This window comes from Microbacterium sp. NPDC090014 (assembly GCF_044748285.1).
In the GTDB taxonomy this organism is placed as follows: Bacteria; Actinomycetota; Actinomycetes; order Actinomycetales; family Microbacteriaceae; genus Microbacterium.
The window spans coordinates 2,308,134-2,365,804 of record NZ_JBIVFS010000001.1 but is presented as its reverse complement, the minus strand read 5'-3'; the positions used below and the strand labels follow the sequence as shown (position 1 = coordinate 2,365,804).

The following is a 57,671-nucleotide window of genomic DNA, read 5'->3' as shown; positions in this document are numbered from 1 at the left end:
CCTGCACCAGCACATCGTGCCGCGGTGGACGTCGGACGCCAACTTCTTCCCGATCATCGCCAAGACCAAGGCCCTGCCCCAGCTGCTCGGCGAGGTGCGCGAAGCCGTGGCGAACGCCTGGCCGACGACGGCGTAGGCCACGGCTCGGAATCGCGGGTCAGCGCACCTGGCGTGCCGTGAACTGCATCCGAGGGTTCGCGTAGAACTCCTGCGCTTCGACGAGCTGCAGCTCGCGCGCACCCGACTCGAGGGTCGCGGCGAGCAGGTCGAACACGCTGGACGCGGTGCGCTCGAGCGCCGTCTTCGCGTCACCGGATCCGACATAGTGGGCCGTGAAGAGCGCCGCGGTGACGTCGCCCGAGCCGTTCGCCTTCATCGGAAGCCGAGGCGTCTGCACGATCCAGGCTCCTGCGGCGTCGGCCACGAGCATCTCGATCGTGTCGTCCTCACGGTCCGGCCGCTCGACGCTCGTGACCAGCACCGTGCTCGGTCCCATCGCCATGGCCAGGTCGACCGAGGCCAGGGTGGACTCGAGCGTGTCGGGCTCGGTGCCGGTCAGGAACCCGAGCTCGAACTGGTTCGGGGTGATGATGTCGGCAGCCGGCACGACCTTCTCGCGCAGCAGGATCGGGATGGCCGGGGCGACGAAGCATCCTGACTTCGCGTTGCCCATCACCGGATCGCAGGCGTACACGGCGGCGGGATTGGCGGCCTTGACGCGCGCCACGGCGTCGATGATCACATCGCCGATGCCCTCGCCGCCCTGGTAACCGCTCAGCACCGCGTCGATCTCGCCGAACACGCCGCGCTCCTCGATGCCCGTGATGACCTCGCGCACGTCGTTCGGAGAGATGAGCGGACCGCGCCAGGCGCCGTAGCCGGTGTGATTGGAGAAGTTCACGGTGTAGACCGGCAGAACCTCGACGCCGATGCGCTGCAACGGGAAGACCGCGGCGGAGTTCCCGACATGCCCGTACGCGACGGCGGACTGGATGGAGAGGACCTTCATTCCCCGATCCTTTCTTTCAGAGCGGGAATGCTCCCGCGGCGGTGGGTCATCGTGCGGCCGATACGAGGTCGGCGACGAGTGTCGCAGTGTCGTCTTCGGACAGATCATGCACTGTGAGGCGCAGATGGCGCGACGGATCGGCGCGTTCGTCGAGGGCGAAGTCGTCGCCGGTTCGAGCGAGCCAGCCCCGACGCATGAGGCGTTCGGCGACGATGCGCGCCGGCTTCGGCAACTCGATCCACAGGCTCAGACCGTCGGTGGCGGGGGAGTCGAGGCCATGCTCGCGCAGCCGCGACGCGAAGGCCGCATTGCGTGCCGCGTAGTGCTCGCGGGCGTCGGCGATGCGTGCGAGCACCGACTCGTCGGTCAGCTGAGTGAGGGTGAGACGCTGCAGCAGGTGGCTGACCCAGGTGGTTCCGGGACTCAGACGCATGGCGAGGCGCTCTGCCGTGGTGGCATCCGTCGCCGCGATGGCGAGGCACATGTCCGGCCCGAGGAACTTCGAGACCGAGCGCACCAGCGCGAACCGCCGGTGGTCCGGGCCGATCAGCGATTCGTATGGACGCTGCGACAGCATCGAGAAGTGATCGTCCTCGATGATCAGCACGTACGGATGAGCGGCGAGCACGGCGCGCAGCTCCGCCGCACGAGCGGCCGTGAGACTCGCCCCCGTCGGGTTCTGAGCGCGCGGGGTGCAGATCACCGCTCGCACGCCGGCATCCAAGGCGGCGCGCAGCCCCTCGACCGTCATCCCCTGTTCGTCCACCGGCACGGGAACGGCCCGATACCCGCCGAGTCGGACCGTGTGGATGCTCGCCAGGAAGCAGGGATCCTCGAGTGCGACGGCATCGTCGCGCATCAGCGCCTGCGCGAGTAGTCGCTCGACGGCGTCGACGGCGCCGCTCGTGACGGTGATGCCGAAGTCGAGGTGACCGAGATCATGCGCGATCCATTCGCGCGCCCAGTCCTGCAGCCCCGGGTCGATGACGGGCTCGCCGTAGAGCACCGGACGACCGGCCACCGTGGCCAGCGCATGCGATGGATCGGGGATCAGTCGAGGGTCCGGGTTGCCGGTCCCGACGTCGCGCAGCACCGTATCGGAGGCGTAGCCCTCCTGGGCCACCGACTCGAGACCGGCGATGACCGTGCCGGCGCGACCTCGGGAGATCACGAGCCCGGCCTGAGCGAGCTGTCGGTATGCGGCGACCGCGGTGTTGCGATTGACTCCGAGGGTCGTGGCGAGCTCCCGCACGGGAGGGAGGGGACTGCCGGCGCGCAGCACACCGCGCTCGCGCAGACCGCGCACGCTGTCGGCGATGTCCGCTGCGGTCGTTCCGGTGATCTGGTCGCTCATGTGTCCTCACCCCCGATTCTAGGTCGTTCCGGACAGTGCTACTGTTTGGCCTAGATCAAACGAGACATCGTTCGACACACTCATGCACATCGTGCTTCCCCGACAGGAGCTCTCATGACCGAACAGACCACCACCGGATCCTCGCGCGTCAAGCGCGGTCTCGCCGAGATGCTCAAGGGCGGAGTGATCATGGACGTGGTCACCGCCGATCAGGCCAAGATCGCCGAAGACGCGGGCGCCGTCGCCGTCATGGCGCTCGAGCGGGTTCCCGCCGACATCCGCGCACAGGGCGGTGTCTCGCGCATGAGCGACCCCGACATGATCGACAGTATCATCGCGTCGGTGTCGATCCCCGTCATGGCGAAGGCACGCATCGGTCACTTCGTCGAAGCGCAGGTGCTGCAGGAGCTCGGCGTCGACTACATCGACGAGTCCGAGGTGCTCTCTCCCGCCGACTACGTGAACCACATCGACAAGCACGGCTTCGCTGTGCCCTTCGTCTGCGGTGCCACCAACCTCGGTGAGGCGCTGCGCCGCATCAATGAGGGCGCGGCGATGATCCGCTCCAAGGGTGAGGCCGGCACGGGGGATGTCTCCGAGGCGATGAAGCACATCAGGAAGATCCGTGGCGAGATCGCGGCTCTCACGGCTCTTCCGAATGACGAGCTGTTCGTCGCGGCGAAAGAGCTGCAGGCGCCGTACGAGCTCGTGGCCGAGATCGCCGAGACCGGCAAGCTCCCCGTCGTGCTGTTCGTCGCGGGTGGCGTCGCGACCCCCGCGGATGCAGCGATGATGATGCAGCTGGGCGCCGACGGCGTCTTCGTGGGCTCGGGCATCTTCAAGTCCGGCAACCCGGCGGAGCGCGCCAAGGCGATCGTCAAGGCGACCACCTTCTTCGATGACGCCAAGGTGATCGCCGAGGTCTCACGCGGACTCGGCGAGGCCATGGTCGGCATCAACGTCTCCGACCTCCCCGCGCCGCACCGCCTGGCCGAGCGTGGCTGGTAGTCCACGGGTCGGCGTCCTCGCGCTGCAGGGCGACGTGCGCGAGCACGCCGCCCTGCTCGCGGGACTCGGAGCCGAGGTGGCGCTGGTGCGCCGCCCGGAGGAGCTTGCGTCTGTCGACGGTCTCGTCATCCCCGGCGGCGAGTCCAGCGTGATCGACAAGCTGTCGCGCACATTCGGGATGCAGGAGCCGATCAGGGACGCGATCGCTGCGGGGCTCCCCGTGTACGGGACGTGCGCCGGGCTGATCCTTCTCGCCGATCAAGTACTCGACGGCATCGAGGGACAGCAGTCATTCGGCGGCCTGGACATCGCCGTGCGCCGTAATGCCTTCGGGCGCCAGACGGAGTCCTTCGAGATGGACCTCGACGTTCCGGCGCTCGGTGAGGTGCCCGTGCACGCGACGTTCATCCGAGCTCCGATCGTCGAACGCGCAGGCGAGCGGGTCGAGGTGGTCGCCTCGCTTCCGGACGGCAGAATCGTCGCCGTGCGGCAGGGCCCACTCGTCGGCACCAGCTTCCACCCCGAGGTCGACGGCGAGACGCGCTTTCACGAGCTGTTCCTCGCGGGAGTCCGGGAGCGCACCTCGCGCCGTTGACGCCATGCCGTGCGACCCGCCACGGACCGGGGCGTGACAGGCGAGGGCCCGAGGTCGGACTATTCTCGTTCGAGTGACTGGATCCAGGGCTGAGGCCGCGTATGCGCGTGCCGTCACCGCATTCAGCACCCCGACACTCGATCTGCTGCACGGTCGGTTCGCCCCGTTCGTGGTCGCGTCGCTCACTCTTCTGTTCACCGCCGACCGGGCGTCTGTCGCGGTCGCGGATGCGCACGCCGAGCTGGGCGAGGTGCTCGATGAACTCCGAGCGGCGGGGTACGACGACGACAGGCGGCTTCCGTCCGGGAGCGGCCGGGACGTGTGCCGGAACTGGGTGCGCCTCGGCTGGCTGATCCAGCAGATCGACGACGACGTCGAGGTCTACCGCCTGTCTGCGCATGCCGTCGCAGCACTCGAGATATCCGGCCGCACCGGCGGAGGGCGCACGCGCGTGTCCAACTCCCGCGTGCGCACCCTCCTCGACGCGGTCGACCACCTGTCGGTGAGCGCGGAGGTCGACCCGGTCCGGCGGCTGGCGCGTCTGTATGACGAACGCGATCTGCTCGACGCAGAGATCGCTCGCATCCAGGAGACCGGGCATGCCGACCCTGCCGACGATGAGGAGCTCCTCGAGGAGGCCGAGAACGTCCTGCACCTGGCACGCGAACTGCCCGCCGATTTCACGCGCGTCGCCGAGTCGCTCAGGTCGATGCAACGCGACGTCGTCGCCCACCTGCGCAGGGACGAGAGACCGACGAGCGAAGTGCTCCGCGAGTATCTGCAGCGCGCCCAGGATGTGATGCAGTCGACACCGGAGGGGCGCGCGTTCGCAGGAGCCCTGCGTCTGATCGGCGACCCCGATCGCATCGATGCCCTCACGGAGCAGCTTCGCGGGCTGCTCGGCCGGCCCTTCGCCCGTATGCTCGACGCCGCGCAGCGCGCCGAGCTCGACGCCATCGGTCGACGCGTAGAGCAGGGAGTGGAGGAGGTGCTGGCTGCGCAGCGCCGCGCTTCGCACGTGATCACCGGCCAGGTGAAGACGCACGATCCGCTGCGCGATCGTCAGATCGACGACCTCCTGCGCGACGTCATCGCCGGGCTCCACGGATGGACCGGCCCGGCGACGGTCGTCGACCCGGTGCGCAGCATGCCGCTGATCGATCTCGGGCATCTGCGTCAGACCACCAGCGATATCCGCCCGCCGCGTGCACCGGCGCCCCTCGCCGACGCCGATGACGTCGACTTCCTCGATCACGACACGCGCGCCTGGGGTGGTCCGAGATATGCGGAGCTCGAGGAATACGTCGCCGGGCTGGGGACGGACTTCGACCTCGCCGATGCCTTCCGGTCGGTGCCCGACGCGGCTCGGCGCCCTGTCGATCTGCTCGGTCTGCTCGAGATCGCGCACCGGAACGGCCTCACCGAGGGAGATGGCATCTCGACGGTCGAAGCATTGCGCCCGGACGGCACGAGCAGGCGATTCGCATTCGGCGCCGTGACCGCCCGCAGCACGAAAGAGGATTCAGATGATGAGTGACGACGACCTCACCACAGCCGGCGCGGACGAGGGGTTCATCGCTCCGACGGCGATGGAGGACGACCTCGAGGCGCACTTCCCCGGCGATCGCGGCACGCTCGATCCCGAGATCAGGCGCGTGCTCGTGCACCTGCTCCAGCGGCGTTTCATCTCGATGGAGCGCAACCGACGTGAGTGGACGCTGCTGCTCGAGCACCAGCAGGTGATCGAGTCGCGGCTCAACGACATCTACCTGCGTCTGATCATCGATCACGCCAGAGGGTTCGCGTACAAGCAGCAGCTGCGCTCTGACGAGGTCGAGATGCCCGTGCTGCTGAAGGACTCTCCGTACTCGCGCGCCGAGACGCTCGTCCTGGTGCACCTGCGGACCGTCTACCAGCGCGAGTCCGCGTCCGGCGAGGGTTCAGTGCGGATCGACATCGAGGACGTCGAGCAGACCGTGCTGAGCTACTTCGCGGACGTCGACGGCGGAACCGCGAAGCAGCAGCGCGCCATCCGCAGCGCATTGGATCGGCTGGATCGAGAGGGCATCGTGCAGGAGGAGACCAGCGGACGCTACCGGATCACCGCGCTCGTGGAGGTGGTGCTCAGTGCGGAGACGCTCAAGGAGCTGCGGGAGTGGCTGCGATCCCAGGCGGTGGTGGCGCGATGACGATGATGGACACGCTCTTCGGGATGATCCCCGCGAGCTCACGCGGTCAGCAGTGGGTCGCGGAGGAGCTCCAGCTCATCAACTGGGGCGGCTACGACGGCGGTCCCCACCGCGTGCGGTTCTCGCCCGATGCGACCCTGCTGTGCGGCGGATCGGGGTCGGGCAAGTCGACGCTCATGGACGGCTACATCGCGCTGATGATGCCGCACACGACGCCCTTCAACGGCGCGTCCAACGGCGGCGTCACGGGCCGTCCCCGCGGCGACGAGCAGCGGAACATCCTGTCGTACGGGCGCGGCAAGATCGACGAGTCCCGCACCGAGGAGGGGACGAAGCTCCGCGTGCTGCGCGGCGACGGCGAGGACACCTGGAGCGCCGTCTCGATGACGTGGTTGGATCACGACGGCTCGCGCTTCACGGCGGTGCGCGGGTGGTACATCCCCGCGGACGCCCGCACCCTCGAGGACACCACGCGATTGCGGGCCACGATCGACGGCGCCTTCGACCTCTCGCAGCTCGAACGCGCTGCGGTCCAGCGACTCAGTGACGCGTCGGTGCGCGCCGTCGGGCTGGAGCCCGTGGCGACCGACCGCGAGTTCTCGGCTCGACTTCACGCCGTGCTCGGCATCGGCGCGGCCGGTTCGGGGGCGAAGGCGATCAGTCTTCTGGCCCGCATCCAGGCCGGTCAGCAGATCACGACGGTCGACGACCTCTACAAGAAGCTCGTGCTCGAGGAGCCCGAGACGATGGCGACCGCGGACGCGGTGGTCGCTCATTTCGATGAGTTGGAGAGCACCCGGACGCGGATGCTCGTCGCCAAGCAGCAGGTGGCGGCTCTCGAGCCGATCCGCGAGATCTCGCAGCGCATCGAGGCGGCGTCGGCGCGGATGAGCGTCGTGGACGAGGTCGGGGTCTTCTCGGAGCCGACCTCCCTCGCGTCCCTGTGGAGCGCCGAGCGCCGCCTCGATCTGCTGCGCGAGGTGGAGGCGGATCTGCGTGACCGCACCCAGGCGCTGCAGCTGGCCGTCCGCGAGAAGAACGCACTGATCGCCGCCGCCGAGGTCGAGCGGGAGGGCCTGCTCGACGTCCTGCGGCAGTCCGGAGGCGACCGCCTCGACACCGCTCAGCGCGAGCTGCGGGGTGTCGAGCGCCGACTGGAGGACGTCCAACGCGAGCGGGCGCGCTTCGACAGCGTCGCCAGGGAGCTCGGCGCCGAGGTGCGCACCGCATCCGATCTCGAGGAACTGCTCGCCCGCGTCGGCCGGGAGCTCCCGCAGAGCGGACTGCGCGGAGCCCGCGCCGCCTTCGCCGATGCAGAGTCGTCGCGCCGAGCGGTCGAGAGCGAGCTGAGTCGGGCGCGTGCCGAGCAGGACCGCACCCGTGAGCTCCGCGGGAGCATGCCCGCGCATCTGCATGAGGCGAGAACTCTCCTCGCCCAGGCGGCCGGGCTCACCCCGACGGATCTGCCCTTCGTCGGTGAGCTCATCGAGGTGCGCACCGAGTTCGAGCCCTGGCGGGACGCGTTCAACCTCGCCCTCGGCGGGTTCGCGCGGACATTGCTCGTCGATGTCGCGGACCTCGGGCGGTTCCGTGCGGCCATCGAGTCGGTGCGCATCGCTGAGCGGATCAGCTACGAAGGCGTCCCGACGGGCGTCGCCGAGTCTCGGACGGCGGACCCCCGCACGCTCCCCGGTCGTCTCGATCACCGATCGACGCCGTTCACCGGATGGCTTCAGCAGCGACTCCGTGAGCGGTTCGAGTACGTGTGCGTGGACTCGTCGACCGAGCTCGCCGAGCACCCTCGCGCGCTGACGCTCGCGGGGCAGGTGTCGCACGGAGACCGCGGGTCCCATGGCGGGCATGGCCGGGCGAACATGCTCGGATTCTCGAACGCGCGCCGTCTTCGCGAGCTCGACGAGCAGATCAGCCAGCTCGAGAGCCGCCGCGATGCTGCGACTCAGGCCGCTGCGGACGCCGAGGCCGACCTCGACCGGATCGAGGCGACGTCCAAGGCGCACGCGAAGATCGAGGACCTCACCTGGGATCAGATCGACGTCGAGGCCGTCACGGCGGAGCGCGCGCGATGGGTCGCAGTGGAGGCGGAGGTCACCGACGAGAACCCGAAGATCGCCGAGCTGAAGTCGCAGGCCGAGGAGCTCAGAAGACGGGTCGGCCGTCTGCGCGACGAGAGCTCCCGACTCGGGGGAGACCTCACACTCGCTCAGGACCGTTGGGTGGAGGTCACCGACCAGGTCGACGACTGTCAGCGGATCGTCGATGCGGCTGAGGCGGCCGAGATCGCGCTGGAGGAGCGGCATCGTTCGTTCCTCGACGCGCGCTTCCTCGGAGCAGACGCGGCCGTCAGCGTGACGGCGTCGGAGCGCCTCGCTCACCTCGACGCCGCATTGCGCACGGCCGCGACCAGACTGCTCGAGGATCGCACGTCGGCAGCCGCGGCGCACGCCGAGCAGCGTGAGCAGATGCGACGCCTGATGACCGGTTTCCTCGAGCGCTGGGATACGCTCACGATCCTCCCCGACCCCGACGAGTCGGTCGCGGAGTTCGAGAGCATCCTCGTGGCGCTCGAGACCAACGGCCTGCACGAGCTGGAATCCGAATGGCGAGACAGCCTCCTCAAGCTCTCCGGAAACGATCTGACGAGCCTGGATTCGACGCTGGGTCGTGCACTGCGCGAGATCAAGAACCGCATCGACCCGATCAACAGGATCATGGAGGAGCTGCCGTTCTACGACGATGATCACCGTCTTCAGATCACACCGCGCGAGAACCAGTCCGAGGCGCGCAGGCGATTCCGAAAGGAGCTTCGCGAGGTGCGCAGCCTCATCGACGCAGCGGAGACGGATGTCGATCGTGAGAGCGTCTACCGGAGGATGAGCCGTCTCATCGGTCGGATGCGACGCACGGCTCCCGACTTCGCCGAGCTCATCGACGTGCGCAACCATGTGCGGGTGAGCGCGGAGCGGGTCCATGCGACGACCCGGGAGCATGTCGCGCTCTACGACCACATCGGCGAGAAATCGGGTGGAGAGTCGCAGGAGCTGGTCGCCTTCATCGTGGGCGCGGCACTGCGCTACCAGCTCGGCGACGCGGGTGCCGAGCGTCCGAGGTATGCACCCGTGTTCATGGACGAGGCCCTGATCAAGGCGGACGCGCACTTCACGAAGCGTGCGATCGGAGCATGGCGGGGTCTCGGCTTCCAGCTCGTGATCGGTGCGCCGAACGACAAGTACAGCGCCATCGAACCGCATGTCGACGTGGAGTACGACATCCTCAAGGACACGCGCGGCCGCTCCTGGGCACGGCCGAAGGTCGGTCTGCCCGCCGAGTGACACCGGCGATATTGGTCAGCGCGACACGAGAGTTCGGATCGCGCCGACCGTGCGGTCGATGTCGTCCCGGGTCGTCGCCCAGGACGACATCGAGCAGCGCAGCGCAGCGCGACCTCTCCACTCGGCCCCGGTCATGGCGGCGGTGCCCTCCACGAGCACGGCCTCACCCAGCCGTCGCGTCGCCTCATCGGAATCGAGACAGAACATGACCTGCGTGTAGTCGACGTCGTTGAGGATGCGGATGCCGTCGATCGTCGTGAGCCCCTCGGCCATCGCCACCGCGTTCTCGTGCAGCCTGTCGATCAGGTTCGAGATGCCGTCCCGTCCGAGGCTGCGCATCGCCGCCCACGCGGGCACGCCGCGTGCGCGCCGGGACAGTTCCGGCGTCACGTCCCACGGGTCCAGACTCGTGTAGATGAGGTAGTCGCCACCCGTGCGGAACGCGGCGATCGAGTCCGCAGGGTCGCGGACGATCGCCATGCCGCAGTCGTAGGGCACGTTGAGCGTCTTATGCGCGTCTGTCGCCCACGAATCGGCGTCGGACATGCCCGCCGTCAGCGGCCGCAGCGACTCGGAGGCCGCGGCCCAGAGGCCGAATGCGCCGTCGACGTGCACCCAGGCTCCGTGCCGATGGGCTATCGGTATGAGGGCAGCGAAGTCGTCGAATGCGCCGGTGTGCACTTCTCCGGCCTGTAGACAGACGATGGTCGGTCCGGAGCCGTCCGCGAGGACGCTGTCCAGGGCGTCTGGTCGCATGCGCCCCTGCGCGTCGGATTCGACGGCAGTGATGCCGGTGCGTCCGATCCCGAGGAACCGCGCTGCACGGTCGATCGACCCATGGCGGTCGGCACCTACGACGAAGCGCATCTGCGGAGATCCGTGCAGTCCCTTCTCGCTGAGGTTCCAGCCGACTCGAGCGAGAACGGCGTTCCGTGCCGTCGCGAGGCAGGTGAAGTTCGCCATCTGGCCGCCGGTGACGAATCCGACGCTCGCGTCGTCGGGCAGGCCCAGGATGTCGAGCATCCACCGGCCGGCTATGCGCTCCAACGCCACGGTCGTCGGCGTGAGCAGGGCGGATCCCGAATTCTGGTCCCAAGCGGACACGAGCCAGTCGGCGGCGAGGGCAGCGGGGTGCGTGCCGCCGATGACGAACCCGAAGAATCGTCCTCCGGGGATCGCGACGAGACCGGGGTCCGCCCGCGACACGATCTCGCCGATCAGCTCTTCCGGGTCCATGCCTTCGGCGGGCAGGGGGCCGCCGAAGGCGTCGAGCATCTCGGCGAGGGTCGCCCGCGGCCACACCGGTCTGTCGTCGAGCGACCCGAGGAACTCGAGTGCTGCTCGGTGGGCGGCGTCCAGTCCGCGGATCCTGTCATCGTCGACGCTCTGGTCCATGTGTCAGGACTACACCCACGCCTGCCCTCACACCAGAGCGATCACGGGAACAGGAGGCCGCCGCTCCGTGTGCGGCCACAGGCCGCGGGCATGGTTCGATAGAATGGACGATGCCCTGGGCCGTGCCCACGGGCGGATACGACGAGCGGAGAATTATGTCCGGGCATTCCAAGTGGGCCACCACGAAGCACAAGAAGGCCATCATCGACTCCAGGCGCGCCAAGTCCTGGGCCAAGCTCATCAAGAACATCGAGGTCGCGGCCAAGCTCGGCGGAGCCGACCTGCAGGGAAACCCGACGCTGTTTGACGCGGTGCAGAAGGCGAAGAAGACGTCGGTCCCGAAGGACAACATCGATCGCGCAGTGAAGCGCGGCGCGGGCATCGGCGGCGAAGCGGTCGAGTACACCTCGATCATGTACGAGGGGTACGGACCCAACGGCGTCGCGATGATGATCGAATGTCTGACCGACAACAAGAACCGTGCTGCGGCCGAGGTCCGCACTGCTCTCAGCCGCAACGGCGGAACCCTCGCCGACCCGGGCAGCGTCGCCTACAACTTCAGCCGCAAGGGCGTGATCGTGGTCGGCTCCGAGGGGACCACCGAGGATGACGTGATGATGGCCGCGCTCGAAGCGGGGGCCGAAGAGATCGAGCCGCACGCCGAGGGCTTCGAGATCATCACCGAGGCGACGGATCTCGTGACCGTCCGCAGCGCGCTGCAGGAGGCGGGAATCGACTACGAATCCGCCGACGTCGAGTTCGTGCCGAACCTCAAGGTCGAGATCGACGCCGACACCGCTCGCAAGATCTTCCGCCTCATCGATGCACTCGAAGACAGCGAGGACGTGCAGAACGTCTTCACCAACTTCGATCTCACCGCCGAGGTGCAGGCCGAGCTCGAGAACGACGACGCGTAGGCGCGCCGACCGCGTGCCGTCGGACGAGACGCTTAGCCTGGGGGAGTGACCTCCTCCTCGCTTCGCGTGCTCGGCATAGACCCGGGTCTCACCCGGTGCGGCGTGGGGGTCGTCGACGTCGACCGGGCTCGACGAGGGACGCTGGTGCATGTCGGAGTCATCCGCTCGGCGCCCGATCTCCCGATCGGCGAACGACTCGCGATCGTCGCCGCGGGCATCCGAGAAGTGCTGGAGCTCCATCGGCCCGACGCTGTCGCGGTCGAGCGCGTGTTCGCGCAGCAGAACAGTCACACGGTGATGGGCACCGCCCAGGCGAGCGGCGTGGCTCTGCTGCTCGCTGCTGAGGCAGGACTCCCGGCGGCCACGCACACTCCGAGCGAGGTCAAGGCGGCGGTCACCGGCTACGGCTCGGCGGACAAGCGTCAGGTGCAGACCATGATCGCCCGGATCCTGCGCCTGGATGCGCCGCCGCAGCCGCCGGATGCCGCTGACGCCCTCGCGATCGCGCTCTGCCACGCGTGGCGTCGGGGCGCAGCGGGGGTCCCGGGTGTGGATGCGCTCACCCCGGCCCAGAAGGCTTGGGCCGACGCGGAGCGTGTCGCTCGAACATATCTACGATCGGGTGCGTAGGCTGGGCGGATGATCTCCTCGCTGCACGGCGCTGTCCTCCACTCGACCGCCGATCAGGTCATCATCGACGTCGGGGGAGTCGGGTTCTCCGTCTCGGTGCCCGCAGACGTGGCTCACACCGCGACCGTCGGCGAGAAGCTGATGCTGCACACGAGCCTCATCGTGCGCGAGGATGCGCTGTCGCTCTACGGTTTCGCCGACCGCAGCGAGCTGGAGATCTTCGGTCTGCTGATCAGCGTGACCGGCGTCGGGCCGAAGTCGGCGCTGGGGGTGCTGTCGCATCTCACCGTCGACCAGATCGCGGAAGCCGTGACATCGGAGGATGACGCCCCGTTCCGCCGTGTCTCGGGTATCGGCCCCAAGACCGCCAAGCTCATCGTCCTCCAGCTCGCGGGCAAGGTGCATCCGGTGGGCGCGGCGTCGAAGCCCGCCGCGAACGGACCCGTCGACGTCGTCGATCAGGTCGCTGCCGCGCTCGTCGGTCTGGGGTGGTCCGAAAAGGTCGCCGCCGAGGCCGCCGCGCAGACGGCCGCGGAGGCCTCTGAGGCCGAGCGGGCAGCCGTCGCACCGTTGCTGCGCCGCACGCTCGCACTGCTGGGGCCGGCGCGTGTCTGACATCCGCGACGCCGCCGAGCCCTCAGACGACACCGAGCTGGCGATCGAGGGAGCCCTGCGACCCACGAGCCTGGGTGAGTTCGTCGGTCAGCAGAAGGTGCGGGGGCAGCTCCAGCTGCTCCTCGATGCCGCACGGATCCAGAATCGCCCGCCCGACCACATCCTGCTCGCGGGCCCGCCCGGGCTCGGCAAGACCACGCTGGCGATGATCGTCGCGCACGAGAGCGAACGTCCGCTGCGCCTCTCGAGCGGACCGGCGATCCAGCACGCCGGCGACCTCGCCGCGCTCCTCTCGAGCCTCGTGCCCGGCGAGGTGCTGTTCATCGACGAGATCCACCGGATGGCGCGGTCGGCGGAGGAGATGCTCTATCTCGCGATGGAGGACTTCCGCATCGACATCATGGTGGGAAAGGGCGCGGGGGCGACCAGCATCCCGCTGGACCTCGCACCGTTCACGCTCGTGGGTGCGACGACGCGCTCGGGTCTGCTGCCGAACCCGCTGCGGGATCGCTTCGGCTTCACCGGTCACCTGGAGTTCTACGAGGAGGCGGAGCTCGAGCGCGTCATCGCACGCTCGGCCCTCATGCTGGGCGTCGATCTGCCGCGGGATTCACTGTCGGAGATCGCCCGTCGCTCGCGCGGCACTCCTCGTATCGCGAACCGCCTGCTGCGTCGAGTGCGCGACTATGCGCTCGTTCACGGCGGCGGCGCGGCCTCCCTGGTCGGGGTCAAGGCCGCGCTGGAGCTCTACGACGTCGACCCCATCGGACTGGACCGCCTCGACAGAGCGGTGCTCGAGGCGCTCGTTCGGCGCTTCCGCGGGGGTCCCGTGGGGCTCAGCACGCTCGCGGTCGCCGTGGGCGAGGAGGCCGAGACGGTCGAGAGCGTCGTCGAGCCCTATCTCGTGCGCATCGGATTCCTGGGTCGCACACCTCGAGGTCGCGTCGCCATGCCGGAGGCCTACAGCCACCTCGGCATCGCGCACCCGGACGGGGCGCTCCGACTTGATGACCTATAATCGCTGAAGACTTCCCCTGATAGAACTGCGCGACCGTCCTGTGGTGCGCGCACCTGAGAAAGGCCCTTTGCCACCATGCCCATGGAAATCCTCCTCTTCGGCCTTCTCGCCGTTCTCGTCGTCTTCATGTTCGTCAACGGACGCAAGCGCCAGAAGCAGATGAAGGCTGAGCAGGAGGAGAAGGCGACCAAGACCGTTCCCGGGGTCAAGGTGCTCCTCCAGGGTGGTATCTACGGCACGATCGTGGCCTACGACCACGACGACCTCGACTCGCCCGCGCTCGTCGAGATCGCTCCCGGCACCGTCATCGAGGTGCACAGCCAGGCGATCCTGCGCATCGTCGAGCCCAAGGACGCGATCGAGACCGACCCGGCAGTGCTCGCCGCCGAGGATGCACCGATCGTGAACGACGTTCCCGTCGTCGACGACGCTCCGGCCCTCGAGACTCCCGAGGAGACCCGTCGCCGTCTCGAGCGCGACGCCGACGACAAGTAGCCTTCGCGCTGCACCACCTCGGCACTCCGGCATCTTAGAAAGCTGATCACACGTGGCCACTTCTTCTCCGGTCCGTCATGCCTGGCGGGTTCTCATGGGCCTGCTCCTGGTGACGGGCGTCCTCTTCGGCATCAACGCGCTCGGCGTCCACGTGTTCGAGAAGAGCTCCTGGACCCCTGAGCTCGCGCTCGACCTGCAGGGCGGCACGCAGATCGTGCTCAGTGCCGAGACCGAGGACGGCGCTGCGCCCTCCCCGGAGCAGCTCGATCAGGCGGCCGCGATCATCCGCCAGCGCGTCGATGCGTCCGGTGTGGCCGAGGCCGACATCACCACCGAGGGCGGCCGCAACATCGTGGTGCAGATCCCCGGTGTCGCAGACGAGCAGACGCGTGCGCGCATCCAGTCGAGCGCGCAGCTGGAGTTCCGCCCGGTGCTCGCCACGACGGCCGGCACGAATCAGTACGTGGGTGAAGACGGCAACGAGACGGCGTATCCGACCCCGGACGACTCGCTGAACGCGACGCCGACGGCCGAGCCGACGGACGCGAGCGACCTCGCCTGGGTGACCGACAGGCTCGCCGCGGAGTTCCAGGCCTACGACTGCGCCAACCCCGAGAACGACCCCTCGAATGCGCCCAAGGACCAGCCGCTCATCGCGTGCGATCCCTCGGGCCAGGCGAAGTACCTCCTCGGTCCGACCGAGCTCACGGGTGACGCCATCACCGACGCATCCGCGGGCCGCGACCCGAAGACGGGCGCGTGGCTCGTCCAGCTGACGATGAACGGCGACGGCGCCGAGGCCTTCGGCGAGGTGAGCACCCGCCTCAACCAGAACCGCCTCGCGGAGCTCTCGCCGCGTGATCAGTTCGCCTTCGTCCTCGACGGATCGGTGATCAGCGCACCGCGCATGAACGGACAGATCCTCGACGGTCGCCCGAGCATCTCGGGAGACTTCAACCAGGAGTCGGCGACTGCCCTCGCCGACCAGCTCAAATTCGGCGCCCTGCCCCTGAGCTTCGAGGTTCAGAGCTCCGACACCATCTCCGCGACCCTCGGCACCCAGCAGCTTCAGATCGGTCTCATCGCGGGCCTCATCGGTCTCGCACTCGTGGCGATCTACTCACTGATCGTCTATCGGGCGCTCGGCTCCGTGATCATCGCGTCCATCGCCGTGATGGCGGTTCTGACGTACATCATCATCTGCATCCTCGCGTGGCGATTGGGCTTCCGCCTGTCGCTCGCCGGCGTCGCGGGCCTCATCGTCTCGATCGGCTTCACCGCCGACTCGTTCATCGTGTACTTCGAGAGGATCCGAGACGAGCTCCGCGACGGAAAGTCGATCACCTCGGCGGTCGAAGACGGCTGGGGCAGAGCGAAGCGCACGATCTACATCTCGAAGTCGATCAACATCCTCGCGGCAGTGGTGCTGTACATCCTCGCGGACTCCACAGTGAAGGGCTTCGCCTTCACTCTGGGGCTCACGACCCTCATCGACGTGTTCATCTTCGTGATCTTCACGCACCCGGTGATGCAGCTGCTCGCCCGCACCAAGTTCTTCGGCGGGGGCCACAAGCTCTCCGGCCTCGATCCCGAATCGCTCGGTGCGGTGTACCGCAGCCGATCGCAGTTCCGTCAGGTGTCAACCGCCACCGCGGGCCGCGGGGCGAAGAACGCCAGAGCCAAGGGCGAAGCCGAGCGCCGTCAGACCATCGCAGAGCGCAAGCGCGCCGAAGCACTAGCCGGTGAGAGAACCACCCGCACCGGAAGCGAGGGGGACGCCTGATGGCTTCCATGAACGAGTTCGGTAACAACCTCTACACGGGAAAGACGTCCTTCCCGTTCGTCGGCAAGCGCCGCCTGTGGTTCATCATCGCGATCGTGCTGGTCGTCGGCTCGGCGCTGGTGCCGCTCATCCGCCCGATCCAGTTCTCGATCGAGTTCACGGGCGGGTCGCAGTTCACCGTGCAGGCGCCCGACAGCTTCGAGCAGGAGACCGCGAAGACCGCGGTGCAGTCGGTCGTACCCGGTGCGGCGACCAAGGTCGTCGTGGTGGGCGGCAACGACATCCGCGTCCAGACCGATCAGATGAGCGCTGCCGAGACGCAGCAGGTCTCCAACGCCCTCGCCGATGCCTATGGCGTCGAGCCCGAGAGCGTGACCTCGTCGTTCATCGGACCGGCGTGGGGTGAGAACGTCACCAAGCAGTCCCTCTGGGGTCTCGCGATCTTCCTCGCACTGACGTTCCTGATCCTCGCGATCTACTTCCGGACGTGGAAGATGTCCGCGGCAGCGATCCTCGGCCTGCTAGACGTCCTCGTCATCACGGTCGGCGTCTACGCCCTGGCCGGGTTCGAGATCTCACCGGCCGCGGTCATCGGATTCCTGACGATCCTCGCCTACTCGCTGTATGACACCACGGTGGTGTTCGACAAGATCAGGGAGAACACCACGGAGGACGGCGAGAACTCGACGCGAACCTTCGGCGAGTCGGTCAACCTGGCGGTGAACCAGACGCTCATCCGATCGATCAACACCTCGGTCGTCGCCGCACTGCCGGTCGGCGCGGTCCTTTTCATCGGAGCCTTCTGGCTGGGCGCCGAGTCCCTCACGGACATCTCGCTCTCGATCTTCGTCGGCATCCTGGTCGCGACCTACTCGACCCTGTTCGTGGCCGCGCCGCTCTACTCGCTCTTCCGCGAGAACGAGCCGCAGATCGCGGCACGAGATGCCAAGATCCGCGAGGCGCGAAGCCTCGCGACCGCAGAGACCCGATAGTCCCCGCTCCGCGGGGCCGCACCCCGTGGAGCACGCGTAAGCTGTTGTGATTCGGAGGTGAGCGGATGGCGGAACCGCAGACGGCGTCGCAGGGCTCCAGCCTGAGACGACTGGTTCCCCGCATCTTCTCCCGCGCGCCCAGGATCAACGACCTCGACAATCTGATCCGCACGGTCCGTGCGAATCACCCGCGAGGCGATCTCGCCGTCATCGAGCGCGCCTACGCCGTGGCCAAGGAGAAGCACACCGGCCAGCAGCGCCAGAGCGGCGAGCCCTACATCACGCACCCGCTCGCCGTCGCGCAGATTCTCGCGGAGATGGGCCTGGGTCCTCGAGCCATCGCTGCGGCGCTGCTGCACGACACCGTCGAAGACACCGGCTATGCGCTCACCGACCTCACGGCGGAGTTCGGCGACGAGGTCGCGATGCTCGTCGACGGCGTCACCAAGCTCGACAAGGTCAAGTACGGCGAGAGCGCCCAGGCCGAGACCGTCCGCAAGATGATCGTCGCGATGTCGAAGGACATCCGCGTCCTGCTGATCAAGCTCGCCGACCGCCTGCACAACGCCCGCACGTGGGGATTCGTCCCGCCCGAGAAAGCTGCGAAGAAGGCCAAGGAGACGCTCGAGATCTACGCGCCTCTGGCCAACCGCCTCGGTATCCAGGCGATCAAGTCCGAGCTCGAGGACCTCTCGTTCGCCGTGCTGCATCCGAAGATCTACAACGAGATCCACAACCTGATCGCCCAGCGCACCCCGCAGCGCGAGAAGTACCTCGCTCAGGTCGTCGAGGAGATCGACGAGGACCTGCGCGATCTGCGCATCCGAGGCAAGGTCGTCGGGCGTCCGAAGCAGCTGTACTCGGTGTACCAGAAGATGGTCGTTCGAGGCCGCGAGTTCGACGACATCTACGACCTGATCGGCATCCGCGTGCTGGTCGCGTCGGTGCGCGACTGCTACGCGGTGCTCGGCGCCATCCACGCGCGCTGGACGCCGCTGCCCGGTCGCTTCAAGGACTACATCGCCACCCCGAAGTTCAACCTCTACCAGTCGCTGCACACCACGGTGATCGGACCGTCGGGTCGGACGGTCGAGATCCAGATCCGCACGCACGAGATGCACCAGCAGGCGGAGTACGGCGTCGCCGCGCACTGGATGTACAAAGAGCGGATGAACGGCGGCAAGACCGAGGTCCGCGCCGCCGACAACGACATGGCGTGGCTCGCGCACATCTCGGACTGGCAGGCCGAGACGGCGGATCCCGGCGAGTTCCTCGACTCTCTGCGCTTCGAGATCGGCGCGAAAGAGGTCTACGTCTTCACGCCGAAGGGGCGCGTCGTCGGGCTACCGGCGGGTGCGACGCCGGTCGACTTCGCGTACGCCGTGCACACCGAGATCGGCCACCGCACGATGGGCTCGAAGGTCAACGGGCGCCTCGTGCCGTTGGAATCGGAGCTCAAGAGCGGTGACGTGGTCGAGGTCTTCACCTCGAAGAACCCCGACGCCGGCCCGAGCCAGGATTGGCTCGGCTTCGTCAAGAGCACCCGCGCACGCAACAAGATCCGCGGATGGTTCACGAAGGAGCGTCGCGAAGAGGCGATCGAGCAGGGCAAGGAGGCCATCGCTCGCGCGATGCGCCGCCAGAACATGCCGCTGCAGCGCCTGATGAGCCAGGACTCGTTCGCCGAGGTCGCACATCAGCTCCGCTATGAGGACGTCTCTGCGCTGTATGCCGCCGTGGGCGAAGGTCACGTCTCCACGCAGTCCGTGCTCGAGAAGGTCACCGCGCTGGTCGCGGCGACCGATCCCGCCACAGGTCCGATCGACCTCCCCGGCAGCATGCCGTCGCGGGAGCCACGGGCAGGGGATTCGGGTGTCCTGGTGCGCGGAGCATCGGACATCCTCGTGAAGGTCGCGAAGTGCTGCACGCCGGTTCCCGGAGACGAGATCGTCGGTTTCGTGACGCGTGGCAGCGGCGTGTCCGTGCACCGCACGGACTGCCCGAACGTCAAGGCGCTCGCGAGCGAGGAGGACCGCTTCGTCGAGGTGTCATGGGCCCCGACGACGAAGAGCGTCTTCCGGGTGCAGATCCAGGTCGAGGCCCTCGACCGGTCGGGGCTGCTCTCCGATGTCACCCGGGTGCTGAGCGAGCATCACGTCAACATCCTGTCTGCGACCGTCAGCACCACCGACGAACGCCTCGCCATCAGCCGCTTCGTCTTCGAGATGGGCGATGCCGTCCACCTCGACCGGGTGCTGAACGCGGTGCGTCGCATCGACGCGGTGTATGACGTGTACCGCGTCACCTCGTCCTGACGAGAATCCTCTCGAGCGCGCCGCGTCCGGCGCGCTTTCCCGGCACACGGGTCATGCGCTCGAGCTCCCGAAGCGCAGCGGATACGAGATCCGGTTCGGCGTCGGCGAGGAGCACCATCCACCGATGCAGGGATCCGTCGCGGTGGAGTCCGAGAGCGAGATCGACCATGGTGCGCTCCGGCGTCATCACCGGTACGCCGCCGATCACGACGAGATCCGACGGCGGCAACGCTGTGTCATGAAGGATCACTCGTGCGGGCAGTGCGGGGCGAATCCGATGGCTCACTGCGCGCCGGACGTGATGGCGTGCAGGGGGAGTGTCGCCGGCACCGTGGATCCAAGCTGCCGTCGGGCCGGAGGCGGCCGTGTCCGCAGGGACGAGGGGCGCGAGCGCGGCTGCTCTCGCGCTTGCGCTCTCGACGAGATCGGCGGGGATGTACCCCTCGCCCAGATCGACGAGATGCCCGTCGAGCCTCGCCGCGCTGAGTTCGGGGATCGTGAGGCGTTGGCCGGGCAGATACAGGAACGCGGGATGCATCACGCCAGTCTGGCGCGGTGCATCCCGCGTACTGATTCGATCCGGAGATCTGTGGAGAAGGTCAGCCGCCGAGGGCGTTGAGCCAGGTGCGGCGCGCTTCGAGTGCATCCGCCGCGGCCTTGGCGGCCTTCTTGTCTCCCGACTTCTCTGCGGCGGCCAGCTCGGACTCGAGCTTCTCGATCGCCTCGAGCAGCTGCGAGCTCATGTCGTTGGCGCGTGCCTTGGTCTCGGGGTTGTTCTTCTTCCAGTCGACCTCTTCGCGTGCCTTGAGCGCCTGCTCGATCACACGGAGACGATCGTCGAGAGCGCGCTCCTTCTCGCGGGGGAAGATGCGGCCGATCTCATCCCACTGGCGCTGGATGCCGGTGAGCAGCGCGCGGGCGCGCTTGATGTTCGGCTCGTCTGCGACTGCCTTGGCCTCTTCGAGAAGGGCCTGACGCGCTTCGATCTTCGGGGCGGAGTCCGCCTCTTCAGCCGCCGACTGCTCGGCACGAGCGGAGTACAGCGCGTCGCCGGCTGCCTTGAATCGCGCCCAGAGCGCGTCGTCGGCCTTGCGACCAGCGCGACCGGCGGCCTTCCACTCGTCGAGCAGACTGCGATACGCGGGGATGCCGTCGACTCCGCGAGGAGCGAGAGCCTCGGCGCGCTCGACCAGCCGCGTCTTGGCGTCACGAGCGGTCTTGTGGGTGTCGTCGAGCTCGGAGTAGAACGCGCGGCGTGCCTTGTCGACGGTGCCGCGCGCATCACGGAACCGCTTCCAGAGCTGCTGGGACACCCCCTTCGACAGACGAGGGCCGTTCTGCTGCTGCGCCTGCCACGCGTCGAAGAGTTCGCCGAGCTCGGCGGTCACCTGCTTCCACTGCACCTTCGAGAGGTCGCGGGCTGCGATCGCCTCGGCGCGCTCGACGAGAGCCGTGCGCTCGGCGATGGCCTTGTCGACCAGCTCCTTGGCCTGCTGGGCCTCCTGAGCGGTCGCCTCGGAGAGCGAGGAGGTCAGCGTGTTCAGACGCTCACGGAGTCCGGCGAGGTCGCCCACAGCGGCAGCGTCGGTGGCCTCGGTGAGAAGATGACCGGCCTGCTTGACCAGGTCACCCGCAGACGCGCCGCCGGCCTGGTGACGCTGCTCGAGCGTGTGCACCTTGAACGCGATGTCCTCGTACTTGCGCACGAAGTAAGCGAGTGCCTCGTCGGGGGTGCCGTCGGGATACTGCCCGACCACGCGCCACTCGTCGCCCTCGCGAACCTCGACCGTGCCGTCTTCGGCGACACGGCCCCACTTCGCTGCCTCGGCACTCGATGCGGAGGTCGCGGGCGATGCTGCGGCTGCGGGAGTCGCTGCAGTGGGCTTGGTCAGCTTTCGCGGCAGCGGCGCTGCCGGGGGAGCGGGAATGGGGGGAGTCGGCTTGGACGGCTCAGACACGGTGATTCTCCTTGCGCGGTAGGGCCCGCGGGAGGCGGAAAGGACGAGCTTCAGCCTAGTACGAGAGCGAGGTTGCAGTGTGGTCGTCGAATCTCACAATGGCCGTTACCGTTCTGTGAGCGAATCGTTCGACGCACGAAACACCGCGCGTCACATGCGGGAAACACCAGGCTCCTATCGTCGCCATCACGACGTCCCCCGGCGATTGGAGCAACATGAGCGAGGTCCTCCTCACACCCCAGGAGATCGTGGTGGTCGGTGCAGGGATGGTCGCGCATCGATTCGTGGAGAGCCTGATCAGCCGAGCCGAGACGCCGATGCATGTGACGGTGATCGGAGACGAGGCCCGTCGACCGTACGATCGGGTCGGACTCACCGGGTTCTTCTCGGGGGCGACTCCCGAGGAGCTCGAACTCGATCGCTCGGTGTTCGACGACTTCCGCGTGCGATTCCTCGCCGACGACAGAGTGCTGCGGATCGATCGCTCGGCCCGCACCGTCACGACGAGGTCGCGCACGAGCATCCCGTACGACACCCTGGTGCTCGCGACCGGCTCCTACGCCGCGAAGGTCGCCGTGGACGGTGCGGACCTGCCCGGCTGCTTCGTCTATCGCACACTCGACGACGTCCAGGGCCTCAAGGACTTCGTCGAGCGGCGAGGACGCATGCTCGGTCGTCCGCTGCGCGGCGCGGTGATCGGCGGAGGGCTCCTCGGGCTCGAGGCCGCCGGTGCTCTGCAGGGAATGGATGTCGACGCCACCGTCGTGCAGTACTCCGATCGCCTGATGTCCGCTCAGCTCGACTCAGCGGGTGGAGGGATGCTCAAGCGTCTGCTCGAAGCGCGTGGCATCTCGGTGCGCACCGGATCGAGGACGACTCGGCTGGACCCGGATGACTCCGGCGCGGTCACGGCTCTCGAGTTCCAGGACGGATCGATCGAACGGGCGGACGTCGTGGTCTTCACCGTCGGCGTGCGTCCCCGGGACGAGCTGGCGCGCAATGCGGAGATGCAGGTGGACCCCCGCGGCGGTGTGATCATCGACGATCGGTGCTCGACGTCCGACCCCCACATCCTGGCGATCGGCGAGGTCGCGAACTTCGACGGTCGCTGCGTCGGACTGGTGGCTCCCGGATACGCCATGGCAGAGGTGGCGGCGACGCGCCTGCTCGGAGGCGATGCGGCGTTCCCCGGCTACGACGACTCCTCCAAGCTGAAGCTCTCGGGCGTCGATGTCGCGAGCTTCGGCGATGCGATGGCCACGACTCCCCATGCGCTCGACGTCGTCTATGCGGATCCTGTGGCCGGTGTCTATAAGAAGCTCGTGCTGTCGGATGACGCTCAGACGCTGCTCGGTGGGATCCTCGTCGGCGATGCGGCGGCCTACGGAGCGCTGCGTCCCCTCGTCGGCGCGAAGCTCGGCGCCGACCCGGCCGCCTACCTGCTGCCGGAAGGCGGGAACGAGGCTCCTGGTGGCGAGCTGCCGGATGAGGCCGTGGTCTGCTCGTGCTCGAATGTGACCGCCGGGCGCATCCGCCGGGCGGTGCACGACGAGGGGTGCACGGACGCCGCCGCGGTGAAGGGCTGCACGAAGGCCGGGGCGACCTGCGGATCCTGCGTGCTGATGGTGAAGAAGGTCGTGGGGCAGGAGCTCACCAAGCTCGGCCAGACCGTGTCGCATGCCCTCTGTGAGCACTTCGATCTCTCGCGCCGCCAGCTCTTCGACGCGGTACGGGTGGCTCAGCTCACGACGTTCAGTGGCATCGTCGAGCGCTTCGGGCGCGGCCGAGGGTGCGACATCTGCAAGCCGGCGATCGCCAGCATTCTCTCGGTGCTCGTGGGCGCGCACGTGCTCGACGGCGAGAACGCCACGCTGCAGGACACGAACGACCACGTGATGGCCAACATGCAGAAGGACGGCACGTACTCCGTCGTCCCGAGGATGGCCGGTGGCGAGGTCACCCCGGAGGGACTGATCGCGATCGGGCAGATCGCGAAGGACTTCGCGCTGTACACGAAGATCACCGGCGGGCAGCGGATCGACATGTTCGGAGCGCGGCTCGAACAGCTTCCGGCGATCTGGCAGCGTCTGGTCGACGCGGGCTTCGAGTCGGGGCAGGCGTACGGCAAGTCGCTGCGCACGGTGAAGTCGTGCGTCGGGTCGACGTGGTGCCGCTATGGCGTCCTCGACGCGGTCGGCATGGCCGTCAAGCTCGAACTGCGCTATCGGGGGCTCCGTGCTCCCCACAAGCTCAAGCTCGGCGTCTCGGGCTGCGCTCGTGAATGCGCGGAGGCGCGGAGCAAGGACGTGGGAGTCATCGCCACCGAGACGGGGTGGAACATGTATGTCGGCGGCAACGGCGGCTTCACGCCGCGGCACGCGCAGCTGCTCGCGTCGGACCTCGACGACGAGGGTCTCATCAGGGCCATCGACCGCTTCTTCATGTACTACATCCGCACCGCCGATCGTCTGCAGCGCACGGCTCCCTGGTGCGAGGAGCTCGAGGGCGGACTCGACGGGCTGCGGAGTGTGATCTTCGACGACAGCCTGGGCATCTGCGCCGACCTCGATGCCTCGATGGCGCAGCACGTCGATCGCTACGAGGACGAATGGGCGGCCACCCTCGCTGACCCCGTGAAGCTCGAACGGTTCCGGTCGTTCGTCAACGCGGCCGATACGGCGGATCCGTCACTCGCCTATGTCTCTGAGCGCGGGCAGATCCGCCCGGCGTCGCCGGAGGAGCGTCGCGCCGGAGGCGTCCTGATCGCCGGAACCGCTCTGGAGGTGCGCCGATGACCGTCGCGACGGACTCCACCACGCATGTGCGGGTATGCACGCTCGAGGACCTCGAGGTCGAACGAGGACGAGCCGCTCTCTTGGACGGACAGCAGGTGGCGCTGTTCCTCCTCTCGGACGGCACCGTGCTCGCAGTCGACAATCTCGACCCGTTCAGCGGAGCCAATGTCATCTCCCGCGGGATCGTGGGAAGTCGTGGGGATGTCCCCACGGTCGCATCCCCACTCCACAAGCAGATCTTCGATCTCCGCACCGGTGAGTGCATCGAGACCCACGGCAAGCCCCCCGCAGCACTGCGGGTGTGGCCGGTCGCGATCGACGACGGCGTCGTGTACGTCCGGATGCCGGAGAGCGTCGGATCATGAGGCGGACGCGTGTGGGCAGGGTCGACCTCGTCGGCGGTGGGCCGGGTCCCGCCGACCTCATGACGGTGCGCGCCTATCGCCTGCTGATGGCGGCCGACGTGGTGGTCGCCGATCGCCTCGGTCCGTTCGCGGAGCTCCGGAACGAGCTCCCGTTGCACGTCGAGGTCATCGATGTCGGCAAACGACCGGGTCACCACCCCGTCCCTCAGCACGAGATCGATGCCCTCCTCGTCGAACGCGCCCTCGCCGGCCACCGCGTGGTGCGGCTGAAAGGCGGCGATCCCTTCGTGCTCGGTCGCGGGGGAGAAGAGGTTCTCGCGTGTGAGGCCGCCGGTGTGCCGGTCAGTGTGACCCCGGGCGTGAGCAGCGCGATCTCGGTGCCTCAGGCCGCGGGGATCCCGGTGACCCATCGCGGCGTCGCGTCAGCGGTGCACATCATCAACGGGCACGGCGACCTCACCCCGAGTGCGCTCGCATCTCTGTCCGATCCGACGGTCACCACCGTCGTCCTGATGGGCGTGGCCTCGCTGCCTCGCCTCGCAGCCTCGGCCGCGTCGCACGGGGTGTCCGGCGACATCCCTGTGGCGATCGTCGAGAACGGTCACACCGAACGACAGCGGACCATCCGCAGCACCCTGGCGACGGCGGCGCAGGACGCGGCCGCTGCGCAGGTCGTGAACCCGTCCGTCATCGTGATCGGCGAGGTGGCTCGCGCGGGACTGCTGCTGCCGACGAGGGCGATGATCGCGGAGAGCGCCACATGACGACCGCGCGCACGCTCGACTCGGCGCTGGCCGGATGCACGATCATCGTCGCCGCAGACCGCCGCTCGATCGACCTGGCGACAGCCCTCGAGCGTCGCGGTGCGGTGGTCCATCGCGCGCCGGCGCTGAGCATCGTCACCAACTCCGACGACGCGCAGCTTCTCGCCCGCACCGAGCAGGTGATCGCCGCTCCTCCGGACATCGTGATCGTCACCACGGGCGTCGGGTTTCGCGGATGGATGGATGCCGCGCACGAGCACGGCCTCGACGGACAGCTCGACGCGGCACTGCAGGGCGCGCACTTCGTCGCACGGGGACCCAAGGCGCACGGCGCGATCCAGCAGGCGGGTTTCACGGCTGACTGGGTCGCCGAATCCGAGACGTCGGCCGAGGTCGGCGAGTACCTCCTCGCCTCCGGGGTCGCGGGCAAGCGGATCCTCGTGCAGCATCATGGCGCCGGATCGGACGGCCTCGACGAGTTGCTGGCGGATGCCGGAGCCGAGGTGCTGAGCATCACGGTCTACCGGTGGGGGCCGCCGCCGGATCCTGAGGTGGTGCGGCGTTCGGCATTGCAGGCGGCGGCCGGCGAGGCGGACGCCGTACTGTTCACCTCGGCCCCGGGAGCGGCGTCGTGGATCGCGGTGGCAGAGGAGTCCGGCGCGCTCGAGCGCATCAGGAGACGCGCGGAGTCGGGCCGCCTCCTCCTGGCGTGCGTGGGCCCGATCACGGCCGCGCCGCTGCACGGCGCGAACCTCCGCACCACGATCGCCGACCGGGGGCGACTCGGATCCCTCGCTCGAACGGTCATCGCGCATTTCGGCGGCGGGAGGGCACCGTCACTCCCGACCGACGCGGGTCTGGTCGAGGTACGCAGCGGCGGAGTCCTCGTGGACGGCGTGTTCATCCCGCTCTCGCGGTCGGCTGCCGCCTTGATCGAGGCGCTCGCCTCTGCGGGCGGGCGTGTGCTCTCGCGCGCCGAGCTCGGGGGCGTGCTCCCCGGCGCCGAGCGCAACGGACATGCGGTCGAGGTGGCCGTCGCACGGCTGCGGGAGGCTCTCGGCGGCAACGAACTCGTGCACACGGTGGTGAAACGCGGCTACCGCCTGGCGGTCACCGAGTACTGAGCGAGGTGCGCGCGGGGGAGTGCGGGCAGTGAACGCCCGTGTCCGCCACCCACAGGGACCGTGGTCTATCCGGCGGGGGCCTCAGTGGGTGCAGGCTCCGGCGTCGCGGGGTCTGTCGGCACGGGCGCCTCCGTCGGCTCGACGGTAGGCGAAGGCGAGGGGGCCGGGGGATTCACCTGCGCGTGAACGACCTGGCTCACCACGGCTCCGGCGACGATGAGCACTCCGGCGACGACGGCGATCGTGTTGTCGCGGGTGCGACGCCGGATCTGACCCTCATGCCACGTCTTGCGGGCGGTGTGCAGACGTGCGCGCTCCACCTCGGTGCGCGACTGCTGCGTGCTCTTCCCGCGTCCGGCCATTGCGTGCTCCCTTACTGGACGTGAATGTGCAACGTCGCCTGAGAGCCTACCGTCGAGATCGCGTCACGCCGTTCCCACCCGAAGTGTCGGTGCCCCGCGTTAGCCTGGACGGATGACCTCCGCCTCCGCACTGCTCTCCGGGCAGACGCCTCTCGCCGTGCGAATGCGCCCCGTGTCGCTCGATGAGGTCGCCGGTCAGAAGCACCTGCTGCGCGCGGGTTCCCCGATCGTCGCACTCGCCGACCCTGCCGCGACATCCCCGGGTGCCGTCTCGATCATCCTGTGGGGTCCGCCCGGCACCGGCAAGACCACTCTGGCGCAGGCGATCGCACGCTCATCGGGCCGCCGGTTCGTCGAGCTCTCCGCGATCACCGCCGGCGTGAAGGACGTGCGCGAGGTCATGCAGGAGGCGATCACCCAGCGCGACCTCTATGGCCAGACGACGATCCTCTTCCTCGATGAGATCCATCGGTTCACCAAGGCGCAGCAGGACGCCCTGCTCCCGGGCGTCGAGAACGGCTGGGTGCTGCTGATCGCGGCGACCACCGAGAATCCCTCGTTCTCGGTGATCTCGCCGTTGATGTCGCGATCGCTGCTCCTCACGCTCCAGCCGCTGACGGATGACGACATCGGGCTCCTGGTCGATCGGGCGGTGACCGATGCGCGCGGACTCAATGGCGCGGTCACCCTGGCCGACGACGCGCGCGCGGCGCTGATCCGGCTGGCGTCCGGCGATGCGCGGCGTGCACTCACCGGACTCGAGGCGGCAGCGGCCGTAGCCCTGTCGAAGGGGGAAGAAGGCGCGGTGCCCGCCGCGACGGCGGACGACGTCGCTCAGGCCGTCGACAAGGCGCTGCTGCGATACGACCGTCAGGGAGACGAGCACTACGACGTCATCAGCGCGTTCATCAAGTCGATCCGAGGATCCGACCCCGATGCGGCCCTGCACTATCTCGCGCGGATGATCGAGGCGGGGGAGGACCCTCGCTTCATCGCTCGGCGCCTGGTCATCTCGGCCTCCGAGGACGTGGGCCTCGCCGACCCGCAGGCGCTCTCCATCGCGGTCGCGGCCGCGGACGCCGTCGCGTTCATCGGAATGCCGGAGGGGCGGATCCCGCTCGCCGAAGCGACCGTCTATCTGGCCACGACAGCCAAGTCGAATGCGGCGTACGTGGGAATCGACCAGGCGATCGCCGACATCCGCTCCGGGGGGTTCGGACGCGTCCCGCTGCATCTGCGAGACGCGCACTATCCGGGCGCGAAGCGGCTCGGTCACGGCCGGGGATACGTCTACCCGCACGACAGCGAGTTCGGCATCCTGCCGCAGCAGTACCTCCCTGACGAACTGCGCGGAAAGCGGTACTACGAACCCAAGAACCTGGGTGCCGAGCGCGACATCTCGGCTCGCCTCGAGCGGATCAGACGCATCCTCGACGGGCGCTGACGCGAATCTGTTAGACTTGACCGGCTCGAAACCGTGTTTTCGGGCATCTCCTCGTTCACACCACACCTTGCTGGCGCCCCGGCGTGCGCTCCAAGGCAGAACGCGGACGATACGTCCGTGAGTCGTGAAAGACGCGACCACGTCATCGGAAGGAACACTTCGTGACCACGAAGTCCCAGGACCGCCGCAAGGTACGTCTGAGCCGTGCCCTCGGCATCCCGCTCACCCCGAAGGCCGCCCGCTACCTCGAGAAGCGTCCCTACGCTCCGGGTGAGCACGGCCGCACCAAGCGCAAGGCAGACAGCGACTACGCCGTCCGTCTGCGTGAGAAGCAGCGTCTGCGCGAGCAGTACGGCATCCGCGAGAAGCAGATGCGCAACACGTTCAACGAGGCTCGCCGTCAGGACGGCCTGACCGGTGAGAACCTGGTCGAGCTGCTCGAGATGCGTCTCGACGCCCTCGTCGTGCGTTCGGGCTTCGCCCGCACCACCGCGCAGGCTCGTCAGCTCGTCGTGCACCGTCACATCCTCGTCGACGGCCAGCTCGTCGACCGCCCGTCCTTCCGCGTGAAGCCGGGTCAGCTCATCCACGTCAAGGCCAAGAGCGAGGGCACCGAGCCCTTCCAGGTCGCAGCGGCCGGCGGTCACGCCGAGGTCCTGCCTCCCGTTCCCGGCTACCTCGAGGTCGAGCTCGACAAGCTCCAGGCTCGCCTGGTTCGTCGCCCGAAGCGCGCCGAGGTCCCCGTGACCTGTGAAGTGCAACTCGTCGTCGAGTACTACGCAGCTCGCTGAGTTCCAGCTTTTCCGCAGAAGGCGTCGGGGTCACCCGACGCCTTCTGTCGTTTGCGCATACGATGGTGACACCGCGCCTTCGCGGGTCAGAGGCAAGGATGACGACATGAAGAACGTGCTGTGGTTCCTGATCGGTGTGATCGGCGGATTCGTCGCTGCGCATTTCATGAACAAGGACCCGCGCGGTCACGACATCCTCGCCGAGGTCGACGCTCGCTTCAACGAGTTCACCGGCATCATCGGCGACTCGTACCGCGAGCAGCAGGCGCGACTCGTAGACCCCGCGGACGACTGATCGCGCGCGGTCTCCCGGCCGCTGCCGCATCATCGTCCCGCCCTTCCACACCCTGTACGCAAGGACACCTGGCACCCCTATGAAAACTGCGGAGATCGCGCAGCGCTATCTCGACTTCTTCGAGAAGAACGACCACGTCATCGTCCCCTCGGCCTCTCTGGTCAGCGACGATCCGTCGCTGCTGTTCACGGTCGCCGGAATGGTGCCGATGATCCCGTACCTCACCGGAGTCGTGCCCGCACCGCACCCGCGCATCGCGGACCTGCAGAAGTGCATCCGCACCAACGACATCGAAGAAGTCGGGAAGACCGCGCGTCACGGCACCTTCTTCCAGATGATGGGCAACTGGTCCTTCGGCGACTACTTCAAAGAGGGCGCGATCCGCTACGCGTGGGAGCTGCTGACGAGCTCGGAGGCAGACGGCGGCCTCGGTTTCGACGAGAAGGACCTCTGGGTCACCGTCTACGAGACCGACGACGAGGCTGAGGCCATCTGGCGCGACATCATCGGCCTGAAGCCGGAGCGCATCCAGCGTCTGGGGCGTGCGGACAACTACTGGAACACCGGTCAGCCCGGTCCCGGTGGCCCCGACAGCGAGATCTTCTTCGACCGAGGTCCCGCGTACGGCAAGGACGGCGGCCCCGCGGCCGACGACTCGCGGTTCCTCGAGATCTGGAACCTCGTGTTCATGCAGGACTTCATCGACAACATCCGCGGCAAGACCGAGTTCGACATCGTGGGCGAGCTGCCCCAGAAGAACATCGACACCGGCATGGGACTCGAGCGCGTCGCGTTCCTCAAGCAGGGCGTCGAGAACATGTACGAGACGGATCAGGTGCGCCCGGTCCTCGATCGCGCGGTCGAGCTCTCCGGCCGCCGTTACGGTGCCGTCCACGAAGACGACGTGCGCTTCCGTGTCGTGGCCGACCACGTGCGCTCGTCCCTCATGCTGCTGTCCGACGGTGTCCGCCCGTCCAATGAGGGCCGCGGATACATCCTCCGCCGCCTCATGCGGCGCACGGTGCGCTCGATGCGTCTGCTCGGCGTCGACGAGCCGGTCTTCCCCGAGCTCTTCGCCACGTCCCGTGATGCCATGAAGTCGGCATACCCGGTGCTCGAGAAGGAATGGTCGACTCTCTCGGCCTCCGCCTTCGCCGAGGAGGAGACCTTCCGGCGCACTCTGGCGCAGGGGTCGACGATCCTCGATCTCGCGCTGGACGAGACGAAGAAGGGCGGCGGGGCGGCACTGAGCGGCTCCGAGGCGTTCCTGCTGCACGACACGTACGGCTTCCCGATTGATCTCACGCTCGAGGTCGCTGAGGAAGCCGGTCTCGCGGTCGACCGTGAGGCGTTCGACACCCTGATGCAGGAGCAGCGCTCGCGCGCCAAAGCTGACGCACGCAATCGCAAGCGTCAGCTCGCGGACGTCTCGGTGTACCGCGATCTCCGTGCGCTGGGCGAGACGGGCTTCGACGGCTACTCCGAGCTGGAGGTCGACTCGCGCATCCTCGGCATCCTGGTCGACGGACAGCCGGCCCGCACCGCCTCAGAGGGACAGATTGCCGAGGTCGTGCTCGCCGAGACGACTCTCTACGCCGAGTCCGGCGGTCAGGTCGCCGACAAGGGCGTCATCGTCGGGCCGGGCTACGAGCTCGAGGTGCTCGATGTGCAGCGTCCGGTGCCCGGTCTGATCAGCCACACGGTCGAGGTCACTCGCGGGGCTGTAGCCGTGGACGACCCCGCGACCACGGTCGTCGACGCCGCCAACCGACGCGCCGCCAGGCAGGCGCACTCGGCGACGCACCTCGTGCATGCGGCGCTGCGTGACACGCTCGGACCGACCGCCACGCAGGCCGGTTCGCTCAACCGTGCCGGGTACATGCGTTTCGACTTCTCGTGGTCTCAGGCTCTCTCGGCCGACACGCGCACCGAGATCGAGGAGATCACCAACCGCGCGGTCAACGACGCCCTCGAGGTCACGACTCGCATCGTGACGCTCGACGAGGCGAAGGAGGCCGGTGCTATGGCGCTCTTCGGCGAGAAGTACGGCGACGTCGTGCGGATGGTCGACATCGGCGGTCCGTGGTCGCGCGAACTCTGCGCGGGCACGCACGTCACCACGAGTGCCGAGATCGGCCTCGTCAGCGTCGTCGGCGAGTCGTCGGTCGGCGCGTCGAACCGCCGCATCGAGGCCCTGGTCGGCCAGGACGCGTTCCGCGAGCTCGCTGCAGAACGAGCGCTCGTGTCGCAGCTGACCACCTCGCTCAAGACCCCTCGCGACCAGCTCGCCGAGCGCATCGCGGATCTCTCCGCCAACCTCAAGGCGGCCGAGAAGCGCATCGCCCAGTTCGAGTCCAAGGAGCGCGCGGGCCGTGTCCCGGCCATCGCCGATGCCGCGAACCGCGTCGGCGCGTTCCGTGTGGCCGCGCAGTCGCTCGGTGAGGTGGCGTCGGCCGACGATGTGCGCGAGCTCGTCCTCGGCGTCCGCGACCGTCTCGGTTCCGACCCCGCCGTCGTCGCTCTCGGCGCTGTCGTGAACGGACGCCCGGTGGTGGTCGTCGCGACGAACGATGCCGCACGCACCGCCGGAGCGAAGGCCGGTGCCCTCGCGAAGCGCGCCGCCTCCGTACTCGGCGGCGGCGGCGGAGGTCGTGACGACGTCGCTCAGGGTGGTGGCACGGATGTCGCCGCCCTGCAGGCAGCGCTCGAGGCCGTGTCGCAGGAGCTGCAGTCAGCGTGAGCGGCTTCCGCCGCGGCGTGCGGCTCGGTGTCGATGTCGGGCGTGCCCGGGTCGGCGTCGCCCGCTGCGATCCGGACGGCATGCTCGCGGTGCCGGTCGAGACCGTGCAGCGCAACGACACGTCGATCGACAGGATCGCCGCGATCGCCGAAGACTTCGACGTGCTCGAGTTCGTGGTCGGGCTGCCGGTCAATCTGCAGGGCGCCGACACCGCGTCGACGACCGACGCTCGCGAGTTCGCCGCGGCTCTGCAGGCGCACACGGGCACTCCCGTCCGGCTCGTCGACGAGCGCCTCAGCACCGTCACCGCACACGCCGCTCTGCGTTCTTCGGGCAGAACACAGAAGAAGTCTCGTAGCATTGTGGATCAGATCGCCGCGGTGATCCTGCTGCAGCAGGCGATCGACACGGAGAAGAGCACCGGAAACCCGCCCGGTGCCACGATTCCGCTCGACGAGGAGTCCCCCCGATAATGCCCGAACGCGAGAGCGCTTCGCCTCAGCACGATCCGGATGCCCGTCTGGGCGATCTGTTCGAGAACCTTCCCGACCCGTCGCCGCAGATCCCGACGGTCGACAACACCCCGCCCGCTCCAGGGTCGCGCCGGGCGGCGCGTGAAGCCGCGGCTGCGCAGCCCGGGGCTCCGGCCGGGCCAGCCGCCGCCCCCGCGGACCGCTCGTCGTCGGACGATGCGTCGACCAGCGCGATGCCCGCACTGTCCGCGGACGAGCCCGTTGCCGCCCGACTTTCCGAAAGCGAGTCCTCCGTCGGCGAGGCGGCCGCGGACCGAGCCGAATCCGGCTCGGGGTCGGAAGCATCTGCCGGCGCCGCGGTGGGCGCCGCGTCGGGGAGCGCGGCAGCAGGCGGACGCCTCGAAGACCTCTTCCACGCGCATCCGGAACACGATGCCGGCCACCCAGCGCCCGCGAAGAAGAAGCGCCGCACGGGCTGCCTGGTGGCGCTCGTCATCGTCCTCGCCGTGATCGGCGGCATCGTCGGCGCGGGATTCTGGGCGTGGGGCACCTACGGCGACAAGGTCAGCGAGGCGCTCGGATGGGGCGACCCCAAGGACTGGGAGCCCGGGCTCGCATCCGGCGAGGTGCTCGTCACCATCCATGAGGGCGACACCGGCGCTCCCGTGTCCACCGCGCTCTACGAAGCGGGCGTCACGCGCACGGAGGACGTCTTCTACGACTACCTGGTCACCGAGAACGTCGCGGTCACCTTCTATCCGGGCATCTACAGCCTGAAGGAGAAGATGACAGCCGAGGCGGCGCTCGAGGCGCTGCAGGACCCCGCCAACAAACGCGAGAACTCTGCGAGCGTGGGCGAGGGCGCGACCATCGAATCCTCCCTGCCCGACATGGCCGAATCGCTCGGCATGCCCATCGAGGAGCTCCAGGCGGCGGTCGACGCCGACCCTGCGACCTACGGCGTGACCGCGCAGAGCCTCGAGGGGTGGCTGTTCCCGGCCGTCTACACGTTCGATCCGGGAGTCACCGCCACCCAGGTCATCCAGCGGATGGTCGACCGCACGAAGGAATCGCTGACAGAGGCCGGGGTGCCGGCGGAGGACGCTCAACGCGTGCTCACGATCGCCTCGATCATCCAACGTGAGGGCCTCACCGCAGACTTCCCGAAGGTGTCTCGTGTGATCGAGAACCGCCTCGACATCGACATGAAGCTGCAGATGGACTCGACGGCGCAGTACGGCTACGGTTCGCTGCACGAGGGCGTCGTGTCGAGTTCGGCGGAGGCGCTCGAGGACGACAATCCTTGGAACACCTACGTGCACACCGGCCTGCCGGTCACGCCGATCGCGAGCCCGAGCTTCGCTGCGATCGACGCGGCGATGCACCCCGCAGACGGCCCCTGGCTCTACTTCGTGACGACGAACCTCGCCACCGGAGAGACCCAGTTCTCGGTCACCTACGAGGAGCACCTGCAGGGAGTCGAGAAGTGGGAGCAGTGGTGTCAGGAGAACCCCGACGGGGGTTGCTCGGCCGGATGAGCTCCCCGCGGCTCGCAGTCTGGGGCGACCCGATCGCGCACTCCAAGTCTCCGCAGCTGCACGCGGCCGCCTACCGTGCGCTGGGCCTCGATTGGGAGTACACGCGTCGCCAGGTCGACGACGTGGCGTTCGACACGGCTCTGGCCACTCTGGACGATTCGTGGCGGGGGCTCTCGCTCACGATGCCGCTGAAGGAGAAGGCGCACAGCGCGTCGGTCACGCACGACCGCTATGCCGACCTCACCGGAGCAGTGAACACGCTGCTGCTCACCGACGGCATCCGCGGCTTCAACACCGATGTCGGCGGGATCCTCGACGCCCTGGGCGAGCAGGACCTTCGGGGAATCGGTGATGTCCGCATCCTCGGCGCCGGCGCCACGGCATCCTCGGCTCTGGTCGCGTGCGTCGAGGCCGGGGCCCGCACTGTCGATGTGAGGGCGCGCCGTCCCGAACGGGCAGCCGGACTGGTGGCTCTCGGACGGAGACTCGGCGTCTCGATCACGACCTCGACGTTCGATGCCGACGCCGACGATGTCGGGCTCACCGTCGCGACGCTCCCCGGAGGCTCCGTGCTGGACGAGGCGACGTCAGCGCGCCTCAGCGAGAGCGGGGGCGCGCTGTTCGACGTCGCGTACTCACCCTGGCCGTCGGCGCTCGCATCGGTGTGGCGCGGGGGGCGGGCCGTCTCCGGGGAGGCGATGCTGCTGCGTCAGGCGGTGCGCCAGATCCGCATCTTCCTGCACGGAGACCAGAGCGTTCCGCTCCCCTCGGAGGAGGTCGTGGTCGCCGCGATGGAAGCCGCCCTGTAGTCACCGGCCGTCACGCGGCACGATCCGAGGCGAAACGCGTGGGAGACTAGACCAATGCTCCGCGTGCTCACGGCCGGCGAATCGCACGGCCCAGAACTCATTGCCGTCATGGAGGGTCTGCCTTCGGGCGTCCCGGTGTCCTCCGAGGCGATCCAGGCCGATCTCGCACGACGCAAACTCGGCTACGGTCGAGGTTCCCGCATGAAGTTCGAGCAGGACGAGCTGACGATCTCGGGCGGCGTCCGCCACGGCAAGACGCTCGGAAGCCCGATCGCTCTTCGCATCGGCAACACGGAGTGGCCGAAGTGGATCGAGGTCATGAACCCGGAGCCGGTCGAGCTGACAGACAGGTCGCGTGGCCGGAGCGCACCGCTGACCCGCCCGCGGCCGGGACACGCCGATCTCGTCGGCATGCAGAAGTACGACTTCGACGAGGCTCGACCCATCCTCGAACGTGCCAGCGCCCGAGAGACGGCGGCCAGGGTGGCGCTCGGCGCCATCGCGCGCTCGTTCCTCGGCGAGCTGGGCATCCGTCTCGTCAGCCACACCCTCTCGATCGGACCGGTGCGCGTGCCCGACGGCGCCGCGCTGCCGACCCCGGACGACGTGGACCGGCTGGACGCCGATCCGCTGCGCTGCTTCGACGCGTCGACCTCCGCCCTGATGGTGGCCGAGGTCGATGACGCGAAGAAGGACGGCGACACGCTCGGCGGGATCGTCGAGGTGCTCGCCTACGGTCTTCCGCCCGGACTCGGCTCACACGTCCACTGGGATCGCCGTCTGGACGCGCGGCTGGCGCAGGCTCTCATGAGCATCCAGGCCATCAAGGGCGTGGAGGTCGGCGACGGCTTCGAGACCACACGACGACGCGGATCCGCGGCTCACGACGAGCTGTTCGCGACGGCAGACGGCATCTCGCGCGGCTCCGACCGCGCCGGAGGCACCGAGGGCGGGATGTCGACGGGCACGGTGTTGCGCGTCCGTGCAGGCATGAAGCCGATCGCCACCGTGCCGCACGCGCTGCGCACGATCGACATCGCGTCCGGCGAGGATGCCACGGCGCACCATCAGCGATCCGACGTGTGCGCCGTGCCTGCGGCAGGCGTCGTGGCCGAGGCCATGGTCGCCGTCGAGCTCGCCAACGCCGTGCTCGAGAAGTTCGGCGGCGACAGCATCGGCGAGACGCGCCGCAACCTCGACGCCTACCTCGCTGCGATCCCGGCCGAGCTGCGGACGACGCCTGCGTCCGAGGCGGCGCTCATCGCGCATGACGAGCGCGGCTGACCCGCTGTCGCTGGTGCTCGTCGGCCCGATGGCGGCGGGCAAGACCAGCGTCGGTCGTCGTGTCGCGCGCAAGCTCGGCGTCCCGTTCGTCGACACGGACAAACGGGTGGTCGCGGTGCACGGCCCGATCCCCCTGATCTTCGAGGAGCACGGGGAGTCGCATTTCCGCGCGCTCGAACGCGCCGAGGTCGCAGAGGCGCTGCGTGCGGGCGGCGTGATCTCGCTGGGCGGGGGAGCGGTGACCGACCCTGCGACCAGGAGGCTGCTGCTCGACCACCCGGTCGTCTTCCTGACGGTCACCCCCGCAGCGGTGGCTGACCGCATACAGAGCGGCGGCCGGCCGCTGCTCGCGGGCGACGACCCTGTCGGGCGATGGACGCAGATCTTCGAAGAACGTCGAGACTGGTATGACGAGGTGGCATCCGTGACGTTCGACACGTCGCGGCGCCCCATGCAGCGCATCGCCGACGACATCGCGGCGTGGAGGAGAGAACTGGGATGACTACGACAACCATCAGCGTGACGGGCGAGAACCCCTACGACATCGCCATCGGGCGGGGGATCCTCGATCAGGTGTCCGCGGCACTCGATCCCGGAGTCCGCAAGGTGCTGGTCGTCCACCCGCCGACCCTGGCCGCGCGTGCGGCAGAGCTTCGTGACAGGCTGCTCGCCGATGTCGAGAACGGTCCGCGGGAGGTCCTGCTCGCCGAGGTGCCGGATGCCGAGCAGGGCAAGCGCATCGAGGTCGCCGCCTTCTGCTGGCAGGTCATGGGGCAGGCCGACTTCACGCGCTCGGACGCGGTCGTCGGATACGGCGGAGGCGCCGTGACCGACCTCGCCGGATTCGTCGCGGCGACCTGGCTTCGCGGCGTGCAGCTCGTGCAGGTGCCCACCACCGTGCTCGGCCTCGTCGATGCCTCCGTGGGCGGCAAGACGGGGATCAACACCGCTGAGGGCAAGAACCTCGTCGGAGCGTTCTGGGCTCCCCGTGCGGTGATCGGCGATCTCGACGAGCTGGCGAGCCTCAGCCCGAACGAGGCGACCGCCGGATTCGCCGAGGTGGTGAAGGCGGGGTTCATCTGGGCACCGGAGATCCTCGACATCATCGAAGCCGATCCGGTGCGCGCCGTCGACTCGACCACACCGGAGTTCCGGCGTGCGGTCGAGCTCGCGATCGACATGAAGGCCCAGGTCGTCTCGGACGACTTCCGCGAGGCGGGGCAGCGCGAGATCCTCAACTACGGCCATACGCTCGGCCACGCCATCGAGCATGCCGAGCGCTACCGCTGGCGGCACGGCGCGGCGATCTCGATCGGCATGCTGTACGCCGCCGAGCTGTCGCGACTCGCGGGGCGACTGTCGGACTCCGCAGCGGAGCGCCACCGCACGATCCTCGAGTCGCTGGGCCTTCCGACCGGCTACCGTGCCGGTGCGTGGCCGCAGCTGCTGGCGACGATGCAGCGCGACAAGAAGAGCCGCGGCGGCATGCTGCGCTTCATCCTCCTCGACGACATCGCGAAGCCCACCGTGCTGCAGGCACCCGATGAGTCGCTGCTCTTCGCCGCCTACCAGGAGATCGGCGAATGACCCGCCGCATCCTGCTCGTGAACGGGCCGAACCTCAACCTGCTCGGCAGTCGCGAGCCCGAGGTCTACGGCACGGCGACGCTCGCCGATGTGGAGCGACTCACCGCTGAGGCGGCCGCAGCCGAGGGCTTCGAGATCCGCGCTGTGCAGAGCAATCACGAGGGTGTGCTGATCGACGCGATCCATGCCGCGCGCGCGGACTGCGCGGCGATCATCATCAATCCGGGCGGGCTCACGCACACGAGCGTGTCGCTGCGCGATGCGCTCACGGGAGTCGCGCTGCCGTTCGCCGAGGTGCACATCTCCGACGTGTACGCACGTGAGGAGTTCCGGCACCACTCGTACCTGCACGATGTCGCTGCGGTGCGGGTCATCGGCGAGGGTGTCGACGGCTACGCGAGCGCTGTGCGGCAGCTCGCAGCGCTGATCCCGTAGAATCGACTCTCGGCCCACCCCAGTCCAGACCGGACGCGAGCGGCCCCCAGACTCGAGAAACGGAAAGTCCAGCGCATGGCATCTACCGCAGACATCAAGAACGGCGTCGTCCTGAGCATCGAGCGGCAGCTCTGGAGCGTCGTCGAGTTCCAGCACGTCAAGCCCGGCAAGGGTGGCGCCTTCGTGCGCACCAAGCTGAAGAACGTCATGACCGGAAAGGTCGTCGACAAGACGTTCAACGCCGGCGCCAAGGTCGAGATCGAGAACGTCGACCGTCGCGACTTCACCTACCTCTACACCGATGGTGACGGGTACGTGTTCATGGACCAGACGGACTACGACCAGATCACGGTCCCCGCTGCGACCGTCGGCGACGCGAAGAACTTCCTGCTCGAGAACCAGCAGGTCACGATCGCGCTCAACAACGGCAACCCGCTGTACATCGATCTCCCCGCGTCCGTGATCCTCGAGATCACCTACAGCGAGCCCGGTGTGCAGGGCGACCGCTCGTCGGCGGGAACGAAGCCGGCCACGCTCGAGACGGGCTACGAGATCCAGGTGCCGCTCTTCGTCGAGACCGGCACCAAGGTCAAGGTCGACACGCGCACCGGCGACTACCTCGGTCGCGAGAAGTAAGGCGTGAGCGCCCGTACGAAAGCGCGCAAGCGCGCACTCGACATCCTGTTCTCCGCCGACGTCCGCGGAGACGAGATCGCGGTGACCCTGGCCGCAGAGGCCAAGCGCGCCGCGAGCGAACCCGCTCGCGAGGCCTCCTGGCTCTACGCCCGTGAGGTGGTGGACGGCATCATCGACCACCACGACGAGATCGACGAGCAGATCACCACCCACAGCCGCGATTGGAGGATCGAGCGCATGCCCGCGGTCGATCGCGCGCTGCTGCGCATCGGCGTCTGGGAGATCCTGTTCAATGACGCGGTGCCGACCGCTGTCGCCATCGATGAGGCGGTCGAGCTCGCCAAGGAGTTCTCCACCGACGATTCGGGCGCGTTCGTGCACGGCGTGCTCGCACGCGTCTCTCGCGCGGCCTGAGCGACGACTCGGGACGCGGTCTCCGAGATGTCGGAGGCCGCGGGAAGGATGGGGCCATGCCCGCGCCGCACGTCGATCTTCGCGACCTCATGCAGATCACCGATGTCGGGGGCTACCAGCGCGGTCTCGCGTACTTCCGCGAGGGCAATGTGCTCGACGTGGTGTGGCACGAGGATCTGCTCGAACTCGAGGGCCATGTGCGCGGCAGCTCGGACGCCCAGTATGTGACCGAGATCGTCTTCCTCTCGTCCAACGGGACGAGACGGGTTCGGACGACCCGCTGCACCTGCCCGGTGCGGAGCGGCTGCAAGCACGTGGTCGCCACGCTGCTCGCGTCCAATGTGCACGAGTACTCGCAGCAGGCCGCGGCTCTCCAGCGGCAGCCCGACGCGGAGCAGAAGCCCGCCGCACCGCGCACCGCCGCAGTGGCGTCGTGGCGGACCCTGCTCGACCCTGCGGTGTCGCAGCACCCGCAGCGCCTCGCTCTCGGCATCGAACTGCGTCACCGTGAGTCTCGGAGTGAGAACCACTGGGGGCCGCGCCCCGTCCGGGCGGCGACCGCGCGCGATCTCGCCCGCCCGAGCGGTGAGCTGCTTCTGGCGATCCGCCCGATGATGCGCAGCGCGCAGACCGGTGCATGGATCCAGGGCGGCGCAGGATGGGATGCGGTCCGTCGCGACGCCTCGCAGTTCGGTCGCGACCAGAACCGCTGGTTCGGGGATCTCCTCAGCATCTCGCGGGACTCGCTGCTCTCCGGCAATGCCGGCGAGTGGCTCGTCCTCGACCAGGTCGAGTCGCCGCTGCTGTGGAGGCACCTCCGATCGGCCACCGACGTCGGAATCCCTCTCGTTCCCAGTCAGAAGAGCGCCTCGGTGCGGATCGCATCCGCGGCCGACGTCTCCGCGAAGATCAGTCGCACCGAGGAGGGTGCTCTGGAGGTCGCCGCCGACGTGCGCATCGACGATCGAGTGATTCCCGCCCGCGAGGTGCATCCGATCGGTCGTACGGGTGTCTACGCGGCGAGCCTCGTGGGTGCGCGGATCGAGATCGTGCTCGCCGAAGTGTCGTTGAGCGAGCAGACACGTGCCCTGCTCGCGGCCTCCGACCCTATCCTCGTGCCGGCCGACGACGAGCAGGCGTTCATCGCCGACGCCTATCCGCTTCTGGCCCGGCGCAGCACCGTGCGCACGGTCGGGGAGGTCGCGCTTCCCGACGTGCCCGAACCGGAGGCGGTGCTCACGGTCAGCTACGAGCGCGGCGACGTCGTCAGCTACGCATTCGAGTGGTCGTACGGTCCGTTCGGCCGAGTGCCGTTCGCGTGGAATGACGCAGCGGTGCGAGATGCCGAGAGCGAGACGACCAGACGCGCGGCGATCGAGGCGGCATGGCAGGAGTTCCGCACGACGAGCTTCCGCCCGAGCGGTTCGTTCCACGACATCGATGCGGCGGCGTTCATCGCGGAAGGCGTTCCCGCGCTCGAGGCTGTGGGCGTCCGCGTCGAGTCCCACGGAGAACGCAAGGCGTATCGCGAGCTGACGGGGGATCCTGAGGTCAAAGTCACGACCGTCGAATCGACCGACTCGGACTGGTTCGATCTCGGCATCCTCGTGACGATCGACGGTCGACTCATCCCGTTCGGACCGCTGTTCACGGCGCTGAGCAGGGGGCGCAAGAAGCTGCTCCTCTCCGACGGCGGCTACTTCTCGCTCAACCACCCGTCGCTGGATCGTCTGCGTGATCTCATCGAGGAGGCGGGCGAGCTCGACGAGTGGGAGACCGGTCCGCGCATCAGTCGCTACCAGACCGATCTGTGGGAGGAGTTCGAAGACCTCGCCGACGAGGCCCAGCCGGCTGTCAGCTGGCGCGCCACGGCCGACGGGCTCCGTCAGGCCACGGGGGTTCCGCCGACGCCCGTTCCTGCGGGAGTGCAGGCCGATCTCCGCCCTTATCAGAAGGCCGGCTTCGACTGGCTCGTCTTCCTGTGGCGTCACCGACTGGGCGGGATCCTCGCCGACGACATGGGTCTGGGCAAGACCCTGCAGCTCCTCACGTTCGTCCAGCACACGCGGGATGCCGGCGAGACGAGACCGTTCCTGGTGCTGGCCCCCACGTCTGTCCTGAGCACCTGGCGGTCGGAGGCGGCCCGATTCACTCCCGGGCTTCGTGTCTCCATCGTCGACAGCACGAGCGGGAAACGGGCCGACGTCCTGAGGGCGGCGGCCCGGTCGAGCGATCTCGTCGTCAGCTCGTACACGGTCGCCCGACTCGACGAAGAGGAGTTCCGCGAGATCGAGTGGGCCGGACTGATCCTCGATGAGGCCCAGTTCGTCAAGAACCCAAAGACGCGGCTCCACCGCGCCATCTCGACATTCCATGCCGACGTCACGTACGCGGTCACGGGAACCCCGATGGAGAACAGCCTCTCCGAGCTGTGGTCGCTGCTCAAGCTCGCCGCCCCCGGCCTGTTCCCCTCGGCTCGGAAGTTCAAGGACCGCTACATCCAGCCGATCGAGAAGGGCAAGGTGCCCGAGAACGAGGAGGGCGGCGAGTACCGCGCGCGGCGCCTCGCTCAGCTGCGTCGTCGAGTGAGACCCCTGATGCTGCGACGTACCAAGGAGCTCGTCGCTCCCGACCTGCCGGCGAAGCAGGAGCAACTGCTCGAGGTCGAGCTGAGTCCGGCGCACAGGGCCCTCTACGACGTCGTGCTGCAGCGCGAACGGCAGAAGGTCCTGGGGCTGATCGACGACCTCGATCGCAATCGCTTCATCGTGTTCCGCTCGCTCACCCTGCTGCGCATGCTGAGTCTCGCTCCCGCGCTGGTCGACGAGGCCGACGCCGAGATCGGGTCGAGCAAGCTCGACACACTGCTCGAGCGCGTCGCCGAACTGCAGGCCGAAGGGCACCGTGCTCTGGTCTTCAGCCAGTTCACGTCGTTCCTCGACCTCGCGGCTGCCCGGCTCGAGGCCGCCGGCATCCCGTATGCGCATCTCGACGGCTCGACGCGCCGCAGAGAGCAGGTGATCGACGGCTTCAAGTCGGGGGAGCAGCCGGTCTTCCTCATTAGCTTGAAGGCGGGTGGGTTCGGACTCACGCTGACGGAAGCCGACTACGTGTTCCTCCTCGATCCGTGGTGGAATCCCGCGGCCGAGGAGCAGGCGATCGACCGCACGCACCGCATCGGTCAGACCAATCAGGTGTTCGTCTACCGGATGATCTCGACCGGCACGATCGAGGAGAAGGTGCTCGAGCTGCAGCGCCGCAAGGCCAGGCTCTTCACCGCGGTGATGGACGACGACGAGCTGTTCGCGCAGTCCCTCACCGCAGACGACATCAAGGGTCTGTTCGACGGCGCGTGATTTCTCCCGGCCGGGTCACCGCGTCCGCCCAGGACCCCGTCGGTAGAATCGAACGGTTCACTTCAGGAGGAATGCATGCGGATCACGGGACTCGGCCACGCCGGGATGTTCATCGAGACGGTCGGCGGGAACATCATCTGCGACCCGGTTCTCGGGCCCTCGTTCTTCGGCTCGTGGTTCCCGTTCCCCGACAACCGCGGGCTCGACTGGGAGCGTTTCGGACGCGAAGCGGACTTCCTGTACATCTCGCACCGGCACCGCGACCACTTCGATCCGCGGCTCCTCGAGCGCTACATCCGCAAGGACATCGAGGTGCTGCTGCCCGAGTACCCGATCGATGACCTCGAGCAGGACATCAGGGCGCTGGGCTACACGAACATCACCTACGCCCCGGCCGGCGAGATCATCGAGCGCGGCGATCTGAAGATCATGATCACTCCGCTGCGCGCTCCGAGCGACGGACCCATCGGAGACTCGTCGCTGAGCGTCGACGACGGCACCGGCTCGGTGCTCAACCAGAACGACTCGCACCCGCTCGATCTCGACACGCTGCTGCACTTCGGCAAGCCCGACGCGTACTTCACTCAGGTCTCGGGTGCGATCTGGTGGCCCATGGTCTATGACCTGCCGCTGGATGCGAAGCAGAACTTCGCGAAGCTCAAGCGCGACGCGCAGAACAAGCGGGCGATGTACTACATCGACAAGGTGGACGCGCCTCACGTCTTCCCGATGGCCGGTCCGCCGATGTTCCTGCGCGACGAGCTCTTCGATTTCAACGGCGTCGGGCGCAACGGCGAATCGATCTTCACCGACCAGAAGCAGTTCCTGGCCCACATGAAGGAGCTCTCGCCCCAGTACGACGGACATCTGTTCGTGCCGGGCACGGTGGTCACCGTCGAGAGCGGCTCCGTGTCCACCGAGCAGTCGCTCTATACCGAGGCCGAGCTCGCCCACATCTTCGACGAGAAGTGGGACTACCTCGAGGAGCAGCGCGCCTCCCGACAGCGGGAGATCCGTGACGAGGAGGCGTCGCGCGCCGAGGTCATGCCCGCCGCCGAGATGCTCGAGGAGCTGAAGACCTGGTGGGAGCCGCTGCTGAAGAAGTCGCGCACGATCCGACTCGGAGTCGGGGGATGCGTGCGCTTCAGGATCGGCGACCTCGACATGGTCGTGGACTTCCCCCGCGCGAAGGTTCGCGAGTACGCGGGCGAGGAGTGCATCTACTGGTACACGATCCCCGCCGACCTCGTCTCGACGAACATCCGCGACCACGAGATCGACTGGTCGAACTCGATCTTCCTCTCGATGCAGTTCGAGGTGGGGCGCAGCGGAAAGTTCAACGAGTTCCTCACGACGTTCCTCAAGTGCCTCTCGGTCGATCGCATCGAGTACGTCGAGAACTGGTATCAGGAGCAGACGGACCAGACCGAGGATGCCGAGATCGGCGACTGGGTCGTGCAGCGTCGCTGCCCCCACCTGCGCGCCGACCTGACCAAGACCGGAAAAGTCGACGACGACGGCATCCTGACCTGCAGCATGCACGACTGGAAGTGGGACCTCAACACAGGCCGCTGCCTGTCGACGAGCGGCCACCCGATCCGCTCCACGAAGATCGACGAGGTCACCGACGCAGTGCTTCGCGAGGCCAGCTGACGTGGTTCGTTCCTCGCACCCGCACGGATCGGGGCGCGACGCTCGAACGCCGATGCCGATGTTCACGGGGCCTCTCCGCGGGGCTCGATGGATCACCCGCTCCACGCCGGAACGGCTGATCCGGGTGGCCGTGGAATTCCTCGAGGACGCCGGTTTCGAGCAACGGCACGATGGCTTCGACGAGAAGCTGAGAGGCCGCGGATCCGAGTGGACGGCCGTCGCGCTGGAGATCGGGGACGAGGAGAAGTCGAAGAGGCGCGCACTGCTCGGGCTCGTGATCGACGAACTCCCGTTCCCCGTCCCCCGGGCGTTCCAGCGTGTGCTGTCGCCGACGCTGGTCGTCGTCGCGTCCCGTCCCGTCGGACCCCTCGTGTCGGAGCTGATCGTCTTTCCCCACACCTCGCGTCGCGGTGCGCCGCCCTACTCGAGAGCCGCGGCTCCTCGCGTGCGCGACGCCCTCGAGCAGATCACCGCGGCAGCGGGCCTGGAAGGCGCGATGCTCTCGCACGAGTCGCTCGCCGGAGTCCCGGATGACGGTTCCCCCGTCTCGCAGGCGGTCGTCCGAGAGGTCCTGGGCTGGCACTGACGCACGCTAGACTGGTGCCATCAAGCAACCTTTAACACCGTCCTGTGAGGCGGAGAAGGGAGCGGCCGATGTCTGCACGAACCGTGCTGCACGAAGCCGATATCTCGCGGGCTCTCACCCGTATCGCGCACGAGATCCTCGAATCCAATCGAGGGGCTGAGAACCTCGTCCTGCTGGGCATTCCGACCCGCGGCGTCACTCTCGCCCACCGCCTGTCCGCAGCGATCGGCGCCATCGCGCAGACCACCGTTCCGGTGGGGGCTTTGGACGTCACGCTCTTCCGTGACGACCTCGCCTCGCAGCCGACGCGTTCTCCGCGGCCCACGGACATCCCTGCCGGCGGGATCGACGGCAGGACCGTCGTCCTCGTCGACGACGTGCTGTTCTCCGGCCGCAGCATCCGCGCCGCACTCGACGCGCTGCAGTCGATCGGTCGCCCGTCGATCGTCCGCCTCGCGATCCTCGTCGATCGCGGCCACCGGGAACTCCCGATCCGCCCCGACTTCGTCGGCAAGAACATCCCGTCGTCTCGCCAGGAGCGCGTCAACGTCCGGCTGACCGAGCACGACGGCACCGAAGAGGTGACGATCGAAGCATGAGACACCTGCTGGATACCCGCACCCTCGACCGAGAGTCGGCTCTACGCATCCTCGATGTCGCCGAAGACATGTCCGACACCCAGTCGCGCGAGGTCAAGAAGCTTCCGACCCTTCGCGGCAAGACGGTCGTGAATCTGTTCTTCGAGGACTCGACCCGCACCCGCATCTCCTTCGAAGCCGCTGCGAAGCGCCTCTCAGCCGATGTGATCAACTTCGCAGCCAAGGGCTCGAGCGTGTCGAAGGGCGAGAGCCTCAAGGACACCGCCCAGACGCTGCAGGCGATGGGAGCGGATGCGGTCGTCATCCGCCATCCAGCCTCCGGCGCCCCGCAGACCCTCGCGACCAGCGGGTGGATCTCCGCCGGAGTCGTGAACGCCGGCGACGGCACGCACGAGCATCCGACCCAGGCTCTCCTCGACGCGTTCACGATCCGCAAACGGCGCTTCGGCGCCGACAGCCGCGGTCGTGATCTCGCCGGCATCCGGGTCGTGATCGTCGGCGACGTGCTCCACTCCCGCGTCGCACGGTCGAACGTCTGGCTGCTCGCCACGCTCGGCGCCGAGGTCACCCTGGTCGCGCCGCCCACCCTGGTGCCGCAGAACGTCTCGCTCTGGCCTGCGAAGGTCGTCTACGACCTCGATCAGGCTCTGGCAGACGGTCCGGACGCCGTGATGATGCTCCGCATCCAGCTCGAACGGATGAGCGCTGCATATTTCCCCACTGAGCGGGAGTATTCCAGGCGATGGGGTCTGGACGCACTGCGTGTGGCCGGTCTTCCGGACGGTAGCATTGTGATGCACCCCGGACCCATGAACCGAGGGTTGGAGATATCCTCCGAAGCCGCAGATTCCCCGCGCTCGACAGTGCTGGAACAGGTGACGAACGGGGTGTCCATCCGCATGGCGGTGCTGTACCTGCTCCTTGCAGGAGAACGAGACGACGAACGAGGGGGAGACCAGTGAGCGAGACCCTCGTCATCACCGGAGCACAGCTTCTCGGTGCCGAGCGCGCCGACATCATCGTGGAGAACGGGCAGATCTCCGAGATCGGCGCCGGACTGAGCCGCTCCGGTGCGCGAGTCATCGACGCCGACGGCCTGGTGGCCCTTCCCGGACTCGTCGACCTGCACACCCACCTCCGGGAGCCGGGCTATGAAGCCTCCGAGACGATCCTCACCGGGACCCGTGCTGCGGCGGCAGGCGGGTTCACGGCGGTGTTCGCGATGCCGAACACCTCGCCGGTCGCGGACACGGCCGGTGTGGTCGAGCAGGAGCTCGCCCTGGGCGAGGCCGCCGGGTACGCGACCGTGCAGCCCATCGGCGCCGTCACCGTGGGGCAGAAGGGCGAGCGCCTCGCCGAACTCGGTGCGATGGCCACCTCGCGCGCCCAGGTGCGCGTCTTCAGCGACGACGGCTTCTGCGTCTTCGATCCGCTGATCATGCGGCGCGCACTCGAGTATGTGAAGTCGTTCGACGGAGTCATCGCGCAGCACGCTCAGGATCCACGCCTCACCGAGGGCGCCCAGATGAACGAGGGCACAGTGTCGGCCGAGCTCGGACTCGCCGGATGGCCGGCGGTCGCGGAGGAGTCGATCATCGCTCGCGATGTGCTTCTCGCGGAGCATGTCGGATCCCGACTGCACGTGTGCCACCTGTCGACCGCAGGCTCTGTCGACATCATCCGCTGGGCGAAGAAGCGGGGGATCAACGTCACGGCCGAGGTCACCCCGCACCACCTCCTGCTCACCGATGAACTGGTGCGCGGCTACGACGCCCGCTACAAGGTCAACCCGCCGCTGCGCCGTGAGGAAGACGTCATGGCGGTGCGCGAGGGCCTCGCCGACGGCACCATCGACATCGTGGCGACCGATCACGCCCCGCACCCGAGCGAGCACAAGTCGTGCGAGTGGCAGGCCGCAGCCAACGGCATGGTCGGACTCGAGAGCGCCCTGCGCGTCGTGCACCAGTCGATGGTGCAGACCGGCCTGATCGGCTGGGAGGACGTCGCCCGGGTGATGAGTGCGGCCCCCGCACGGATCGGACGTCTGTCCGATCATGGGCTGCCCCTGCAGGCCGGTGCTGCTGCGCAGATCACCCTCTACGACCCGTCCGCCGCCGGCGTCTTCACCGAATCCGACCTGCACGGTCGGAGTGTGAACTCGCCGTACCTCGGTCGCGACCTCCCCGGCCGCGTCGAGTTCACGATCCACCGCGGGCTGCTGACGGTCGACGGCGGATCCGTGGTCGAGGAGCTGAACGCATGAGCACGCGCGACATCGCCATCGCGATCACGATCGCCGTGGCGGCACTCGTCCTGGTCGCCATGTTCACGGCGTGGCGCCGACGACTCCGACGCGACTCGGGTCTGGCGGCTCCCCTGGGCGTGCCGGAGCATGCGGAGGTCCTCGACCGTCACGAGGTGCTCTACGTCTCGACGACGAAGCACGATCAGCCGCTGGAGCGCCTCGCCATCCGGCCGCTCGCCTATCGCGCCAGGGGAGAGGCTGCGGTCACCGATCGCGGACTCGCACTCTGCCTCGACGGTGCGCCGACCGTCTTCCTCGCCTCTGCACGACTGGCGAGCGTCGACCGCGCCACGGTGACGATCGACCGCGTCGTCGAACCGGGTGGACTCGTCCGCGTCGCCTGGAATGCGGACGACGACACGATCGTCGACTCGTATCTCCGGGTCACCGACGGCGATCCCCAGAACTTCATCTCAGAACTGCAGCGCCTCGTCCCCGCCACGGACGACACCGCCGCCCCCGACACAGGAGCAACGTCATGACAGCCCTCCCCGAACCCGCCGTCCTCGTCCTCGAAGACGGGACCCGCCACGTCGGCCGTGCATACGGCGCGCTGGGCACCACCTTCGGCGAGGTCGTCTTCTCGACCGGCATGTCCGGATACCAGGAGACGCTCACCGACCCGTCGTACGCGGGCCAGATCGTCCTGCAGACGGCCCCGCACATCGGCAACACCGGCATGAACGACGAGGACCCCGAGTCCCGTCGCATCTGGGTCGCCGGCTACATCGTGCGCGACCCGTCACGAGTCGTCTCGAACTGGCGTGCGACCGCTTCGCTGGACGAGATCCTGGAGCGGGACGGCATCGTCGGCATCAGCGGCATCGACACCCGCTCGATCACGCGGCACATCCGCTCTGCCGGGTCTATGCGCGGCGGCGTCTTCTCGGGCGAGGCCGCGCAGATCGACGCCGACGAGCAGCTGCGCCTCGTGCGCGAGGCGCCTCAGATGGCCGGCCAGAACCTCTCGGCGCAGGTCTCGGTCGACGTCGCCACGGTCACGACGGCGATGGGGGAGCGGGTCGGCAATCTCGCCGTCCTCGACCTCGGCGTCAAGCAGGCCACGATCGACAACCTGGCGGCCCGTGGCTTCGAGGTGCACGTCCTGCCTCAGAACGTCACGATCGATGACATCCGTGCGATCGATCCCGTCGCCGTCTTCTACTCGAACGGCCCTGGCGACCCCGCAGCCTCCGGCGACCACGTCGAGCTGCTGCGCTCGGTGCTCGACGACGGGCTGCCCTTCTTCGGCATCTGCTTCGGCAACCAGCTGCTCGGCAGGGCGCTGGGTCTCGGCACCTACAAGCTGCCGTTCGGGCACCGCGGCATCAACCAGCCCGTACTCGACAAGTCCACCGGACGCGTCGAGATCACCGCGCACAACCACGGGTTCGCCGTGGAGGCGCCGCTGGAGGGCTCGTTCGACAGCCCCCACGGCTACGGCAAGGTCGAGGTCAGTCACATCGGCCTGAACGACAACGTGGTCGAGGGCCTCCGCGCTCTCGACATCCCGGCGTTCTCGGTGCAGTACCACCCGGAGGCTGCGGCCGGACCGCACGACGCCAACTATCTCTTCGACCGGTTCCGTGACATGGTCATCGCCAGCAAGAAGGACACCAAGTAATGCCCAAGCGCGACGACATCAACTCCGTTCTCGTCATCGGCTCCGGCCCGATCGTCATCGGTCAGGCGTGCGAGTTCGACTACTCCGGCACCCAGGCCTGCCGCGTCCTGCGCGAGGAGGGCGTGAGGGTCATCCTGGTCAACTCCAACCCGGCGACGATCATGACCGACCCCGACTTCGCCGACGCGACGTACATCGAGCCGATCACCTGGCAGGTCATCGAGACGATCATCGCGAAGGAGCGTCCCGACGCGATCTTGCCGACCCTCGGCGGGCAGACGGCCCTGAACGCCGCGATCGAGCTGCACAACCACGGCATCCTCGAGAAGTACGACGTCGAGCTGATCGGTGCGAGCTTCGAAGCCATCAACAAGGGCGAGGACCGCCAGATCTTCAAGCAGCTCGTCCTCGATGCCGGCGCCGACGTCGCCCGCAGCATCATCGCGCACACCATGGACGACCTGCTCAAGGGAGCGGCCGAGCTGGGCTACCCGCTCGTCGTGCGCCCCTCGTTCACGATGGGCGGTCTCGGGTCCGGCTTCGCCTACGACGAGGCGGATCTGCGTCGCATCGGCGGTGCCGGTCTGCGCGACTCTCCGACCACGGAGGTGCTCCTGGAGGAGTCGATCCTCGGCTGGAAGGAGTACGAGCTCGAGCTCATGCGCGACACCGCCGACAACACGGTGGTCGTCTGCTCGATCGAGAACGTCGACCCCGTCGGCGTGCACACGGGCGACTCGATCACCGTGGCTCCCGCTCTGACGCTCACGGACCGGGAATACCAGAAGCTCCGCGACATCGGCATCGACATCATCCGCGCGGTGGGCGTCGACACCGGCGGCTGCAACATCCAGTTCGCCATCGACCCGAGCAACGGGCGCATCATCGTCATCGAGATGAACCCTCGCGTCTCGCGCTCGAGCGCCCTGGCCTCCAAGGCCACGGGGTTCCCGATCGCGAAGCTCGCCGCGAAGCTGGCGCTCGGCTACCGTCTCGATGAGATCCCGAACGACATCACGGGTGTCACCCCCGCGAGCTTCGAGCCCACGCTCGACTATGTCGTCGTCAAGGTGCCGCGGTTCGCGTTCGAGAAGTTCCCGGCCGCTGACGCGACGCTGACGACCACCATGAAGTCGGTCGGCGAGGCGATGGCGATCGGCCGCAACTACGCGACCGCGCTGCAGAAGGCGCTCCGCTCGCTCGAGAAGCGCGGTTCCAGCTTCCACTGGGGCGCGGAGAGCCGTTCCGTCGACGAGCTGCTCGAGATCTCGAAGGTCCCGACGGACGGTCGGATCGTCACTCTCCAGCAGGCGCTGCGCAAGGGCGCGACGGTCGAGCAGGCGTTCGAGGCGACTGCGATCGATCCCTGGTTCATCGACCAGATCGTCCTGATCAACGAGGTCGCCGAGATCGTGCGCACGGCACCGGAGCTCGACGCGGCCACGCTGCGCTACGCCAAGGAGCACGGCTTCTCCGACGCGCAGATCGCGGAGCTCCGCGGCGAGAAGGAAGCGGAGATCCGCGGCGTGCGCCACGGACTCGGCATCCGTCCGGTGTTCAAGACCGTCGACACCTGCGCCGGCGAGTTCCCGGCTCTCACGCCGTACCACTACTCGAGCTACGACTTCGAGACCGAGGTCACGCCGTCGGATCGCACCAAGGTCGTGATCATCGGATCGGGTCCGAACCGCATCGGCCAGGGCGTCGAGTTCGACTACTCGTGCGTGCACGCGTCGTTCGCCCTCTCGGATGCCGGCTTCGAGACCATCATGGTCAACTGCAACCCCGAGACGGTGTCCACCGACTACGACACGTCCGACCGGCTCTACTTCGAGCCGCTCACGCTGGAGGACGTGCTGGAGGTGCTCGACGCGGAAGCCGCGAGCGGCACCATCCTCGGCGTCGTCTGCCAGCTCGGCGGCCAGACGCCGCTGGGGCTCGCAAAGGGCATCGAGGCAGCCGGCTACCAGGTGCTCGGCACCAGCCCCGAGGCCATCGACATCGCCGAGGAGCGCGAGCTGTTCTCGCAGCTGCTCGACACGGCAGGCCTCATCGCCCCGCGCCACGGCACCGCTGTGGACGCGGACGGCGCGGTGGCCGTCGCCGAGGAGATCGGATACCCGGTGCTCGTGCGTCCGAGCTTCGTGCTCGGCGGACGCGGCATGGAGATCGTCTACAGCTCCGAGTCGCTGCGCGAGTACTTCGTGCGCACGGCGGGCGAGGTCATCATCGAGGAGGGCAAGCCCCTGCTCGTCGATCGCTTCCTCGATGACGCGATCGAGCTCGATGTCGACGCCCTCTACGACGGCACCGAACTGTTCATCGGCGGCGTGATGGAGCACCTCGAAGAGGCCGGCATCCACTCGGGCGACTCGAGCTGCACCCTTCCGCCCGTCTCGCTCGGCCGCACCGACATCGACCGGGTGCGCGAGGCGACACTCGCGATCGCGAAGGGCGTGGGCGTGCGTGGCCTGCTCAACGTGCAGTTCGCGATCAGCGCCGGCGTGCTCTACGTGATCGAGGCGAACCCGCGCGCGAGCCGGACCGTGCCCTTCGTCTCGAAGGCGCTGGGCATCCCGATGGCCAAGGCAGCGAGCCGTGTGATGGTGGGGTCGACGATCGCGGAGCTCCGCGCCGAGGGCATGCTGCCCGAGCAGGACGGCTCGCGAGTGCCCCTCGACGCCCCTGTCTCGGTCAAGGAGGCCGTGCTTCCGTTCAAGCGGTTCCGTACGGCCGACGGCAAGACCGTCGACTCGATCCTCGGCCCGGAGATGCGCTCGACCGGCGAGGTCATGGGCATCGACCGCGACTTCCCGACCGCGTTCGCCAAGAGCCAGGCGGCCGCGTACGGCGGTATGCCGACCTCCGGCACGGTGTTCATCTCGGTCGCGGACTCCGACAAGCGCGCCGTGATCCTGCCGGCGCATCGCCTGCAGCAGCTGGGGTTCACGATCGTCGCCACCGAGGGCACTGCCGAGATCCTCTCGCGCAACGGCATCGCGGTGACGGTGGTCGAGAAGTACAGCGAGACCCAGGAGTCCGGCGCGACGAACATCGTCGACCTCATCAACGACGGCTCGATCGACATCGTCGTGAACACCCCGTCCGGGGGCGCGGCGCGTGCAGACGGCTATGAGATCCGCGCGGCGGCTGTCGCGGCCGACAAGGCGCTGTTCACCACGATGGCGGTGCTCGGCGCCGCCGTGAGCGGTATGGACGCAGCGCACGAGGGCTTCCAGGTGAAGAGCCTGCAGGAGTACGCCCTCGACCGGAAGGCCGCAGTGTGAGCGCACGCTTCGGCGAACGGGTCCGTGTCGCCCTCGCTGCGCACGGCCCGCTGTGCGTGGGCATCGACCCGCACGCCGCCCTGCTCGGATCCTGGGGCCTCGGCGACGACGCCTCGGGCGTCCGGGAGTTCGGGCTGCGCACGGTCGAGGCCGCGGCGGGCCGTGCCGCGATCGTGAAGCCTCAGGTGTCGTTCTTCGAGCGCTTCGGATCCGCAGGATTCGCGGCGCTCGAAGAGGTCATCGCGGCTGCGAGGGACGCCGGCCTCCTCGTGATCGCGGATGCCAAGCGCGGCGACATCGGGTCGACCATGGACGCCTACGCGGCTGCCTGGCTCACCCCGGGGTCTCCGCTCGAGGCCGACGCCCTCACCGTGAACCCGTTCCTGGGTGTCGGCGCGCTCGACGGCGCCTTCGCCCTCGCTGATCAGCACGACAAGGGTCTGTTCGTGCTGGCTGCCACGAGCAACCCCGAAGCCGAGGTGCTGCAGCGCTCGATCTCCGAGACCGGCCGTGCCGTCTCGGCTGACATCGTCTCGGTCGTCTCGGCGCGCAACACCGAGCACACGCCCGCAGGGGAGTGGGGGAGCTTCGGCTTCGTCATCGGCGCGACCGTGGACTGGACGGATGCCGGCATCGCCGCCTTCGCACCGGTGGCACCCATCCTCGCTCCGGGATTCGGCACGCAGGGTGCGACGCCGTCAGACCTGCACCGCCGGTTCGGTTCGATGAGCGCCGCCGTCATCGCGAGCGAGAGCCGCAGCATCCTCTCGGCCGGACCCGCCGGTCTCGCCGCCGCTATCGACGCCCGCGTCGCAGAGTACAGGGAGGCCGGCCGTGGCTGAGTCCCGTCCCGTCCCCGAGGTCGACCGCGCTGCCGCCGCACGCAAGGCGGTCGAACGACGCCGCGCCCGCGCATCGCTCAAGCGCGATCTGACCACGCGTGTCGTCACACCGCAGGCCGTGCTCGAGCGGGCGACCGCAGACCCGGACTCGGTCGAGGGGTCCATGCGCATCACGGACTTCCTGCTCGCTCTCCCCGCGATCGGCGCGGGCAAGCGCGACCGCATCCTGGCAGAGCTGCACATCTCGCCGGTCAAGCGACTGGGAGGGCTCGGCGTCCGCCAGCGGGTGGCGCTCTCGCAGTGGCTCGACGCGCGCTTCCCGCTGCTCGAGCCGCGTGGCGCACGAAGCCGTCTGCTCGTGCTCGCCGGGCCCACGGCAGTCGGCAAAGGTACCGTCGCCGCCCACATCCGTGAGCACAACCCCGAGATCCATCTGTCGGTCTCGGCGACGACGCGCGCACCGCGACCTGGCGAGATCGACGGCGTGCACTACTACTTCGTCGACGATGCGGAGTTCGACCGGCTGATCGCCGACGACGAACTCCTGGAGTACGCCGTCGTCCACAACAAGTCGCGCTACGGCACGCCGCGGGCTCCGATCGACGCCGCTCTCGCTGCAGGCAAGACCGTGCTGCTCGAGATCGACCTGCAGGGCGCGCGCCAGGTGCGCCAGGCGGAGCCTGCAGCCACGCTCATCTTCCTGCTGCCTCCGACCTGGGACGAACTCGTCCAGCGGCTGGTCGGACGAGGCACGGAGGGCGCGGAGGAACGAGCTCGCAGACTGCGCACCGCGAAGGTCGAATTGGCGGCGCAGAACGAGTTCGACCACCTCATCGTGAACGAGGACGTCGCCGCTGCGGCCGCGGAGGTCGTAGAATTGTCTTCGAGCTCTGCGCGCTGAGCGTCTTCGCGCGCCCGCTTCACCGTCTTCGCGACGATCCCGTCGCCTGATCAGGAGGTCCCACCATGGCCGGACACCACACCAACGGAATCATCGATCCCCCCATCGACAACCTGCTCGACCGGGTCGACTCGAAGTACGAGCTCGTGATCTACGCCGCCAAGCGCGCCCGTCAGATCAACGACTACTACTCCGACCTCCACGAGGGCAACCTGTTCGACAACGTCGGGCCGCTCGTCGACTCGTCCGTCGAGGACAAGCCGCTGACCATCGCTCTGCACGAGATCAACGAGGACAAGCTCCGCCTCCGTCACGCCGAGTGACGTCCGATGACCGCACCGCCGACTGATGTCGGCGGTGCGGTCCATCATGGGAGCCACCCCCTTCCTGCTGTCCGATTCCGTTCTGGAGCCCTGATGAGCGCGCTGCGTCTGTTCACGTCCGAGTCCGTCACCGAGGGGCACCCCGACAAGATCTGCGACCAGATCTCGGACAGCATCCTCGACGGACTCATCGCGAAAGACCCCGGCTCCCGGGTGGCCGTCGAGACGCTGGTGACCACCGGTCTCGTCCACGTCGCCGGCGAGATCCGCACCGAGGCATACGTCGACATCCCGACGATCGTCCGCCAGGTGGTCAACGGCATCGGCTACACCTCGAGCGAGACCGGCTTCGACGGAGACTCCTGCGGTGTGAGCATCTCGGTGGGAGAGCAGTCGACCGACATCGCCCACGGCGTCGACAACGCCCAGGAGCACCGCGACGGCGGCTCCATCGATCCTCTCGACGGCCTCGGCGCTGGCGACCAGGGCATCATGTTCGGCTTCGCGACGAACGAGACCCCGCAGCTCATGCCCATGGCTGCGTGGACCGCGCATCGCATCGCGGAGCGGCTCAGCGAGGTCCGACGATCGGGTGCGCTGCCGTTCCTGCGCCCGGACGGCAAGACCCAGGTCACTCTCGGATATGAGGGCTTCATCCCCAAGACCGTGGATGCCGTCGTGCTGTCGACCCAGCACCACCCCGACATCTCGCAGGACGACCTCAAGGCTCAGGTGCGCGAGCACGTGATCGATCCGATCCTGGCCTCCACGGGGCTCGATCTCGGCGACCTCACGTACTACATCAACCCCGCCGGTCCGTTCGTGACGGGCGGCCCCAAGGGCGATGCCGGACTCACCGGACGCAAGATCATCATCGACACCTACGGCGGAGCGGCGCGACATGGTGGCGGTGCCTTCAGCGGCAAGGATCCGTCGAAGGTCGACCGCTCCGGCGCCTATGCCACGCGCTGGGTGGCCAAGAACGCGGTCGCCGCAGGACTCGCCGACCGTCTCGAGGTCCAGGTCGCCTACGCGATCGGGGTCGCTCGTCCGGTCGGTCTCTACGTCGAGACATTCGGCACGGGCAAGGTGTCCGACGAGGTGATCACGCGCGCCATCGACGAGGTCTTCGATCTGCGTCCCCAGGCGATCATCGAGCAGCTCGACCTCCTGCGCCCGATCTACGCGCAGACCGCCGCCTACGGGCACTTCGGACGGGAGTTGCCGGAGTTCACGTGGGAGCGCACCGACCGCGCGGAAGAGCTGCGGCGCGCTGCAGGACTCTGAGGGCCGCATGCCTGATGGCGTCCCTTCTCCTCTGACATCGCAGAGTCGGAGGATCGCGCGCGTGCTCTTGGACTCGCCGCTTCCACAATTGGATCGTCTGTTCGACTACGCCGTGCCTGCGGAGCTCGGAGACGTCCCTCTGGGTGTGCGCGTGCGTGTGCCCCTGCGTACCGCAGGTCGTGTCATCGACGGCTACGTCGTCGAACTCGACACCGAACACGATGGCGACAGGCCACTGTCCGAGGTCGACAGCGTCGTATCCCCGGTGGCGGTGCTTCCGGAGCGTCTCTACCGCCTCGCGCGCCGCGCCGCCGATCGCGCTGCGGGCTCCGCCTCCGACGTCCTGCGGCTCGTCATCCCGAAGCGCCAGGTGCGGGTGGAGAAGGCCTGGAGCGACGACTCCCCGGAGCTCGCCCCATCAGACGAAGCACTCTCGGCCGCATCCGAGCTGATCGCGTCCTACGACTCGCTCGCCGATGTGCTCGATGCGGGCGGCCGGGCCGCGGTCGAGGCGATCCCCGTGCGCCATCATGACGATCCCGGGTGGGCGGCTCTTCTCGCGTCCACAGCGGCGCGGACGCTGGCAGCGGGCCGCTCCAGTGTTCTCGTCGTGCCTGACCACCGCGACCTCGATCAGCTGCTCGCCGCTCTCGGCTCGTATGTCCCTGACCAGGCCGTCGTGCGCTTCGACTCGCGCCAGACGAACCCCGATCGGTACCGCGCGTTCCTCCGCTCGCTCGAGGACGCGCCGTGCATCGTGGTGGGCAATCGTTCTGCGGTGTACGCGCCGGTTCGTGCGGGCGTCGTCGCTGTGTGGGACGACGGCGATCCTCTCCTCGGCGAGCCGCTCGCGCCGTACATCAACGCAAGGGATGCTGCTCTCCTCCGTCAGGAGCAGGAGGGATCCGCACTGCTGTTCGTCGGCCACACCCGCACCACCGACGTCGAACGCCTCGTCGCCCACGGATGGCTGCAGGATGTCCGGGCCGCGCGTCGGGTGCTGCCGCGCGTGATCCTCAGCACACCCCAGGAGATGGATGCTCCGACTGCACAGCGGATGCCGTCGTCCGCGTTCCTCTCCGCACGCGCTGCTGCAGCCGAGGGACCGGTGCTGGTGCAGGTGTCTCGACCGGGGTTCGCGCCGTCGCTGGTCTGCGCCGAATGCCGGGCGCCTGCACGGTGCGCCCACTGCGGCGGACCGCTCGGAGCCAAGCACCGTGGTGCCGTGCCGGTGTGCGCCTGGTGCGGCAGGGGAGCCCGAGCGTGGGCGTGCCCGGCGTGCTCGTCGACCAAGCTGCGCCTCGCGTCCTCGGGCAGCGAGCGGACGGCGGATGAGCTGGGCAAGGCGTTCCCCGGAATCCGGGTCATCGTGGCAGACAGCGCTCATCCGGTCGAGCGCGTCGCCGACAAGCCGGCCCTCGTCGTCGCGA

General features: G+C 68.2%; 51 protein-coding genes (2 of these 51 cut by a window edge). 45 read left to right on the top strand and 6 right to left on the bottom strand.

What is annotated here, in order from left to right; all coding sequences use genetic code 11:
* Positions 1-136 carry the 3' end of an HIT domain-containing protein gene (locus ACIPV5_RS11225; RefSeq protein WP_053096196.1) on the top strand. It extends 413 nt beyond the left edge of the window, so the window shows 136 of its 549 coding nt (coding positions 414-549); its start codon lies beyond the left edge, outside the window; the stop codon is at positions 134-136.
* 21 nt (positions 137-157) lie between these two features.
* Here ACIPV5_RS11225 and pdxY read toward each other — a convergent pair whose 3' ends face one another.
* Together pdxY and ACIPV5_RS11215 are read right to left on the bottom strand one after the other, a co-directional pair.
* Positions 158-1,009 (bottom strand): pyridoxal kinase PdxY, encoded by an 852-nt coding sequence (gene pdxY, locus ACIPV5_RS11220; protein ID WP_056278788.1) that lies wholly within the window; start codon positions 1,007-1,009, stop codon positions 158-160.
* 46 nt (positions 1,010-1,055) lie between these two features.
* Positions 1,056-2,363, bottom strand: coding sequence for an aminotransferase class I/II-fold pyridoxal phosphate-dependent enzyme (locus ACIPV5_RS11215; RefSeq protein ID WP_400341037.1), 1,308 nt, complete (start codon positions 2,361-2,363; stop codon positions 1,056-1,058).
* 114 nt (positions 2,364-2,477) lie between these two features.
* Between ACIPV5_RS11215 and pdxS the strand changes: the two genes are divergently transcribed.
* The 5 genes from pdxS (at position 2,478) to ACIPV5_RS11190 (ending at position 9,505) form a co-directional block, all read left to right on the top strand.
* The gene (gene pdxS / locus ACIPV5_RS11210; RefSeq protein WP_400341036.1) at positions 2,478-3,371 is read left to right on the top strand and encodes a pyridoxal 5'-phosphate synthase lyase subunit PdxS; all 894 of its coding nucleotides are present in this window, start codon (positions 2,478-2,480) and stop codon (positions 3,369-3,371) included.
* Positions 3,361-3,966 carry a pyridoxal 5'-phosphate synthase glutaminase subunit PdxT gene (pdxT, locus tag ACIPV5_RS11205; protein WP_187249671.1) on the top strand — a complete coding sequence of 202 codons (606 nt, stop codon included), beginning with the start codon at positions 3,361-3,363 and terminating at the stop codon, positions 3,964-3,966. Before pdxS ends, pdxT begins: the two co-directional genes overlap by 11 nt.
* A 73-nt stretch (positions 3,967-4,039) precedes the next feature.
* Positions 4,040-5,503: a DUF3375 domain-containing protein gene (locus tag ACIPV5_RS11200; protein WP_400341035.1), complete on the top strand. Its 1,464-nt coding sequence runs from the start codon at positions 4,040-4,042 to the stop codon at positions 5,501-5,503.
* Complete coding sequence (locus ACIPV5_RS11195; protein ID WP_053099121.1) at positions 5,496-6,155, top strand: DUF4194 domain-containing protein; 660 nt, start codon at positions 5,496-5,498, stop codon at positions 6,153-6,155. The genes ACIPV5_RS11200 and ACIPV5_RS11195 overlap by 8 nt, the downstream gene beginning before the upstream one ends.
* Entirely contained in the window at positions 6,152-9,505 is a 3,354-nt protein-coding gene (locus tag ACIPV5_RS11190; protein WP_400341265.1) for an ATP-binding protein, read from the top strand. The genes ACIPV5_RS11195 and ACIPV5_RS11190 overlap by 4 nt, the downstream gene beginning before the upstream one ends.
* 15 nt (positions 9,506-9,520) lie before the next feature.
* On the opposite strand, the gene ACIPV5_RS11185 is transcribed toward ACIPV5_RS11190, so the two are convergent.
* Positions 9,521-10,900, bottom strand: a complete 1,380-nt coding sequence (locus tag ACIPV5_RS11185) for a pyridoxal phosphate-dependent decarboxylase family protein (RefSeq protein ID WP_400341034.1) — start codon at positions 10,898-10,900, stop codon at positions 9,521-9,523.
* Between the two features lie 155 nt (positions 10,901-11,055).
* On the opposite strand from ACIPV5_RS11185, the gene ACIPV5_RS11180 reads away from it, so the two are divergent.
* The 8 genes from ACIPV5_RS11180 (at position 11,056) to ACIPV5_RS11145 (ending at position 19,665) form a co-directional block, all read left to right on the top strand.
* Positions 11,056-11,817, top strand: coding sequence for a YebC/PmpR family DNA-binding transcriptional regulator (locus ACIPV5_RS11180; protein ID WP_053096182.1), 762 nt, complete (start codon positions 11,056-11,058; stop codon positions 11,815-11,817).
* A gap of 45 nt (positions 11,818-11,862) precedes the next feature.
* Entirely contained in the window at positions 11,863-12,447 is a 585-nt protein-coding gene (ruvC, locus tag ACIPV5_RS11175) for a crossover junction endodeoxyribonuclease RuvC (RefSeq protein WP_053096180.1), read from the top strand.
* A 9-nt stretch (positions 12,448-12,456) separates the two neighbouring features.
* Positions 12,457-13,062 carry a Holliday junction branch migration protein RuvA gene (gene ruvA, locus ACIPV5_RS11170; protein ID WP_056278784.1) on the top strand — a complete coding sequence of 202 codons (606 nt, stop codon included), beginning with the start codon at positions 12,457-12,459 and terminating at the stop codon, positions 13,060-13,062.
* The gene (gene ruvB / locus ACIPV5_RS11165) at positions 13,055-14,080 is read left to right on the top strand and encodes a Holliday junction branch migration DNA helicase RuvB (RefSeq protein WP_053096175.1); all 1,026 of its coding nucleotides are present in this window, start codon (positions 13,055-13,057) and stop codon (positions 14,078-14,080) included. The genes ruvA and ruvB overlap by 8 nt, the downstream gene beginning before the upstream one ends.
* Positions 14,081-14,161: 81 nt before the next feature.
* Entirely contained in the window at positions 14,162-14,575 is a 414-nt protein-coding gene (yajC, locus tag ACIPV5_RS11160; RefSeq protein WP_053096173.1) for a preprotein translocase subunit YajC, read from the top strand.
* 52 nt (positions 14,576-14,627) lie between these two features.
* Positions 14,628-16,358 (top strand): protein translocase subunit SecD, encoded by a 1,731-nt coding sequence (secD, locus tag ACIPV5_RS11155; RefSeq protein WP_053096171.1) that lies wholly within the window; start codon positions 14,628-14,630, stop codon positions 16,356-16,358.
* Positions 16,358-17,350, top strand: a complete 993-nt coding sequence (gene secF / locus ACIPV5_RS11150) for a protein translocase subunit SecF (RefSeq protein WP_056278783.1) — start codon at positions 16,358-16,360, stop codon at positions 17,348-17,350. The genes secD and secF overlap by 1 nt, the downstream gene beginning before the upstream one ends.
* 65 nt (positions 17,351-17,415) lie before the next feature.
* Positions 17,416-19,665, top strand: coding sequence for a bifunctional (p)ppGpp synthetase/guanosine-3',5'-bis(diphosphate) 3'-pyrophosphohydrolase (locus ACIPV5_RS11145; protein WP_053096167.1), 2,250 nt, complete (start codon positions 17,416-17,418; stop codon positions 19,663-19,665).
* Here the strand turns inward: ACIPV5_RS11145 and ACIPV5_RS11140 are convergent.
* Both ACIPV5_RS11140 and ACIPV5_RS11135 read right to left on the bottom strand, forming a co-directional pair.
* Complete coding sequence (locus ACIPV5_RS11140; protein WP_053096165.1) at positions 19,652-20,203, bottom strand: type IV toxin-antitoxin system AbiEi family antitoxin; 552 nt, start codon at positions 20,201-20,203, stop codon at positions 19,652-19,654. The genes ACIPV5_RS11145 and ACIPV5_RS11140 overlap by 14 nt on opposite strands.
* Positions 20,204-20,264: 61 nt before the next feature.
* On the bottom strand, positions 20,265-21,629 hold the full coding sequence (locus tag ACIPV5_RS11135) for a DUF349 domain-containing protein (RefSeq protein ID WP_285365566.1): 1,365 nt from the start codon (positions 21,627-21,629) through the stop codon (positions 20,265-20,267).
* 209 nt (positions 21,630-21,838) lie between these two features.
* Between ACIPV5_RS11135 and nirB the strand changes: the two genes are divergently transcribed.
* The 4 genes from nirB to ACIPV5_RS11115 are packed head-to-tail and all read left to right on the top strand — an operon-like array spanning position 21,839 to position 26,671.
* Positions 21,839-24,418, top strand: coding sequence for a nitrite reductase large subunit NirB (gene nirB / locus ACIPV5_RS11130; protein ID WP_400341033.1), 2,580 nt, complete (start codon positions 21,839-21,841; stop codon positions 24,416-24,418).
* A complete protein-coding gene (gene nirD / locus ACIPV5_RS11125) occupies positions 24,415-24,783 on the top strand; it encodes a nitrite reductase small subunit NirD (protein WP_400341032.1) in 369 nt (122 codons plus the stop codon). Before nirB ends, nirD begins: the two co-directional genes overlap by 4 nt.
* Entirely contained in the window at positions 24,780-25,547 is a 768-nt protein-coding gene (gene cobA / locus ACIPV5_RS11120) for a uroporphyrinogen-III C-methyltransferase (RefSeq protein ID WP_400341031.1), read from the top strand. Before nirD ends, cobA begins: the two co-directional genes overlap by 4 nt.
* Positions 25,544-26,671: a uroporphyrinogen-III synthase gene (locus ACIPV5_RS11115; RefSeq protein WP_053096159.1), complete on the top strand. Its 1,128-nt coding sequence runs from the start codon at positions 25,544-25,546 to the stop codon at positions 26,669-26,671. Before cobA ends, ACIPV5_RS11115 begins: the two co-directional genes overlap by 4 nt.
* A 65-nt stretch (positions 26,672-26,736) precedes the next feature.
* Here ACIPV5_RS11115 and ACIPV5_RS11110 read toward each other — a convergent pair whose 3' ends face one another.
* Positions 26,737-27,033, bottom strand: coding sequence for a hypothetical protein (locus ACIPV5_RS11110; RefSeq protein WP_053096157.1), 297 nt, complete (start codon positions 27,031-27,033; stop codon positions 26,737-26,739).
* 112 nt (positions 27,034-27,145) lie between these two features.
* Here ACIPV5_RS11110 and ACIPV5_RS11105 point away from each other — a divergent pair, with 112 nt between their 5' ends.
* The 27 genes from ACIPV5_RS11105 to ACIPV5_RS10975 all read left to right on the top strand — a co-directional run.
* Positions 27,146-28,477, top strand: a complete 1,332-nt coding sequence (locus ACIPV5_RS11105; RefSeq protein ID WP_082297813.1) for a replication-associated recombination protein A — start codon at positions 27,146-27,148, stop codon at positions 28,475-28,477.
* Between the two features lie 161 nt (positions 28,478-28,638).
* Positions 28,639-29,268: a 30S ribosomal protein S4 gene (gene rpsD, locus ACIPV5_RS11100; RefSeq protein ID WP_052677824.1), complete on the top strand. Its 630-nt coding sequence runs from the start codon at positions 28,639-28,641 to the stop codon at positions 29,266-29,268.
* Between the two features lie 106 nt (positions 29,269-29,374).
* Positions 29,375-29,563 (top strand): hypothetical protein, encoded by a 189-nt coding sequence (locus ACIPV5_RS11095; RefSeq protein ID WP_053096155.1) that lies wholly within the window; start codon positions 29,375-29,377, stop codon positions 29,561-29,563.
* 79 nt (positions 29,564-29,642) lie between these two features.
* On the top strand, positions 29,643-32,303 hold the full coding sequence (gene alaS, locus ACIPV5_RS11090) for an alanine--tRNA ligase (protein WP_053096153.1): 2,661 nt from the start codon (positions 29,643-29,645) through the stop codon (positions 32,301-32,303).
* On the top strand, positions 32,300-32,776 hold the full coding sequence (gene ruvX / locus ACIPV5_RS11085; protein WP_400341030.1) for a Holliday junction resolvase RuvX: 477 nt from the start codon (positions 32,300-32,302) through the stop codon (positions 32,774-32,776). Before alaS ends, ruvX begins: the two co-directional genes overlap by 4 nt.
* On the top strand, positions 32,776-34,314 hold the full coding sequence (gene mltG / locus ACIPV5_RS11080) for an endolytic transglycosylase MltG (protein WP_372983527.1): 1,539 nt from the start codon (positions 32,776-32,778) through the stop codon (positions 34,312-34,314). The genes ruvX and mltG overlap by 1 nt, the downstream gene beginning before the upstream one ends.
* The gene (locus ACIPV5_RS11075; RefSeq protein ID WP_230100789.1) at positions 34,311-35,123 is read left to right on the top strand and encodes a shikimate dehydrogenase; all 813 of its coding nucleotides are present in this window, start codon (positions 34,311-34,313) and stop codon (positions 35,121-35,123) included. The genes mltG and ACIPV5_RS11075 overlap by 4 nt, the downstream gene beginning before the upstream one ends.
* Positions 35,124-35,177: 54 nt before the next feature.
* Positions 35,178-36,407 carry a chorismate synthase gene (aroC, locus tag ACIPV5_RS11070; protein WP_056278778.1) on the top strand — a complete coding sequence of 410 codons (1,230 nt, stop codon included), beginning with the start codon at positions 35,178-35,180 and terminating at the stop codon, positions 36,405-36,407.
* The gene (locus ACIPV5_RS11065; protein ID WP_363520671.1) at positions 36,391-36,909 is read left to right on the top strand and encodes a shikimate kinase; all 519 of its coding nucleotides are present in this window, start codon (positions 36,391-36,393) and stop codon (positions 36,907-36,909) included. The genes aroC and ACIPV5_RS11065 overlap by 17 nt, the downstream gene beginning before the upstream one ends.
* Positions 36,906-37,994, top strand: coding sequence for a 3-dehydroquinate synthase (gene aroB / locus ACIPV5_RS11060; protein ID WP_072591293.1), 1,089 nt, complete (start codon positions 36,906-36,908; stop codon positions 37,992-37,994). Before ACIPV5_RS11065 ends, aroB begins: the two co-directional genes overlap by 4 nt.
* Positions 37,991-38,428: a type II 3-dehydroquinate dehydratase gene (aroQ, locus tag ACIPV5_RS11055; protein ID WP_056278775.1), complete on the top strand. Its 438-nt coding sequence runs from the start codon at positions 37,991-37,993 to the stop codon at positions 38,426-38,428. The genes aroB and aroQ overlap by 4 nt, the downstream gene beginning before the upstream one ends.
* Positions 38,429-38,503: 75 nt before the next feature.
* Positions 38,504-39,064: an elongation factor P gene (efp, locus tag ACIPV5_RS11050; RefSeq protein WP_053096137.1), complete on the top strand. Its 561-nt coding sequence runs from the start codon at positions 38,504-38,506 to the stop codon at positions 39,062-39,064.
* A 3-nt stretch (positions 39,065-39,067) separates the two neighbouring features.
* Complete coding sequence (nusB, locus tag ACIPV5_RS11045; protein WP_053096135.1) at positions 39,068-39,478, top strand: transcription antitermination factor NusB; 411 nt, start codon at positions 39,068-39,070, stop codon at positions 39,476-39,478.
* A 56-nt stretch (positions 39,479-39,534) separates the two neighbouring features.
* Entirely contained in the window at positions 39,535-42,834 is a 3,300-nt protein-coding gene (locus ACIPV5_RS11040; protein WP_400341029.1) for an SNF2-related protein, read from the top strand.
* Positions 42,835-42,909: 75 nt separating this feature from the next.
* On the top strand, positions 42,910-44,487 hold the full coding sequence (locus ACIPV5_RS11035) for a Rieske 2Fe-2S domain-containing protein (protein WP_187249660.1): 1,578 nt from the start codon (positions 42,910-42,912) through the stop codon (positions 44,485-44,487).
* 52 nt (positions 44,488-44,539) lie between these two features.
* On the top strand, positions 44,540-45,073 hold the full coding sequence (locus ACIPV5_RS11030; RefSeq protein WP_150115069.1) for a hypothetical protein: 534 nt from the start codon (positions 44,540-44,542) through the stop codon (positions 45,071-45,073).
* A 68-nt stretch (positions 45,074-45,141) separates the two neighbouring features.
* Positions 45,142-45,672, top strand: a complete 531-nt coding sequence (gene pyrR, locus ACIPV5_RS11025; protein ID WP_056278772.1) for a bifunctional pyr operon transcriptional regulator/uracil phosphoribosyltransferase PyrR — start codon at positions 45,142-45,144, stop codon at positions 45,670-45,672.
* The gene (locus tag ACIPV5_RS11020) at positions 45,669-46,634 is read left to right on the top strand and encodes an aspartate carbamoyltransferase catalytic subunit (protein ID WP_053096128.1); all 966 of its coding nucleotides are present in this window, start codon (positions 45,669-45,671) and stop codon (positions 46,632-46,634) included. Before pyrR ends, ACIPV5_RS11020 begins: the two co-directional genes overlap by 4 nt.
* The gene (locus ACIPV5_RS11015; protein WP_400341028.1) at positions 46,631-47,935 is read left to right on the top strand and encodes a dihydroorotase; all 1,305 of its coding nucleotides are present in this window, start codon (positions 46,631-46,633) and stop codon (positions 47,933-47,935) included. The genes ACIPV5_RS11020 and ACIPV5_RS11015 overlap by 4 nt, the downstream gene beginning before the upstream one ends.
* Positions 47,932-48,459, top strand: a complete 528-nt coding sequence (locus ACIPV5_RS11010; RefSeq protein WP_320488322.1) for a hypothetical protein — start codon at positions 47,932-47,934, stop codon at positions 48,457-48,459. Before ACIPV5_RS11015 ends, ACIPV5_RS11010 begins: the two co-directional genes overlap by 4 nt.
* Positions 48,456-49,601, top strand: coding sequence for a glutamine-hydrolyzing carbamoyl-phosphate synthase small subunit (carA, locus tag ACIPV5_RS11005; RefSeq protein ID WP_053096121.1), 1,146 nt, complete (start codon positions 48,456-48,458; stop codon positions 49,599-49,601). The genes ACIPV5_RS11010 and carA overlap by 4 nt, the downstream gene beginning before the upstream one ends.
* On the top strand, positions 49,601-52,888 hold the full coding sequence (gene carB / locus ACIPV5_RS11000; RefSeq protein ID WP_400341027.1) for a carbamoyl-phosphate synthase large subunit: 3,288 nt from the start codon (positions 49,601-49,603) through the stop codon (positions 52,886-52,888). The genes carA and carB overlap by 1 nt, the downstream gene beginning before the upstream one ends.
* Positions 52,885-53,730, top strand: a complete 846-nt coding sequence (gene pyrF, locus ACIPV5_RS10995; protein ID WP_053096118.1) for an orotidine-5'-phosphate decarboxylase — start codon at positions 52,885-52,887, stop codon at positions 53,728-53,730. The genes carB and pyrF overlap by 4 nt, the downstream gene beginning before the upstream one ends.
* Entirely contained in the window at positions 53,723-54,631 is a 909-nt protein-coding gene (gene gmk / locus ACIPV5_RS10990; protein WP_400341026.1) for a guanylate kinase, read from the top strand. Before pyrF ends, gmk begins: the two co-directional genes overlap by 8 nt.
* Before the next feature lie 65 nt (positions 54,632-54,696).
* Positions 54,697-54,954 (top strand): DNA-directed RNA polymerase subunit omega, encoded by a 258-nt coding sequence (gene rpoZ / locus ACIPV5_RS10985; RefSeq protein ID WP_042536631.1) that lies wholly within the window; start codon positions 54,697-54,699, stop codon positions 54,952-54,954.
* A 93-nt stretch (positions 54,955-55,047) separates the two neighbouring features.
* On the top strand, positions 55,048-56,241 hold the full coding sequence (gene metK, locus ACIPV5_RS10980; protein ID WP_400341025.1) for a methionine adenosyltransferase: 1,194 nt from the start codon (positions 55,048-55,050) through the stop codon (positions 56,239-56,241).
* Positions 56,242-56,248: 7 nt separating this feature from the next.
* Positions 56,249-57,671 carry the 5' portion of a primosomal protein N' gene (locus tag ACIPV5_RS10975; protein ID WP_400341024.1) on the top strand. 560 nt of this gene lie beyond the right edge of the window, so the window shows 1,423 of its 1,983 coding nt (coding positions 1-1,423); its start codon is at positions 56,249-56,251; its stop codon lies beyond the right edge, outside the window.

What these genes read in the sequence shown, in the direction of transcription:
- pdxY (WP_056278788.1), bottom strand. Translation starts at nt 1,009, where the DNA reads ATGAAGGTCCTCTCCATCCAGTCCGCCGTCGCGTACGGGCATGTCGGG.
- ACIPV5_RS11215 (WP_400341037.1), bottom strand. Translation starts at nt 2,363, where the DNA reads ATGAGCGACCAGATCACCGGAACGACCGCAGCGGACATCGCCGACAGC.
- pdxS (WP_400341036.1), top strand. Translation starts at nt 2,478, where the DNA reads ATGACCGAACAGACCACCACCGGATCCTCGCGCGTCAAGCGCGGTCTC.
- ACIPV5_RS11195 (WP_053099121.1), top strand. Translation starts at nt 5,496, where the DNA reads ATGAGTGACGACGACCTCACCACAGCCGGCGCGGACGAGGGGTTCATC.
- ACIPV5_RS11190 (WP_400341265.1), top strand. Translation starts at nt 6,152, where the DNA reads ATGACGATGATGGACACGCTCTTCGGGATGATCCCCGCGAGCTCACGC.
- ACIPV5_RS11185 (WP_400341034.1), bottom strand. Translation starts at nt 10,900, where the DNA reads ATGGACCAGAGCGTCGACGATGACAGGATCCGCGGACTGGACGCCGCC.
- ACIPV5_RS11180 (WP_053096182.1), top strand. Translation starts at nt 11,056, where the DNA reads ATGTCCGGGCATTCCAAGTGGGCCACCACGAAGCACAAGAAGGCCATC.
- ruvA (WP_056278784.1), top strand. Translation starts at nt 12,457, where the DNA reads ATGATCTCCTCGCTGCACGGCGCTGTCCTCCACTCGACCGCCGATCAG.
- yajC (WP_053096173.1), top strand. Translation starts at nt 14,162, where the DNA reads ATGGAAATCCTCCTCTTCGGCCTTCTCGCCGTTCTCGTCGTCTTCATG.
- secF (WP_056278783.1), top strand. Translation starts at nt 16,358, where the DNA reads ATGGCTTCCATGAACGAGTTCGGTAACAACCTCTACACGGGAAAGACG.
- ACIPV5_RS11145 (WP_053096167.1), top strand. Translation starts at nt 17,416, where the DNA reads ATGGCGGAACCGCAGACGGCGTCGCAGGGCTCCAGCCTGAGACGACTG.
- ACIPV5_RS11140 (WP_053096165.1), bottom strand. Translation starts at nt 20,203, where the DNA reads ATGCATCCCGCGTTCCTGTATCTGCCCGGCCAACGCCTCACGATCCCC.
- nirB (WP_400341033.1), top strand. Translation starts at nt 21,839, where the DNA reads ATGAGCGAGGTCCTCCTCACACCCCAGGAGATCGTGGTGGTCGGTGCA.
- nirD (WP_400341032.1), top strand. Translation starts at nt 24,415, where the DNA reads ATGACCGTCGCGACGGACTCCACCACGCATGTGCGGGTATGCACGCTC.
- cobA (WP_400341031.1), top strand. Translation starts at nt 24,780, where the DNA reads ATGAGGCGGACGCGTGTGGGCAGGGTCGACCTCGTCGGCGGTGGGCCG.
- ACIPV5_RS11115 (WP_053096159.1), top strand. Translation starts at nt 25,544, where the DNA reads ATGACGACCGCGCGCACGCTCGACTCGGCGCTGGCCGGATGCACGATC.
- ACIPV5_RS11110 (WP_053096157.1), bottom strand. Translation starts at nt 27,033, where the DNA reads ATGGCCGGACGCGGGAAGAGCACGCAGCAGTCGCGCACCGAGGTGGAG.
- ACIPV5_RS11105 (WP_082297813.1), top strand. Translation starts at nt 27,146, where the DNA reads ATGACCTCCGCCTCCGCACTGCTCTCCGGGCAGACGCCTCTCGCCGTG.
- ACIPV5_RS11095 (WP_053096155.1), top strand. Translation starts at nt 29,375, where the DNA reads ATGAAGAACGTGCTGTGGTTCCTGATCGGTGTGATCGGCGGATTCGTC.
- alaS (WP_053096153.1), top strand. Translation starts at nt 29,643, where the DNA reads ATGAAAACTGCGGAGATCGCGCAGCGCTATCTCGACTTCTTCGAGAAG.
- mltG (WP_372983527.1), top strand. Translation starts at nt 32,776, where the DNA reads ATGCCCGAACGCGAGAGCGCTTCGCCTCAGCACGATCCGGATGCCCGT.
- ACIPV5_RS11075 (WP_230100789.1), top strand. Translation starts at nt 34,311, where the DNA reads ATGAGCTCCCCGCGGCTCGCAGTCTGGGGCGACCCGATCGCGCACTCC.
- aroC (WP_056278778.1), top strand. Translation starts at nt 35,178, where the DNA reads ATGCTCCGCGTGCTCACGGCCGGCGAATCGCACGGCCCAGAACTCATT.
- ACIPV5_RS11065 (WP_363520671.1), top strand. Translation starts at nt 36,391, where the DNA reads ATGACGAGCGCGGCTGACCCGCTGTCGCTGGTGCTCGTCGGCCCGATG.
- aroB (WP_072591293.1), top strand. Translation starts at nt 36,906, where the DNA reads ATGACTACGACAACCATCAGCGTGACGGGCGAGAACCCCTACGACATC.
- aroQ (WP_056278775.1), top strand. Translation starts at nt 37,991, where the DNA reads ATGACCCGCCGCATCCTGCTCGTGAACGGGCCGAACCTCAACCTGCTC.
- efp (WP_053096137.1), top strand. Translation starts at nt 38,504, where the DNA reads ATGGCATCTACCGCAGACATCAAGAACGGCGTCGTCCTGAGCATCGAG.
- ACIPV5_RS11040 (WP_400341029.1), top strand. Translation starts at nt 39,535, where the DNA reads ATGCCCGCGCCGCACGTCGATCTTCGCGACCTCATGCAGATCACCGAT.
- ACIPV5_RS11035 (WP_187249660.1), top strand. Translation starts at nt 42,910, where the DNA reads ATGCGGATCACGGGACTCGGCCACGCCGGGATGTTCATCGAGACGGTC.
- ACIPV5_RS11030 (WP_150115069.1), top strand. Translation starts at nt 44,540, where the DNA reads ATGCCGATGTTCACGGGGCCTCTCCGCGGGGCTCGATGGATCACCCGC.
- pyrR (WP_056278772.1), top strand. Translation starts at nt 45,142, where the DNA reads ATGTCTGCACGAACCGTGCTGCACGAAGCCGATATCTCGCGGGCTCTC.
- ACIPV5_RS11020 (WP_053096128.1), top strand. Translation starts at nt 45,669, where the DNA reads ATGAGACACCTGCTGGATACCCGCACCCTCGACCGAGAGTCGGCTCTA.
- ACIPV5_RS11010 (WP_320488322.1), top strand. Translation starts at nt 47,932, where the DNA reads ATGAGCACGCGCGACATCGCCATCGCGATCACGATCGCCGTGGCGGCA.
- carA (WP_053096121.1), top strand. Translation starts at nt 48,456, where the DNA reads ATGACAGCCCTCCCCGAACCCGCCGTCCTCGTCCTCGAAGACGGGACC.
- carB (WP_400341027.1), top strand. Translation starts at nt 49,601, where the DNA reads ATGCCCAAGCGCGACGACATCAACTCCGTTCTCGTCATCGGCTCCGGC.
- rpoZ (WP_042536631.1), top strand. Translation starts at nt 54,697, where the DNA reads ATGGCCGGACACCACACCAACGGAATCATCGATCCCCCCATCGACAAC.
- metK (WP_400341025.1), top strand. Translation starts at nt 55,048, where the DNA reads ATGAGCGCGCTGCGTCTGTTCACGTCCGAGTCCGTCACCGAGGGGCAC.